This is a genomic window from Enterobacter sp. 200527-13, from assembly GCF_027924865.1.
GTDB classification, from domain to species: Bacteria; Pseudomonadota; Gammaproteobacteria; order Enterobacterales; family Enterobacteriaceae; genus Enterobacter; species Enterobacter ludwigii.
The window spans coordinates 57,672-114,590 of the sequence record NZ_BSCM01000004.1; the positions used below are offsets into that span (position 1 = coordinate 57,672).

Consider the following 56,919-nt stretch of genomic DNA (forward strand, 5'->3'; position numbering starts at 1 on the left):
ATTTGCGCGTAGTGGGCATTGCCGCGTCGATTGAGCAGGCGTGTAACCTGATACGCCAGCATCAGCCGAGGCTGATACTGCTGGACAATTATCTCCCGGACGGTAAAGGCGTGGCGTTAATCGATAACCCGCTCCTGAAAAGCTATGAATGCTCGGTGATCTTTATCACCGCAGCCAGCGATATGCAGACCTGTAGCCATGCCATGCGCAGCGGCGCGTTTGACTACCTGATTAAGCCTGTTTTTTTCCAGCGTCTGCACGCCTCGCTGGAGCGTTTTATGCGTTTCATCCACACCGTGCAGCAGGTGAAGGTTGTCGACCAGCATGCGCTGGATCGCCTGTTTAACCTCCCCGCGGCGGACACCTCGCAGACCCCGTCCACAAAGGGTATTGAGCCCCACACCCTGGACCGTATTAAGCGTTTATTTGCGGAACACCCCGAAAAAACAATGTCGGTGGAAGAGGTGGTGGGATACGTCGGGATCAGCAAAACCACGGGCCGCCGTTATCTGGAATACTGCGTGGAAAGTGGGTTAATCAGCATCGAAATGCTGTATGGCAATATCGGTCATCCCAGAAGGCTTTACCGCAAAGCGGCAGAGAAAACGTAATCCGCAACCGTTCGTTTGCTAAGCGTCGCGGATTTTATGGTGTTAATTGCTGAAACGACGCCGACAATCACACTTCGGAACCGCAACCCGCGCCCCCCTATTGTCGGCGCGGAGCCATGCGCTATGTTGACAATTAGTTCCTCAAATGTAACTAAAAGGTTAACTATAATGTCGAACATTTTCCGAATTTCTCTGATTACTGCTACCGTACTGTGTTCTGCTTCCGCACTGTCTGCTTTGCCGCAGGGCTACCCTGCTGACTATCAAAAAATGGTCGATGCCGCGACCAAAGAGGGCAAAGTGGTGATCTACTCCACCACCGACACCAAAGCTGCCGGGCCGCTGATTGAGGGCTTCGAAAAAACCTATCCGGGCATCAAAGTTGAATATAACGACATGAACAGCACCGAGCTGTACAACCGTTTTATCAGCGAACAGGCCTCGGGTGGCGGTAGCGGCGATGTGGTCTGGAGCTCCTCCATGGACACCGGGCTAAAGCTCGCTACCGACTACGCCATGGAGTACAAATCACCGGAGCAAAGCCAGCTGCCGAAATGGGCGGTCTGGAAAGATAAAGCCTACGGTACCACCTATGAACCCGTCGTGTTTATCTACAACAAACGGCTGATCCCGGCGGGCGACGTGCCTGATTCCCATGCGGCGCTGGCTAAGCTTATTGCCAGCCAGACGGATAAATTCAAGAGCAAAGTCACCACCTACGACATCGAAAAATCGGGTCTGGGCTTTATGCTCTCGGTGCAGGATCACAAGGCCGATCCTAACTACTTCAAAACCCTGGCCGATATCGCCAAAGGGGGTTTAGCCGTTCAGTCTTCAACCGGCACCATGATGGAGAGGGTGTCATCAGGGGAAAACCTGATCGGTTTTAATATCCTCGGATCCTACGCGGAAGCGCGTGCGAAAAACGATCCGTCGCTGGGGATCGCCTATCCAAAAGATTACACCCTGGTGTTATCACGCGTGTCGTTCATCAGCCAGCAGGCGCAAAACAGCAATGCCGCGAAACTGTGGCTGGACTACGTCCTGTCTGAAAAAGGACAAAGTATTCTGGCAAGCCAGGCGGATATCCCGTCCATTCGTAACGATATCGACGGCAAAAATGATATCGATGGCCTGACGAAAGTGCTCGGCAATGCGCTGAAACCTATCCCGGTTGATGAAAGCCTGCTGGAGTATCTGCAGCCGAAAAAACGCCTGGAGTACATCAAACAGTGGCGTACCGCCGCCGCCAAATAAGCGTCTGAGCGCGACGCGAGTCGTCGCGCTCCTGTTACCTGAGTTCGTTTTGCTGGGCTGCAACACCAGGGATACCCCATGAATACATTACGCAGAAAGTGGCAAAGCCTGCCGCGCGGTATTGTCGTGTTGATAACCGCCCTGGTTATCTACACGCCGCTGTCGTTTATCGTGATACAGAGCTTCTTGTCCGCCCCGTTCTTTTCACCGGCAAAAGAGTGGAGCCTTGAATCATTTGGTTTTATCTTCACCGACCCTGATTTCTATAAGGCGCTGAAAAGCGGTTTTATTCTCGCTTTCGGGCTGGTCATCATCGCCATTCCGTTAGGGGGCGTGCTGGCCTTTCTGATGGTGCGTACCGACCTGCCCGGCCGCCGCCTGATTGAACCGCTGATCCTCGTGCCGGTTTTCGTGTCGCCAATGGTGCTGGGATTCGGCTACGTGGTGGCCGCCGGTCCGGTGGGCTTTTTATCCCTCTGGGCGCAGGCGCTGATTGGTTTCGTACCGTGGAATATCTACGACATGTCGAGCATCGTGGTCATTGCTGGCCTGACGCATGTTCCGCATGCCTATCTCTATATTTCGTCCGCGCTGCGAAGCGTCGGTTCCGATGTGGAAGAGGCCGCACGTACCGCGGGTGCGTCGCCGTTACAGGTGATGACCTCGGTCAGCCTGCCGATGGTGCGCCCGTCCATTTTGTACGCCATCGTTCTGCTGTTCTTCCTAGGTCTTGAAGTGTTTGGTCTGATGCTGGTCCTCGGCGATCCGGAGGGCAACATGGTGCTGGCAACCTACCTGTACCAGCTGACCAACAAGCTTGGTACCCCTTCCTACCACCTGATGGCGGCGGTTGCGGTGGTGCTTATCTGTATCACCATTCCGCTGGTTATGCTGCAGCGTCGCCTGATGCGCACCGCCAACCGTTTCGTGACCATGAAAGGCAAAGCGTCCCAGGCCCGGGCCTTACCTCTGGGTAAATGGCGCTGGGTGGCGGGCGCTGTGGTCGCTTTCTGGCTCACCGTCACGATCGGCGTTCCCCTGCTCGGCGTGGTGTTACGCGCGTTTATCTCAAACTGGGGCGTGGGCGTTTCGCTGTGGGACGAGCTTTCACTGAGTACTTTTCGCACGATATGGGCGCAGCCGAACCTGCTGCGCGCCATCGTCAACTCCATGTCCATTGGGGTCATTGGCGGCGCGCTGGCCGTGGCGTGCTACCTGTTTGTCGGTATCGCCATGCACCGCAAACCGGACAATACCACGCGTTTCCTGGATTACAGCGTCCTGGTGCCGCGCGCCGTGCCTGGCCTGCTCGCGGGTCTGGCTTTTCTCTGGGTGTTCCTGTTCCTGCCGATGTGGCTGGATAACTCGCTGAAATCGGGCTGGCTTTCCGGGTTCGCCTGGAGCGACTGGATGCGTGAAAACCTGATTGTCTGGCTACGTTCGCTGCGCAGCACCATATTCAGCGTCTGGCTGGCCTATACGGTGGTCTGGATGGCGTACGGGCTGAGACTCATCTCGTCCACCCTGCTGCAGGTCGCGCCGGAGCTTGAAGAGGCCGCCCGCAGTACGGGGGCTACGCGTGGCCAGATCACCCGCCATGTCACGATCCCGCTCTCCCGCTACGGCCTTATCGGTTCGTGGCTGCTGATGTTCCTGATTTTTGAACGCGAATATTCAACGGGTGTGTACCTGCTTTCACCCGGCACGGAAACCATCGGCTCGATGCTGGTATCCCTCTGGGCTGCGGGAGCCATTGATATTGTGGCGGCGCTCTCTTTTATTAACATCCTGCTGGTGGTGGTAGGTCTGGGCATTGCCCTTCGTTTCGGAGTCAAAATACATGATTGAATTAGCGGTTAACGATCTGCACCTGACCTACGGTGACAATCCTGTTTTAAAAGGGGTCTCCATGAACCTCAACCGCGGCGAAGTGGTCTCCCTGCTGGGGCCATCCGGCAGCGGGAAAACCACCCTGCTGCGTGCGGTGGCGGGCCTGGAAAAACCGACTCAGGGCTCGATTATCATTGGCAAAAACAAAGTCTATGACGGCACGCCGCGCAGTGAGATCCCGGCGGAAGAGCGTAACCTGGGCCTGGTGTTTCAGTCGTATGCGCTGTGGCCGCACAAAACCGTTTTTGAAAACGTGGCCTATCCGCTCAAGCTGCGCAAGGTTCCGGCCAAAGAGATCCAGCAGCGCGTACAGGACGTGCTGGTCCAGCTCGGGCTGGGCCATCTGGGCAAACGCCATCCGCACCAGCTCTCCGGTGGACAGCAGCAGCGCGTGGCAATTGGCCGGGCGCTGGTCTACAACCCGCCGGTCATTTTACTGGATGAACCGCTCTCTAACCTCGACGCTAAGCTGCGCGAAGAGGCTCGCGTATTCCTGCGTGAGCTGATTATCAAGCTGGGCTTATCCGCGCTGATGGTAACGCACGACCAGAATGAGGCGATGTCGATTTCCGACCGTATCCTGCTGCTTAACAACGGTAAAATCGAGCAACAGGGCACGCCGCAGGAGATGTACGGCTCGCCGAAAACGCTGTTTACCGCTGAGTTTATGGGCAGCAATAATCGCCTGCACGGCAAGGTTACGGAAGTGCGCGACGGCAAAGCGCGTATCGAAGGCAAAGGCTGGGTGCTATGGGGCCAGGCCGGTGAAGGGGTACGAAGCGGTGAAGACGCCACCGCGGTGATCCGCGTCGAGCGCGTGGCGGTGGTCGAAGGGCCGGGGGAAAACCAGCTGGCGCTCCCGTTACTGACCAGCATGTATCTCGGCGACCGCTGGGAATACCTTTTCCGCACGCCGGGGGATGATTTTGTCATTCGCGCCTATGGTCACGAGGCCCGGGACCCGCTGCACTGCCACCTTTCGCTGCCTGAAAAGCACGTGTGGATCTTCCCGAAAAACTAAATGTAAAAAGGCTGCGATAAGCAGCCTTTTTTATACCCGACATACTGCCTGCACACGGCAGTGAAAACCTTACGTCATCAGCTTACCAGGCAAGACTGCCCGCGCTGAGTCAACGTCCATAAGGTTGTGACCGCCGGGATGAACGCAGACTGACCGGCGTTCAGCGTCATGGTGGCACCCTCGGCGTGGCTGAGCGTGGCACTCCCCTTCAGCACCAGCAGAATTTGCGCACGGTCTGTCCGGATGCTTTGCTGCTCGCAATGTTCAATGACGCTAAAGCGAAAATCCGTTACCGGGATCGGGTATTGCTGCATCCCCTCTTCCCGCTGCGGATGCATCCTGAGGCGGTCGGCTGGGGTTTCGTCAAACACCGTACAGCGCACTAATTCTGCCACGTTGATGTTCTTGGGGGTTAAGCCCGCGCGCAGCACGTTGTCAGAACTGGCCATGACCTCTACCGCCGTACCGTTCACATAGGCATGTAGCGTACCGGCGCGCAGGAACATCGCCTCACCCGGCGCAAGCGTAATGCAGTGCAGATACAGCGGGGCCAGAGCCCCGATGTCCCCCGGGTAGTCTCGCAGTAGCCGTTCGATAAAGGGCGCTACCGGAGCAAACACCCCGCATGCAAGTCGCGCTTCCAGACACGTCAGCACGCCCTCTTTTTCCGCCGGCTCAAGCGCCATCAGACGCGTAAAAAAGGCCTTAAGCCCTTCAGCATGCAGGTTGTTGCGAAACAACGACAGCGCGGACGTCAGGGCCGGGGCATCCAGGCGCAAAAAGTGATTAGCAATCTCCTGATACGGCCGGAAGCCGTTCATGGCCATAAAAGGCGTCAGGGCAAAAACCAGCTCGGGCTTATGGTTCGCATCGGTGTAATCCTCTCCGGGCAGGTTGCCCTGACGGGCGAACCCGTCTTCTGCCTGGCGCTTATTGGGATGTACCTGCAGCGACAGTGCGCGCTCCGCTGACAGCAACTTCAGCAGGTAAGGCAACTGCCCCGCAGTTTCTTCCTCGCACGCGCCCAACATCTCTGCCGGCCACTGTGAAATAAGGTCCTGTAAAGAGCGTAACCCTGTATCGGTTTCAATCTCCGAGCAGCCTGCGGGGTGGCTTCCCATCCAGACCTCGGCCTGGGGTTGATCGTCAGGATTGAGCAGGCCAAAAAGATGATTAAGCGCTACGCGACTCCCCCAGGCGTAATTTTTGATGCCGTTACGCATCCGGTAAAAAGGCTGACTCATTGCGTATCCTTTTCACATTCGCCAGGGGTGAAGCCATTTTCAGCCGCCAGCTGCGCAAACCACAATGCGTTACGTTTGATTTGTCGCTCCCCGGTGGCTAAATCCAGACGCCAGAAGCCATATCGCCGCTTGAAGCTGTTGATCCAGGACCAGTTATCAATGAAGGTCCACTGATGAACACCAAAACAGTTGGCGCCGTCAGCGATACCACGATGCAGCTGGGCCAGATGCTCCTCCATCAGAGCGATACGGAAGGTGTCATCTATCACGCCATCGGCCTGCACCGGCCCTTCGGACTGCAGATCCATCGCGATGCCAATTTCCGCCAGATACCATTTAATATTGCCGTAGTTATCGCGAATATTGCAGGCAATGTCATAGATAGCTTCCGGGTGGATCTCGTTATTGTCGCGATAAGGGTTAAACCGTCCCTGAGGATCGATGTAATTTTCGAAATAGACTTCCGGCGTGAAGTAATCGAGCGCGTAAACGCTTTCCCGCGCTTTCACCCTTCTCGGCACATAATAATTCACCCCCAGAAAATCAATTCTCGACTGCAGGATCGTCTCCACATCCTGCCGTGAAACCTCTGGTAAGCAGCCGTTTGCGGTTAAGATTTCGCACAGTTCTTTGGGGAATTCATGTTTAACCAGCGGGTCGAGGAAGCTGCGGTTAAACAGCAGGTCGGCATACCAGGCCGCTTTTTTATCGGCCTCGCTGTCGCTGCGGGTATAAGAAGGCGTGAGGTTGAGCACGACACCAATCTCACCCGGCAAGCCCATTTCACGGTAGACATTCACCGCCCTGGCGTGCGCCAGCATAATATTAAAGGCGACCTGAGCCGCCAGTTTGCCATCTTTTTTACACGGATAATGGAAGTCATATAAATAACCGCCTTCCACCGGCACGATCGGCTCATTAAAGGTTATCCAGTATTTCACCTTATGGCCAAACAGCTCGAACGCGGTGCGGGCGAAGCGGGCAAAAAGCTCGGTTACGTAGGATGACTCAAATCCGCCATATGCTTTTTGCAGCGCCTCGGGCATATCAAAATGGTAAAGATTGATGATGGGCTCGATGCCGTTGGCAATCATTTCATCGAAGTAATCGTTATAGAAGCGGACGGCGTCGCGGTTTGGCTGTCCGGTTTTGAAATCATCGATCAGACGCGACCACTGAATAGAGGTTCGAAACGAGTTAAACCCCGTTTGCTTCATCAGGGCTACGTCTTCTTTATATTTACTGTAGGTTTCACAAACGTGCTGCGGACCAATCTGCTGAAAAAAACGCTCCGGTTGTTCGGCAAACCAGCTGTCCCAGACAGAACGGTGCGGCTTATTGGCTATGCCTTCCGTCTGCGGACCTGATGCCGCTGCGCCCCAAAAAAAACCTTCCGGGAATTGATACCGGTTCATAACGCCTCCTGAATGAAAAAAAGGGCTGCCCCGAACAGGGCAGCCAAATAACTACTCTGCAGTGACTTCAATTGATTTGATGAACATATATCCCCAGTCGCCAGAGAACTTGCCAAAGCTAATGGTGTTGTCCCCTGCCCTGAGCGTGACCGGTACGATCATCGTCTGGCCTTTCTCATCCGTTTGCGGGAATTCAATGCTCACCGGCGTTCCGCCGTTCACAATGAACGAGTTTTTCTTACTCCCCCATTTGCCGTTAAATTTCACGTGCAGGGCAAACTTACCGTCCCAGGGGGCGTTAACCTGCCAGGTCACGCTGTCTCCGTCATTGGCAAAAGGACCAAGGAAACCGTCTTCACCAATCGCTAACGTATCTTTATCGCTCTTGGTGATGTTCAGTTTCCCCTTGCTGACGTCCAGCGTTCCGCCGCCAAAATGACAGTAGTCCGCCGGCACGGGTCCCGCCGCGGCCTTCACGCTAACGTTTACCGTCTTGCTGCTTTTCAGCAGTCCATCGTCAGCGGTAAAGGTCAACGCATAGTCACCGGGAGCCGAGAACCAGGCACGGGTTTCCGCTTTGGTGCTGTCACAAAAGTGGACGTTATCCTTGCCTTCGTGATGCCATGCCACGCTAACCTTCGGCTCCGGCAGATTGTCATCCTGCCAGGCCGCGGTGAGCTGAACGCCTTTATCCACGGTGGTAGAGAGCGCATCCTGCAGAGTGATGACCGGCGGCAGGTTTTTCTGCGTATGCTCAAGGCGAATCACGTTTGAAGGCGCAGACTGACCGCTTTCGTTCTTTGCGATCACCCGGTAGTAGTAAGTCTGGCCCAGCGTCAGGCTGCGATAGTCATCACGGAAGAGATCCATTTTTGCCGGATCCCACTCATTTTTGCCGTCAGAGATATCCTGACCAACGCGGGTCCACGGGCCGTGTGGCTGAGTCGCTCTCTCCACATCGTAATAACGCCCGACGGGGGACCCCATCCAGTTAATGGCAAACGGTGAGTTGCTCTCGCGCAGCTTAGGCGCTTCCGGGACCGGCAGAGCCGGCGCCTGGCTCAGCCCCGCCATTTGCGCCGAGGCGGTTCGCACCAGATTGACGACCTCCATCTCCTGGTTTGCTTTACCCTCGACCGGGAAGCCAGGCAGGTGGTAGCTGTAGTGCCCGGTAAACTCTTTGTGCCAGTAAAAACCACCATCATGGCGATGACCACGGAAGCCCCAGATAAAGCCCCCCGCCGCCTGCGCGCCATTGACCTCGGTATGCACAATGGCCTGCATGATAGTGTTAAGCTCTTTTTGATCGAGCAGACCAAATTCGCCAACCAGATAGACCTTTTTGCCGCCAATCGCCTCCAGATCTTTACGAACCTGCTCGGGGTGGTTGTTCTCGGCGTTGGTGTAATAGTGGTTACTGATGATGTCGACGTTCGGATCGTTGAGCGCGAAATCATTCACCTTTTTATAGGTACCATCGACGACAAGCTGATGAGGCGCCCACTTGCGGATCCAGGCCGACGTTTTCTGCAGGAAATCAGCATTGGTGTTTTCCAGCTCATTACCCGTTTCCCAGGCCATGATCGCCTTTTCATCGTAATAATGGCGTCCCGTAATGGTGTTGGTACGGGTAATCACCTGACGGATCACATCCTGATAAGCACGGTAGGTTTTACTGTCAGTTCGATAAAAATCTTCCGGCTTTTCATGATAAAACGCGGCCAGCTGTTCCCGTCCTCCCCACCACCACCAGTGGTCAATAAACGGCAGAATCAGGCGTAGCCCCTGCTTATCCGCCTCGGCAATCATGTTGTCATACACTTTCATGGCCGTTTCATTCAGCCGCGGCATGCCGTCCGGCGTTGCCGGTGCCAGAATATGTGTCTCACGCCCGCAGGCAGCATCATTTTCCTGCTGCACGGAAAGCACATATACGCGCTGTGCTTTAGCACCGGTTTGCACCAGCGCTTTGATCCAGTTCTCCTGCTCTTCAGCAGTCGGCCATCTAAAGTATTGCCCCCAGCCGCGCGGATCGGCCTTACAGGTTCCGCGCGCGTCATCTTCTATACGATGCAGCTCCGGGGCGTGGATCCCGGCGAAGCGAAAGACGCGATCGCCATCTTTTAACGCTGCGCCATCGCGAGTAATAAAGTGTTCAAAATGGGATTGCTCGGCCGCCAGAGCCCCCGCGCTTCCCAGCGCGGAGAGTAAGGAGACGAGAAGCAGTTTTCGAATCGGGAAAGCCATCTCTTTTCTCCTCAGAACCAGACTTCAGCCTGCACACCAAAATTCAGCGTATCGGTATCGCCGCTACGTGAATATCCCCCCGGACTCAGGGTGCCAGTGCTCCAGTCATAATTTCTGTCCATCGCATCCGAGGCGCCTTTATCCCATTTTGCGTAGGTGGCAAAGAAGCGCAGTTGCGGACGGCTCCAGAAACCTGAATCAAAGGTCAGGGTCGGCGCAATAGTCACCTTGGTCAGGCCACCTTTCCCTTTACCGTTTACGCCCATGTAGTTTTTATCATCCAGATATTCGTAGCCCACCTCATATTGCATGGCGAAGTTTTTGGTTATCTGATGATACGGACGGATACCCGCTACCCACATGGACCGTCCCCAGCCGTCATCGTCGTTGGTCCACCAGCGGTAGTTTTTGTCTTTCTGATAAAACGCAAAGGTCGATACTTCCACGTCACCCAGGTTGGCCATGCTGTCCAGCACGACGCGCCAGGATTGCGTATCCTCAAGGTTTGCCCAGCCCCAGCCGTTTTTACCCAGCGAATCTGCGGCGGCCAGGCCTTTGCCATACTGGAAAGCGATGCGGGAGTACCCGTTAGTCAGGCCGTAGAAGCTGTCAAAGTTGTACAGCGCGGTCACGCCGTATCCCTTCTCAGCCGAGGTAGGATGGTTTTCATTGCGGTTCATGTGGTGGCCGATAAGTTCGACGTCGAGCCCGGTGCCGCCAATCTTTTTAAACCACAGGTTAAGCGAATAGTCGTCCGGATAGCCCTGATCCCCCAGATCTACCGGATAAGCTTTGGCTTCGTCGGTGGTCGAGAAGGCATACACACCCGCATCAAAGCGCGCGAAGCCTAAGTCCAGGTTATCGAACCCGCCCCCGGTTCCGTTGTACTGAATGTACTCCCAGTCGAACTGGTGGCTGGAAAGGTTGGAGCTGCTGTAGCGTTTACCGGCCCAGAAGGTCATGTCCGGGGCAAAATCGAGATTCGTTAATTCAGCAAACCCTTCGCGGAACTGGGTCTCTTTGCCATCATCGTCAGTACAATTCCAGTCGGCGGTACATTTGGTCTGGTGCGTCAGGTTGGCCTGAATACGTGCGACTGCGCCTGAATCCGACTTCAGCGTTACCGTCGGGATCAGCTCAATTTTGGTATCTTCTTCGTTACCCAGACGCCATTTCCCGTCAGGCATCAGCCCCACCGAATCGACCCGGTTGCCATCGCTATTGGCAAGAATACCTGAGCGTAAATAGCCGTGGAGGGCGAAATCATATTTCTCATCGGCGCTGGCATAACCGCTGATGACAGTAAGAGCAATCAAGGACAGAGGTATTGATTTCATTAACGTTTGCATAGGTTCCCTTTGAATTTTTATTTTCACGGTTAAACGTGCAGGGGAAATGTAAGGATCAAATCTGGAAATGTACATCCACAAACGGAAAGCGCTTTCCATGTTTGCCGGATTGAATCACAAATTTAAGATCAAAGAGAAAATTTTTGTGAAGAATGTCACGAAATAATCTTCTGCCCATCAGGAACGGGCAGAAGCAGGGAGGCGGGGATTATTTTTCCAGCTGCATCAACTGGCGTTCATGAACCTTAAAGAAGGGGCGATAGAGCATCCATGCATTGAAAAAGGCGAACAGGCACATGCACATATTTTTCCAGCTGCCGTTCGCCGACCAGGCTGCGCCCAGCGGTGAAGGCATAGACCAGGGCAGCATGGCGACGGCTCTGTCAAGCACGCCCAGCTGGGTTAAATACCAAGCTATACAGGCATTTATCAGCGGTACAAACACAAAGGGCAGTAAAAAAACCGGGTTCATGATGACGGGGAAACCAAACAATATCGGCTCGTTAATGTTGAACAGCGACGGCAGAAGGCCAATTTTCCCGACGCTCTTCAACTGCCGGGATCGGCTTCGCATCGCCATAAAGACCAGCGGCAGCGTAGAGCCGATACCGCCAATCAGCAGATAAAAATCCCAGAATCCCTGCAGATAAATATGGGGCAGCACGGCTTCCCCGGCGGCCAGGGCACGCTGGTTTTCAAACAGATAGGTGAGCCAGAACGGGTTCATGATGCCCGTAATGATCAGGGCGCCATGAATACCGACGAACCATAAAAGATTACACAGAAACAAGGAGATAAGCACCGCCGTAAGGGTATCGGATGCCACGATAAGCGGGCGTAACGCCTCGCCAATCAGCTGCGGCAAAATTTGTCCGGTCGTCTGCAGCATCACGGCATTCATTACGCTAATAGAGAGCATGATCACCAGCAGCGGCATCAGCAGCTGGAAACCATTTCGCGTCATCACCGGTACCTCCTCCGGCAGACGAATGCACCACCCTCTTTTGTAGAAAGACCTTATTATTTCAATCGAGTAAGCGCTTGAAATGAGCGCAGTAAAAAGCCCCATCCCGCCCAGAAAAATATTCGTTGCACCGTTATCCCGAAAGCCAATGAACAGCAAAAAGGAGAGGCAACCGGTGAGTCCACACAGCCGTTCCGGCAGTTGATACTGCTTGGCCAGACTGGCGCTGGCACCGAACGCGACAATCAGCGCCACCAGTCCGAGCGTCAGCTCAAAGGTTGGCAACAGCATCGGACGCAGCAGCAGATAGACGTGCCCGAGGCGCGATGCACTTGAAATGGCGAACGGTGGAAACAGCAGCGGCACCATCAGGCTTCCCACAATCACAAAAGGCATGGCGAGGGAAAAGCCGTCCCGCATCGCGGTAATATGTTGATTTCTGGTGATTATATTGGCTGCTGGCGTGAGACGTTGCTCAATCAAATCCACAGCAACATTCATCAAATGAATGTTCATAACTCGACCTTAATAGTTCGTGAATAGCCGCGATGATCTCGCACATCCGGACAAAGTGAAAGATTCCCTCAGGTGATCGCGGTCACAATTACCTTATCCACCAATGGAAAGCGCTTTCCGTTTTGTTCCATGATGACTATATTCCAGCCATAAGTTCAAAGGAGACGTTATGAAAAAAATCATGTTGTGTTGTTCTGCCGGGATGTCCACCAGCCTGCTGGTGAAAAAAATGGTCGACGAAGCGCAAAAGCGTGGCCTGGAAGCGGAGATCAAAGCGTTTGGCGTGGCCGAATTCGCCGAGCAGGTCGGTCACTATCAGGTGGTGCTGCTTGGACCGCAGGTGAAGTACATGCAAAGCGATCTTCAGAAACAAGCTGATAAATACGGGATCCGTGTTGAGCCTATCAACATGATGGATTACGGCATGCAAAAAGGGGGCGCCGTTCTCGATTTCGCCCTCTCCCTGATAGATAACAAATAATGAAGGGAAAACCCATGAGCTCTCTGTACGCGAAACTTATCCAGGTCATTGAACAGAAAATTACCCCGATGGCAGGCGCCGTCGGGCAGCAGAAGTATGTGACCTCGATTCGTGACGGCTTTATCACCGCCCTGCCGTTCATGATCGTCGGTTCCTTTATGCTGGTGTTTATTTTCCCGCCTTTCTCACCCGACACGTCCTGGGGTTTCGCCCGGGCATGGCTGCAATTCTCGTTGGATCACCGTGAAGCCCTGATGCTGCCGTTCAACTTCAGCATGGGGATCATGACGATCTTCATTTCAGTCGGGATCGCCGCGAGCCTGGCCAAACATCACGATCTGGATGCCCTTACCGCCGGCATGCTGTCGCTGATGGCATTTCTGCTGGTGGCTGCGCCGTTAAAAGACGGGCAGATTTCTACCGCCTATTTCTCCGGGCAAGGGATCTTCACGGCCATTCTGGTGGCTATCTACTCTACCGAGCTGTATGCCTTCCTGAAGCGTCACAATATTACCATCCGCCTGCCGCCAGAAGTGCCTACGGGCGTTGCGCGTTCGTTCGAAATTCTGATCCCGGTGCTGGCAATTGTTATCACTCTGCATCCGCTCAACCTCTTCATTGAGGCTCAGCTCGGCATGATTATTCCGGAAGCGATTATGTCGCTGGTGAAACCGCTGGTTGCCGCCTCCGATACGCTGCCTGCCATTCTGCTCTCGGTGCTGGTGTGCCAGGTTCTGTGGTTTGCGGGCATCCACGGCGCGCTGATTGTCACCGGAATTATGAACCCGTTCTGGATGGCGAACTTGTCGGTTAACCAGGCAGCAATGGCTGCCGGTCAGGCGATCCCGCACATTTACGTTCAGGGATTCTGGGATCACTACCTGCTGATTGGCGGGGTCGGCTCCACGCTGCCGCTGGCGTTACTGCTGCTGCGCAGCAAAGCAGTACATCTGCGTACCATTGGGCGTATGGGCGTGGTGCCGGGGATGTTTAATATCAACGAACCGATTTTATTCGGTGCCCCTATCATCATGAATCCGCTCTTTTTCCTGCCGTTCGTGCTGGTTCCGATGGTCAATGCCACCCTCGCCTACTTTGCCCTTGATTTCGACCTGGTCAGTCGCGTGGTCTCGATGACACCGTGGACAACGCCTGCCCCTATCGGCGCATCCTGGGCGGCCAACTGGAGCTTTAGCCCGGTGATCCTCTGCCTGCTGTGCATGGTTACCTCAGCGGCCATGTACTTCCCGTTCCTCAAAGCGTACGAGAAGCAACTGCTGGAACAAGAGCATGAAAATGCGGTTGAACAATCTGAAGAAGCGGCACAGTCCGCCTGATAGTGAAAACACAGAGGTTACTGATGGAATTAGAAGAACAGGTCATGGGCATTATTATCAATGCCGGTCAGTCACGCAGTCTCTGCTACGAAGCGCTTGGCTTCGCAAAAAAAGGTGACTTTGCCTCAGCCGACGCGCGGATGAAAGAGGCGGCGCACTTCGCCCGTGAAGCGCATCTGGTGCAAACCCAACTGATCGAAGCTGACGAAGGGGAAGGCAAAACCAAAATGACGCTGGTGATGGTGCACGCTCAGGATCATTTGATGACCTCGATTCTGGCGAAAGAACTGGTGACGGAGCTGATCGAACTGTACCGCACTCGTCAGGCATAACCATTCAGGAGAGGCGCTGGCCTCTCCTTTTCGAGGAACGTATGCACTATCTTGGACTCGATATTGGCGGCACAAAAATGGAAGCCATCCTGCTTTCGCCTCAGGGCGAATGCCTTTGGCGTGAGCGTCGTCCGACGCAAAAAAAAAGTTATGACGCCTTTATGCACCATCTGCTGGCGTTTATCGGCGAAGCGCGCGCGGTAAGTGAAGTGCCATTCAGTATCGGTATTGGCCTGCCGGGGGCCATCGACCCACAGAGCGGGCTAATTAAAAACTGCAACTGCCTGGTACTCAACGGTCACGACCTGAAGCATGATTTAGCACAGCAGCTCAATCAGCCCGTGTGGATAGCCAATGACGCGGATTGCTTCACGCTGTCTGAAGCGGTTGATGGCGCAGGCGCAGAAGCAGATACCGTCTTTGGCGTAATTGTCGGTACCGGATGCGGCGGTGGCGTGGCGGTACATAAGCGTCTGCTTCAGGGGCCAAACGCCATCGCTGGCGAATGGGGACATAACCCGTTGCCTGGCTATGCCCCCGAGACGGATGGTCCGGCGCAGCCCTGCTATTGCGGGAAACATAACTGTATCGAAACCTTTATCTCTGGCACCGGCTTTGCCCGCCGTTATCCCAGCGAACTGAGCGCGCAGGCCATCATTGAAGCGGCGGCCCAGGGAGACCTGACCGCGCGGGCCCACTGGCGCCACTTTATCGACGCCTTTGCCCGCAGTCTGGCCTCGGTGATCAATATTCTTGATCCGCAGGTTATTGTGTTGGGCGGTGGGTTATCAAATGTCAGCCAGCTGTACGACGAACTTCCGGCCGCCATCAGGCCCTACATCTTCTCGGAAAGCTGCCGTACCCGTATCGTCCCGGCCCGTTACGGCGACGCCAGTGGCGTGCGTGGCGCGGCGTGGCTACCGGGTTTGCACGCCGCGCAGACGTGAAACCGCCTGTGGGGGGGCTAAGATTCTTAAGGTGGGTTATGTTAAGATAACCAAAACCCACCACGCAGAAAATGCTATGCCAACGATTGACGATGTATCACGATTAGCCAATGTCTCACGAGCAACCGTCTCACGCGTGTTGACGGGGACGCGCGGCGTGCGCGAAGAGAGCCGTGAAGCCGTGCTGCGCGCCGTAGAAGAGCTTAATTATCGCCCAAGCTTTGCCGCGCAAAACCTGGCAAGTCAGTCATCAAGCTACGTTGGTCTGGTTCTCTCTGCGAAGGATGAAAGCAGCGGTGCACGTTTGCTGCCTGCGCTCTCCCGCGCCATGAAAGCGTTGAATAAAACGCTCATCGTAGAGTACGTAAATGATCCTGTTGAGCAGGCTGTCACCGTTGATGATCTTCAGCGCCAGTGCGTTGCTGTCGTAGTCTTTGGGCCGGTTGCGGCCGGTAGCGCAGAGAATGTTATCTCCTTCGATCGTCCCGTGGTGGATGCGAAACCTCAGGGATATGACTTTGCCTTTGCGACGGAAAGCGCCTGTCGTTACATGACGGGCAAGGGCCATCGCAATATCGCACTGGTGATTGACAGCGAACACGATGACAACAGTAAAAAGATGGTGGAAGGCTATCGCAACGTCCTGCAAAACTACTCTTTGCCGTTTAATCGCCAGCTGGTGTTAACGGCGAATGAAGATGTTGAACAGGCGCTGCTGACGCTTATCAACAGCCTGAGCAAGTTTTCCGCCATTGTGGTTAAACGCGATGCCTATGCCGCTGAAGCGATGCGTCTGTTCCGGGAATTTGGCATTTCCGTTCCGCAGGAAGTATCGCTGCTGAGTCTGGAAGATTCGCCTCTGGCAACCCAGCTCTATCCACAGCTGACCTGTATCTCGTGGCCAATGGATCAGTTGCTCACTCAGTGCGTTGAGCGCATTAAAAGCCTGGTGGATGGCCGACCTGTTCGCACGTCAGAGCTCTCCCCCGTGATTGGTAAACTCACACCTCGCCAGTCGGTGATGGAAAAAAGCTAGCGGGTACGCAGCGATTGCCGGCTTAAGGGTGTGATAACACAATAAACGTTATCCCTGTTCTGGAGCGAGATGATGAAAACCTTTCTGTTCATAAGTGCCCTCACCCTTTTCCCGGCGCTCTCCTGCTATGCCATCGCCCAGGAAACGCCCCTGCCGCTGAAAGAGCAAATTCATACCGATGAAGGTACGTTATGCGTGTATGGCGATGCTTCGCGCAGTGAAAAAGTTGTGATGCAGGGCGGCAACGATTGCCCACAGAGTAAAGCGGCAAAACAGTCCTGATTGCAGATAGGATGCTGTTTTTTTGGGGGGCGGAGCAAAATACCGTTCCTATTTCACTTTCTAAGTCATTTGACCGGCAAACATTTACATCTTCATTAATGAACCGGTCTTTTGCTCTTAACGTGAATATTACCCCCAATATACCGATCGCAGCTATACGGAAAAGGTACCAGTAATAATTAGCACCGGCATGAGGCTTGCATTTACGAAGGGAAATGTCCTTACAGTAGATATCAAGCGAGACTAATCGGATATTGATGTAGTAGAATTGGCTAACTCCCGATTAGCGCTGGAGATGGGGATGAAGGCAAAGTGGGTGCAGTTATTCACACGCAGGCTGGGTCAAACTTTCTTATCAACTCAACTGTAACTTGCTGACTAGCTCATGACCTTTCATCTGACGTGGAATAATATAATTTCTCCAAGAAAATAATATCAAGCATCGTATTATAGATCAAAAATAATCAGGCGGACCACCTACAAGACGGCCCGTATAATTATACCCCCACATCCCCCATCAAAGGAAACACAGAGATTCATCCATAAAAATAATCATAAAATGCATTGAAATTTTCATCTCCGATAAATGGAACAACCCTTACCTTTAACTCATCCATAAAATCTTTTTTTACTTCATCATTATCATCTGCTATATCAAAAATATCGTAATAACCATATACCAAATCAATGAGCTCTGTTAGAGAAAGTAAAAAGCCAGAGAGATTGTCAGCTATTTTAAACGGTTCAACTACGTCATAAGACGCATAAATAGAGGTATTACCTTCATCTACAACAGCAATTATAGGCTTACCTCCACCTAAATCATCGCCAATTACAAGATAATTATCTGGTAAGTATTCATAACCACTTTGAGCTTTTGCAAGTTCACTGACTGAATAAAATTTAATTGGCGTAAAACCTGTTTCTATTTTTAACTTCTCAGGATTATTTTTTCCATATAAATAATCCAACTCTGCCGAGCGAGGTAAGTTGGAGGGGAATACGTTGTCAATGTCATTAACGATATTGAAACTCCCGGACAGTGAAAATTTATTGCAAATAGCAACAAATTTTTTTAATGACTCTTCAATTTCACTCATAATAACACCTCATATTTATCACATTCACTGATATTATTGACAGCTCTTTAAATTCTTACGGGTCAGGTTACGGTCTATCAATCGACCTTTACCTGGAGTGTCATAACTTCCTCGGTGACCTTGCAAACCATGTAAATGTTCATCATAGCCGCTTGGATGATTAGCATTCTGGAGAAATACAATATTCCTTGGATCGCCTTGCCATTTTCCTCCTAAAACACCGTTCCCTTTCACACTATTGATATGATGGCCTGTATAGCCCATTTCGGACATAACCGACGATAATTGGCGATTATTTTTTGTACTTAGTATTACTTCGCGTTCAGCGGCCGTCCAGTCCCGGCTTCCTCCTCCAGCTGCAACCAGTTCTCTTTCTTCTCCCCATGCTCGGCTTATTGCTGTCGCCCTGGCGCCCGGCTGCGCGCTAAGAGTGGGATCTGGTTTGTAACGAACCAAATCTTGCGCAGAAAGTCCCCACGGATCAATCCACCCATACGGATTAGGCGCATACTGATAAAGGTTCCACCCACCATTCAGCCCAATAGGATCCTGGACAATAAACCGCCCAACCTGTGGGTCGTAGTAGCGGAACAGGTTAAAGTGTAGCCCCGTTTCACCGTCAGCATACTGCCCAGCATAACGAAGCGGCTGATGCGGCATCGCCATCGCCGTGCGCTGAACAAACTTTGTAGCCCCTACAGTCTGATAGCGGACTTCTCCAAAACTGCCATACTGGCCGCTCCAGCGCACCGCGCCACGTTCGTCAGTCACCTCCAGCGGCGCGCCGTTCAGGTCAGTACTAAACCAGTAAATCTCACCGCTGCTCTGGCTACGAAGATGGTCCACCCGTGCCAGCGGGCTCCAGGCTTCATTCGGGTCATAAACATAAGTGCTGCACATCCCGGTTTCCTGCTGCTCCTGCAGCAGGCGGTAGCCCTGCCACAGGAAGCGCGTCTCGGTGATGCCATGCGCCGTGGTGACGATTTTGCGCGTACGGCGGCCCAGCGCGTCATAATGATAGCGAGCCTCAAACCGTCCTTCCGGTCCGGTTCCCCGCGCGGACACCAGCCGGTTCTCGGCATCCCAAGCATAATGCTGTTCATACAGCCCATTGCGACGACTCACCAGGTTACCCCAGTGGTCGTATTTCATAAACAGCGCCTGCCAGTGCTGCAAGCGGTTATCGGTTACCGGCGCATCTTCATCGCTAGCTGCGAGGTTATCCGCAGCATCATAGCTGAAATGCGCGCTTTTATGCCCCAGGCGGGCTTCGTAGTGCTTCTGCAGACGCCCTTCTGCGTCGTAACCATAATTTACTTCGCCCCGCAAGGTGTCGCTGACACCCGAAAGCTCACCACGCGCGGTGTAACGATACAGGCGCTCGAGGAGCGACTGCTCCGGCAGGGTGACGTTCGTACTCAATTCGCTGCGCTGCATGGTTCGCCTGCCGAGGCTGTCATACCGGCGGAACTGCTCGCGCGCGCCCTGAGTGCGGCGAACTTCTCGGTGCAGGTGGTCGCGGGTAAACTCGGTCACTAGTTGCTGCCCGAAGCGGATGGCGCTGACGTGGCCGGAGCCGTAGTGCAGCCAGGACATCTTTTGTTCGCCGGGCAGCTTCAGGGTGGTCAGATTGCTCAGCGCATCCCATTCGTAGCCCACCTCGCCGTTGATGCCGGATTCGCTCAGCACGCGCCCGCCGGCATCGTGGCGGTAAGCGATCTCATCGCTTTCGATACCCAAAGCAACGCCTTCGGCCGTAGGCATGCGGCTGATGCGGGTGATTTGGCCACTCAGGTCGCGGAAGAAGCTATACTCCGCGTGGCGGTGAGTGCGCCCAAGCAGCAGCCCACTATCGTCATATCTGAACTGCTGGACGCGACGGGCGATGCCACCATCGGCGGCAGGCTGTCCGTTTTCTTCGAGCGCGCAGAGGAAACCCCGCGCGTCCCATTCCATATGGCGCACGATCTCGTCGGGGCGCCTTTCGCTGAGTGGGCGTCCCACGGCGTCATAAGTGAAGCGGTATTCCGCGCCGTTGCCGTTATCGAGTCGTAGCAGGTTACCGCGCGGGTCGTAGTCCCAGCGGCGCACGCGGCCAATTCGGTCGGTGAGGCTTATGGGGAGGCCGAGCGCGTTATATGCCCAGCTTACCTCGCTTTCCAGTGGGTCACGCCAGCCCGTGAGCTGGCCGCGTTCGTTCCACATCAGCGACTCGCGACTTCCGTCCGGGTGGATCACGGCACTCAGCAGCCCGGCACGGCTCCATTCCCGACGTGTAATATTCCCTTCCGCATCCTGACTGGTTATCAACTGTCCGAAACGGTCATATGTGAAGCTGGTCACGCTGCCGGAACAGTCGGTGCGTTGCATCAGCAGCCCCTGATGGTTCCAGACAAGATGCACCACGCCACCAATGGCATCGATGATGCTCTCCGGCAGCCTTTCTTCATCATCGGGATAGCGATACGCGGTGGCGTTACCGGCCGGATCCGTTTCCGACAGCAGGCGACCTCGGAAGTCATACATGGCCTGCAAGGATGTACCGTCCGGGTACACCGTCCGGGTGATACGGTCACTCAGACGATGCCAGTGATATTCCGTGCGGCGGCCAGCCGGGTCCGTCTCGCTGGTCATGCGTCCGTATTTATCCCACGTGCTGCGGCGCATCGCACCGCCGGGCAGAATGACGTCGCAAAGTTCGCCGTCGCGGTAGACAAACGTCGTCTGGCGGCCGTCGTAATCCGTGAAGCGTGCGACGTTATCATCGTCATCAATGAGCCAGTGCGCCTGCGCGCCGTCATCACGGATGGCCCGACGAATCCCACTCTCAAAATCATATTCGAACGTCAGTTGTTCGCCGCCGCTATGGCGGAAGCCGACCACGCGCGGCAGACCGTCAATCTCCCGCCAGCGGTATTCGCTCAGCAGTCCGTTGGGATCTTCATGGGCGCTCATCAGCCCGTCCTGCCAGCGGAAGCATCGGCGCACGCTGCCGCCCCGGCCGATCACGGAGACCAGTTGGCGCTGTTCATCATAAGCGTAACTGACCAGGCATATCTCGTCATCTAGCCAGGTGCTGGCGAGCCTGTCACCGTCGTAGCGGCAGACCACACGCTGGCCTGCGCTGTCGGTTAGTGCATGTAAGGTACTATCCGCATTCCACTCGAAAAGGATAGCGCTACCGCAGGGTTCGGAGATGCGCTGCAGCAGTGACGGGGCACCATCCTGCAGCGGTGCATAGTGCCAGCGCTCACCGCTGACGCCATACACCGACCAGCTGTCGTCCTGGTGATGTTCAAGCCAGTTTTTTTCACTTTCGCAGTAGGTTCGCAGCCCTTTAGGCACCCTCGGAAAGGTAATGTAATCGCCGGACGGTGCGCGCCATACCAGGCCGTCCTGATAATGCTCCAAACGGCTTTCCCAGAACAGGCTCCAGCCGCGACCAAGAACGCTGTCACTGGGGTTGCCGCTACGCCAGTAGCGCTGCCATCGCACGGGCAGACGCGAAGGCAGGACGAAATCCAGCTCATCATCCCCGCTGAGAAACTTCTGTCCACTGACGATATCCACTGGGCGGGCAATGATCCCCGCCGCGGCAACACCGGTCATAAGCGTGCCGGCACGGCAGGCGATACGGGCCAGTTTATTGATGCCGGGGATTTTACCCAGCAGCTTCGACAGTGCCCCAACTTTACCGGCCGCACCGCCCCAGCCGCCGAGCAGTCCGGCGAACAGCAGGGTAAGATCCGAGACTTTATACAGCCACTCGGGGACCTCAGACTGAATGGGCAGAGTTTGCTGCGGGTCACCTCCGATAATGACATTGTTTGAACCGGTCATCACCTTCGCATCGCAGGTGGTCCGATCTCCGATGCGCGCCGCAGGCATGTTATTGATAGAGACGCGCGAGGATCCTTCAGCCATCTGCTGCGAACCGTCGTCAGAACAATCGACGGTGCTGTCAGTGGCAATGCCGGCGGCTTTACCGTTGATAAAAACATTGTGCGAGCCGGAGGTTATGACGCCTTTTTTCGTCATACTCGATGCACCTGCATCCGCAATACTATCCCTGGCGGCGGTCGCCAACTCCCCGGTGTAATATCCGACAGCAAGGCTGGCACCAACAAGCAGGATGCCCACGCCAAGACAAGACGCACCAAGGCCAGCTATAAACATCGCGCCTGCCAGAATTCCCCCGGCTGCCGCAATCAGGCCGCCGACAATCGTTCCGGCAATCATCCCAGCCAGTGCACCGGAGTGCCCGATATCATCATCAACGCGCGCAGCTTCAAACATAACAACTGTCCCTGATGTTAATTGTGGAAGCGAAAGCTCCTGAGAAGACCACCTAGCAGTGTGCTGTCAGCATCACTCAGTGTGCGAGAACAGGTCATGGTAAAAACCAACACCTTATCAGTGTTGGCATTAAATACGGCCTGCTGCTGCCAGATGCGTTTACCGTCGCGCAGGTAGCTGGCATGGACGATTTCACCCTGTAAAAGGTTATCGCCCAGTGTTACAGCGTTGCGCGCGCTCTGTTTCCAGCCCTTGAGGTGTTTTTCCATCAGGGCTAACTGGCGATCGATATAGGCTGCAAGCGCTTCGCCGGGATTGAGGGTATCGCGGGAGATATTGAATGCCGGAGCTTCAGCAACTGGCGGAACGAAAACATTGACGGTACGATCCTGATAACCATCAGGAAAATTTATGAGTCCTTCATTAAAAAGACATTGCGGAGAATGTTCTGACATTGAGCGGGTCCCACCACATTTTTTCAGAAGCGGTAAGTTTCGCATAACAGCATCGTAAGTGGCTACTCCCTTTTAGTTCAGAGAATCCCCGTCACCAGACCGCTGAAGCCATTGCCCATACCGGAGAAGCCGACGAGGGAGGGTTACTGGTATGCAGCAAAAGTCCAACAAAAATCTGGCACAGTTTAAGAACCACTCCTATAACGCATTCAGTTCAGTAATATCAAACTCAGCCGCCCACTCTCAACTCAAAAGTCTCTCCACGCCAGCACATTTCAAGCCAGCATCTGCATGTTCGTACAGTTCCTCAAAGTTACACTCCAGCACTTGCATCCTATCTCATACGCATTTGGCGTACATGCAGTAGCTTGAGTGAGTCTTCTTTCGTAGAAGGATTCGGGGCGCTTCAATCACCTCGCTCAGCAAAACAATTCATATACGCAGTGAGCTGTTTTATCCGCGCTATTTGTGCCAACTTTGCTACATAGTTTCTCGTGTACTCAGCTCGCGGCAATACACGTTTTGTTACGGGGTCTGGTTCATTGTAAGTCATCAAATTTTCCACTCACATCCATCTTGTGTTAATGGTAGAGCAGACCAGCTCCCCCCACTTAACCACCGGAACGCTATAATCTGGGCGAATACTCCTGGGGCCCGGTATAGCTCGCACCTCTTGTGGAAAATACCAACTATTAAAATTCTTATTCGGGAACGTATCGTAATGGAAGATATACCAGCCAAACAGAGCAGCCATCCGTGCAAAGGCAAGCTATTTAGCCACTGATAGTTCTAACCTTGTATTCAGATACTGCAAAAACCCGGAGTTCGCAACCCCAGTCAGGATGTCTGCAATCTGCAATCTGCAATCTGCAATCTGCAATCCTAGATAGTACTTTGAGTCGTACATTGTCACCGACTTCATCAACAACTTCAGCAGGGTTATATCAATTAGCGAGACTTATCAGGATCCATAAACCCAATGGGAACGAGGCCGAACCGTTGGCAACGCTTGCATATGGTCTGCAAGTACCGTGTACACCATAAACCTGTTTATTTCCTGCGGCATCTCGCGGCGATCGAGCAAGGGAATCGGGATAAAATGCACTTCACTAAAAGTCTTCAGGATGATGCTGTAGGTGGTTTTTGTTGGTTACCAGAGTGTCGCAGAAAGAATGTTGAAATAACTAGCAGCCCATCGCTATGCTCCCGACTACTCCATACCAACCACACGACAGTCGCGGCGATCGTGCAATGTGTAGTTACGGCGGTATCTGCATTAGCGGAGAAAATTAACTATCTGATAAACAATAATCTTATTTATCAGTAATCTGGAGCGGGCGAAGGGAATAGAACAGAGATTAACAACCAAACAATTTCAAGACGTTAAAAAACAACAAAACAAACCCTATACACATTGCTATACAAAATTCGCTTCGCTTCATTTCAGCAACAAACCACACAAGTTGGATGACCAAATCAGGAAGCCAACTACCGACCGTCTTATTCTACATCAAGTTTAGGATGGTAGTGCCCCCGGATAGTGCCGGGCGATAATGTCATTCAGCTTATCGACCAGCTCTGGCCGATTAAAGGTGATATGCGCCGTTCCCTTCTGAAAGTATTTGATTGTAAACATCTCATCCTCATAACGATTGCTGTGCCGATTAGCATGGATATGGTCTGCAAGACGACGGGTAATGTCAGCGCGGTTATCGGGAGCCGGCTTCCCATCCAGAAGCATCAGCATACGCTCAAGATCCGCCAGACGGTCACGCTGCCATCCCCAGTTAAGTCCAAATCCCCATCGGTCATATTTGACCAGTCCCGTCACGATGATTTTTGTGCCAAACTTGCAGGGCGAGTTCGTCTGATAGTCCCACGATAAGCTTTTGAACACATTTATAACGCCCCGCTCAAACACCTCGCCTTTATTCAGGTGTAATTGCTCAAAGGTACTAAGAATATTGTCTTCAGAGATCTCCGGGATATCGTCTTTCTCAAGGCTTTTATACCACTCGTCGCGGGCCTGGGCATCCATGAGGCTCAGCATACCGGACTGATTCATCAGATCACGCCAGATGCTGCGATCGATGTTGCGTGTAATGGCTTTCATCGCCGCTTCTCTTTTCTCCATCAGCCAGCAACTACAGCGGAAATCCTGCTTCATAGCCCAGTCCAGAGCACTTTTGCCCCCGATACTGTTGGTCAGCATCGAGATATCGTCAAGTTGCTGTATCACCATCTCAATCTGTGCCAGTGCGGTGTTACGTCCCGTCACGATGCGTTCAATGCTGGTGGAGCAAATCACATCTGTATGGTCGGTCAAAACTTCAGGTTCGGTGAGGGTAAAGTCTGACATCATTTCTCCCTTTATATAAAGCAAAACGCCAGCCGGTAAGGGCTGGCGCTTATGCATGTACGCTGAGTATGGTTCGGTGGCTAATCTGTCCTGGACTGTTGCAGAAGCAGCAGATGGCGGAGATCGTGAACGTCCTGTAGTGCCTGTTCAATCCAGGGCAGCAGTGCTGCTGAACTGGTATTGTCTTCGTTGTTGTCGAAGATGATCTCCGTACCGCAATTGATATTGTCCTGCAGCCAGTCAATCATAATGTTGAGAGCGACTTCAGTGGTTAATTCTGGCATCAGAACGCCTTGTGATGATTGAGACTGGGTTACCAGTCAAAGGTGGCAAAGCCAGGTAACAGCTCACCAGAGGCATCAAGGTGGATGATGCCAACGGAGTAACGACGCATAAGTGTTACCACCAGACGACGACAGGCCCTGGATAACCCCATTCGTTTCAGCTCGAGTACCGGGTATAAGCGGGCGTTGAGCCTGAGCAGCCAGCCGTAGCCGGTGTACAGTATCCAGTCGCTGTTGCTGCCGTCGTGATACTGGAGAGACATCTGGTCCAGGACAGTATTATCCTCGCTGGTGATATGTGCGGTACTGCACTGGATACCGTTAACGCGAGCAACAGACGGAAGCGGATCTTCAACGACCAGTTTTCCTGGGGCATCAGCAACACGAAGCGAATAACCGTTGTCACAGACCACATTGATCAGGTCAGCCAGTTCAATCCCGTCAATATCCACGGCGATCCGGCCCATGTTGAGGGCCAGTATAGTGACGGTATCGGCTTCTACCGTCAGGGACAGCTTCATGGTTGCACCTCTCGGTATTTGCCGGTGGTGATATCGCTCACCACTTTGTACCCGTTGCGGGTCATCAGCCCGGTTGCTTTCCGTGCCCGGAGAATATCGATACTGCTGATAAGTGGTGACTGTGTTTTCGCGCTGAAGCCGTGACGATCGGTGCGTACCAGATCGTACTTCTCCACGATAAAGTTCACCGCGTCGCACAGTGAGATCCCGGCGTTGATGTGGTCCTGGATCACGCCGTCGTCGCCAAACGGCGTGTCGTTCAGCGTCAGGCCGTAGTGGTGGTCCAGCAGGTGGCTCAGGAGGCGCTGCCATACGGCAACAGGTGACAGTCGTAACTGTGCCGCCCGTTTCGGGAATATCGGTAAGGTTCTCATTGCAGGTTCTCTTTGTGGGTTGGTGGAACTCAGGTGGGATTTACGCGGTTGTTGCTGGCGTTGGATAAATCGCTATATAGAGATAGCCGCAACTGCCGAGGGTGTCGGCCTCACATACCAGACCTTTTGCATGCAGCGTGACGCAGTGCCGATGACGGGGATTAAGTTCACCGGAAATCAGCATCAACTCCATCTGCTTCAACAGTGCGGGAAACGCCTGGTCGAGATGGCGTAAATCTGCATCGCTGAACTGACCGGTGATGCTGGCGCGGTCAGCCAGGTAGTGCAGCCGGTTGCCCTCCTGGACCAGGCGTGCGCCAAAACTCGGGGTGATATCGCGCTGAAGACCCCAGCGCGGCGCGTTCATGTTGTCATTTGTGGCAGGGATATCAGGCATGGTTAAGCCTCGCTAAAAAGTGGATTAAGAGATATTTAAAGGGGATGCGGTCAGCCGAAACGCTGACCGCATCCGGTGAAGGTGTATTGACCGGAACGGATGGACTGGTCTGTTACGACATCAGAAGTCCGCCATTCGTAATCGCTTTCCAGCCAGCCATATAACCAGCGGGCCAGCTCCCGGATGGCTTCAGTTACCGCCGCCTCACTGTCTGCTGTCATGTCCTGCCCGGAGGGGCTGTGGTGTTCGACCGTAATGGTCATGCCGTTTTCATGGCAGTATCGTCCATGATGGCGGATACTGGCGCGAAGCTGGCCGTCGTTGTGTAACTGGATAGCCTGCAGTGAATCGGCTATTCGGTGAAGGTCTGCGTCTTCAGGATAGCGTTCCCTGAGTTGGTATACGGCCTGCTGCTGCCAGGTGTAATCGCCTTCAAAACAGGCTCCGTCCCCCTGATGGCAGAAGCCGCTGAACCAGATAGCGGGGTGCTGACGATTGCCGCCAGACCGGAGAAGCACCGTGTACGTCCTGATTTCCACACCGAGGATGCTGCAGATGTCGCGAAAATCGTCAAACACGGACTGATACCAGTCATCGTTCAGCGCCTGCTCACGATACCAGGTACGCGCCTTTTCACGGGCGGTGGCAGAGAGTTCATCCAGTGTATAGACGGTGATGGTGATAATGTTGCTCATGAGATTTTGCCTTTATCTGCGGTGATTCAGTTCAGCGTGACGCAACGCAGGGTGACATACGGGCCATTGCGCTCCTGACGGCGCTCTGCGAACACCGCCAGCACACCGCTGATGTCCTGCACTTCCTGCCTGGCGTAGTGGCAGACGCTGCCGGACCATTTGTATTTACCCGTGCAGAAGCGAAACAGCCGGGACTGCGGGTGCTGGCGGTATATCGTCATCGCCTGACGTTTGCTGATGATTTTCAAATTGTTAACTCCTGTTGTGCTACAGCCAGCCACGCTCTGCAAACGAGGTGATATCCATGCCGCCGATCACCAGATGGTCCAGCAAACGAATATCAACCAGGTCCAGCGCCTGCTGAATACGCGTAGTGACCTGACGGTCGGCATTGCTGGGTTCGGCGACCCCTGATGGGTGGCAGTGCGCCACAATGACAGCGGCGCAGTTATGCTTCAGCCCCGCTTTCACCACTTCTCGGGGATGGACCTGCGTATGGTTGATGGTGCCGGTGAAGAGTGTTTCGTGAGCTATCAGGCGATGCTGGTTATCGAGGAAGAGTGCGGTAAATTCTTCGCGCTCCAGTGAAGCGAGCTGCAGACGTAACCAGTCACGAACGGCATGGCTGGAGGTAAATGATGCGCCAGGTTCGCGTAACTGGCATTCCAGCAGGGTTAACGCTTCCCTGACCGTCTGCTGATCGGCTGGGGCCAGTTCACGGGCAAACAGCGGTAATTGTTGTTCCATAGTGACTGACCTCAGTCGATGATGTGCATGATGGCGCTGCATTCTGCGTGAGCCAGCGCGTAGTCCCGCAGACGGTAATAGTGCTCCGTCATGGCGTCGCATTCGGTGCGCATGGCGTGGTGACTGTAAGTCATCAGACAGACCGCTATCCCGGCAGCCTCGCTGCTGAGCTCACCGCCGTTACCATTCAGGGTGTTGAACAGCGACCATTGTTCATCGGTATCCTCATTCGCTTCCGGGGCCATAAACGCGCCGCCGTTGCTCAGCGTGTAAAACTGCCAGATGCCGCCGCTGTAGTCGGTGCAGAAGCGGTCCATCCACGCGAAGATATGTGGTTCGAGGGTGATCCACTGCGGGATGCTGCCGAAGTGCTGCGGCCAGAACCCCACACGCTGTTCATCTGCGACGAGCGTGGCGGTCAGCGCGGGTGCAGATCCTGTACTGGCAGATTGTGGCGGTAGCGGGAGAGCGTCGTTAAGGTTAATCATGTCAGTCATTTTAATTTTTCCTTGTTTATTTATGGGGTTGGGGATGCGGGTTTAGCAGGAGTGACGGGCAGGACTGCGCATATCCATCCTCATCACAGCGTGATGGCCAGTGGCCTTCAGGAAGACTTAACCGACAGAGGCTGAGTTCTCCGGGTCGGTAGAGAAGATGTGTGCACCAGGCGCACAGGTCGTCATCTGAGATGGAACGACAGCCCGGCAGATTCAGCAGGACGAACGGGTATGGCGTAACCTGATGACTGCCATCAGGGATGTGCGGCATTACTTCAGCGTCTCCAGAAGACTTTCCGCCATCACCCAGAGCGCCCTGTTTAACTTAACGTCGCCGTCGATGCCGTTAACCGCACGGGTATGGGTACGTTTGCCCTTCGCGGTACGACCAGGCAGACCGCCTTTCAGCAGGTTTTCCTGGCAACGATTGAAGACCGACCACAGATCATCCTTGCGATCTTCATAGCGTCGGGGTGTCAGTATCTGCGTGGCGGTTACAGGCTGGTGTTCTTCGCCAAAACGGTATGTCAGCGCCGCTTCTGCCAGGGCGTGTTGTGCTGGTGGGGGTAACAGTAGCGACTCCATCGCATCGCGCTTCTCTTCCACCCGGTCAAAGACGCCCAACACCTCATAAGCGCCTTCAATGACCTTCTCCGCCACATTGCCCCGGTGAGGAACCCTGATTTCGCCAAACGACTGCCCACAGACGAGGCTGTTGGTACAGACGCTTCGGAAGTATCCCGGCAAAAGCTGAAAGCTGGACTCGCCTCCATGGGAATTAAGAATAATGATTTCAGGAACATGCTGACCGTTTATCTGGCCCGCCCGACGCAAGCGGAGCAGGTGTTTGGTGTGTTCCCGGCGATCCGGGTCACGAACGCGTGACTGGCAGGCAAAGAACGGCTGGAATCCTTCTCGTTGCAGGTTCTCCAGCAGGGTAATCGTCGGGATGTAGCTGTAACGCTCAGAGCGGGAGCCGTGCTTGTCTTCGCCGAACACGCTGGGAACATGCTGCATCAGTTCTTCACGGGTTAAGGGGCGGTCGCGGCGTATCTGGTTTGTCCGCCCGAAGCGGCTGGCTAATCGCATGGTTAATTTCCTTCGTTGGTTGATTTAACGGCATAAACAAAAAAGCCATGCTCCTGTGGGAGCATGGCCTGTTGGTGTGGTTTCTGGTGGGGTCAGTGGTGGGACGTCAGTGCCGGGGGAGCCCGTGACTGAGCAGATAGCGGTTAAGCCAATCCCCTGCGCTGGCTTCAAAATTCCACGCCCGCCAGATCAACTGGCCCTCACTGCTGCGGATGACAAGGCGAAAATGCGCCCCCTGGTCATCTTCAATAGTGACGTTCTGATACGCGGCTACCACGACACCGGCCTGTCTGCGGGTAAACGGGCCTTCTGGCAGCAACGGGCTGTCGGTGTTGTGCATCGTCATCTCCTGATGAATGGCATAAAACAAAATGCCCCGCTCAGTGAGCAGGGCATCAGTGGGTTAAGTGTGTGGCTATAAGCTGCAGTATCTGCTCCATCAGGGCCGTGATTAAGGCACCTGCGAGCAGGGGTGCCGCCTGTCTGGCGATGTAAATACTTTCTTCGTCATAGCCTTCTTCGCGGAAGTGGTCTTCCACAAACTGCTGCGCCCGGCTGCTGGCGCACCACGTCAGCACCTGACGCAGGGCGTTGAGCACCATTTTCAGTAATGTCATTGAGTCAAATCTCAGAGGGAGGAGCCGGATGAATCAGGGGCATATGGGAATGCCCCGGCCGGGTAAAGAAGAGACGGCGTATTAGTGCGGCGACGGAGATTCTGGTGGCACGGGGGCCTGACCATGAATAATCCGGTGTTTCGCCAGCGCCTGTGGCATGTCGTTGATGCAGTACGTGATGTAGAAAACGTTGAAAATGACGGTCCAGAACGCGTTCATCTTCAGGTCGAAACGGAAGGTGTTCAGCGCATAGTGACGCAGTGCGGCACGGGCCTTAAAGGCCCAGACGATGTACATCACACCACAGGCGAGCGACAGCAGGCCGCTTAAGGTCAGCAACGTATCGCTGCCCGTGTCGTAGCCTGCCAGGCCCGGTGAGGCCATCACGCCGAACTGTCGCCCGAGCCCAAAACAGACGGCGAGCCAGATAACGAAGATATCTCCGCTTAACGGGTAACCGGTGGTCTCGCTGATAATCTGCTGTTTCCGGTACAGCCAGAGCAGCGGCCAGATGCCGCAGGTGGCGACGGTGAGCAGTACAAAATGCAGGGTTGGGGTTGCCAGTCGCTGGCTGAGTGTCGAAATATCGGTCATTGAGATTTTCCTTGTTATACCGTGGGTTGATAAAAATGAGTGCGGGTGAATATGGGATTACGGCACGTCAAACTTCGCAACACAGCCGTTATCGCCGAACGCCGGTATCACCCCGGCAGCGCCATTCAGCGTGAAAACGGTCGGTTTTGCACCTGAGCCGGAGACGACCACGCGCTTGCCGGTACGAAGCTGGTTCCATGCCCACATGAGGTTGTCTTCCCCCACGTGAGAGTCGCTCTCGCTGATGTCGGCCTCTTCGGCATTATCGATTTTCATGGTCAGGGTCTGGCCGCTGTCCATGCTGACCTGATGGCCCCTCACGTCGGTGAAGATGATGGTGGCAGCCTGTGAACCCGAGCTGTCGCAGGCGAGATACAGCTGTGACTGTCCCTTGCTGAGGATGTTGTATTCTGCTGTGCCCTGTGCGAAGCCGCTGCTCCAGGCGTCGTGATTACCGAACGCCAGCGCCTGGCCGGAGACACAGAGCACGAGGGTAAGAGGAATGAAGGGTTTTAACGACATGATAATTTTCCTTAAGTAAACAAGAGAAATACCGCATTGAGATGGTCTGATGAGGATGTGCGTCATACCTTAAACGTGCTAAGGACATCGCTGATAAAGCGAAAATGGGGAAGTGCACTGATAAAGCTCTCTTCGGTGATAAGCGAACAAATGTCGCTCCGGCGACGGAAGGTCTGCACCGACGGTGAGACCGAGATAATTTCCTCCAGCCGGAATACCCGGAGGCTACCGTGCTGGCAGGCAACCAGATACCAGTGCTGGTGCCGGTAAATCAGACGGTATGGCTCCAGGGTATCGTGACGCACGCCGCCGACCAGCAGACAGACGACCTGATGGTGATGAATGGCTTCGGCCAGACGATGAAAGCTGTCCGCGTATGCCCACGATGGCGGTGAGTCGTGCCAGATAAAACAGGGCGAGGTGCCGGTTTCATTCATCAGCAGGTGCATCAGGCGTCGGCTCTGCGACGGGATGATGCGGGCGATACCGGTACTGCGGGCAAAGGACAATGCCCCAGGAGAATAATCACGCAAGGTGCTTTCGCTGATCCGGTACGTACCGTTCTCCCCGATAATATCGAGGTGGGCCAGCCGCTGATAAAAATCGCGGCGCAGGGTGCGCTGAGAAACGCCGAACTCCCCGGACAGCGTCTGCAGGTTCAGCGTTTCTCCGGCCATTAACCGGCTGATGATGACCGACAGTCTGACGGCCATCCGGTCATAGCGGTTCTCTTCATCTGCGCGTGGCATGAGCGCTCCATGTGAAAAACGGGTCGGTATTTCATGGGGTTATTATGCAGGAAGCGATGGACACGTTATGTCCATCGCGGGTAGTGGCGGTGAAGAAAAGTGGTCATTCAGCGCAAACAAAACCGGCGTATAAACAATGGGTTAACCGCCACGGTGAAAAATAAGACACTGAAATGACACATCCTGACGCTATGGAGGCCATTGTCTTTCGCCTGGCCGGGCGGTTTCTGCGCAGCCATTGCGCTGTCCGCCGGGTTCAGAAAAACCAGTGCCAGAGTACAGAGGCGGCATTAACAATGCCGTCGCGGATCGTTCCCAGCGCTTCCCGGACCGATTTTGGCAGTGGAATGGTGTCCACTATCCGGCTGAACAACTCACCCAGCAGCTCGCCAAAATCCTTCCGGGCGGTACTTTCTGCTTCCGTGGTCCTGTACTCTTCCCTGACCTGACGAAACACGCCGCTGCTGGCCTCCGGTGGCAGGGCGAATATCATGGTTTCGACCAGGCGGGCCAGGTTGTAGCCGGTTTTTGCCGACACCGCATGCACCGGATAAGGACAGGAGAACTGCCGTGAGACAGCAGCGCTTCGCGCAGTCAGCGTCAGCAACTGGCCTGTGGAGGGCTGACGCGCTTCCCTGTCCCATTCCAGCGACGGTTCCGCCTTATCGGCCTGGTTGATGATAAAGACAATACTGCCCGGCGAGACACCACATTTGAGCAGGAAACGGTGAAACACCTCATCGGTCGCACAGGCCCGGTCATCCGCTTTCATCACCCAGAGAATAAGATCCAGCTTCGTTAATTGCTCTTTATACAGCTGCCGGTATTCACGGTCATAGTCCAGAGATTCACCGGCACCGGGTAAATCGACCAGCGTCATGCTGCGCCCACCCACATCGAGCGTGAAGCGAAGCGGTTCGCGTGTACACCCCTGTACATCGCTGACCGGGCTGAGGGGCTGCTGAAAGAGGGCGTTGCAGAGAGAACTTTTTCCACTGCCTGTTTTACCCATGATGCCAATGACTGGCTCGTAATGGATGTGCTGTCGGATGCGGTTCAGTATTGTGCGGGAAAGTGTTTCGGGCAGGAGAGACAGCTGTTGCTTCAGGACATCAAGACCCTGTTCGGTTTTATCGGACACATTAACCTCCGTGAGTGAAATAACAAAATGGCAGCATTTCTGCTGCCGTTCTCACTTGAGTAATATAGGTCTGAAATTTTTTTGAATGTCATTTCTGGTCTATCTTGCTGTCTCCGCTCACTTTATTTTCAGCGCAGAACCCTTACTCACCACCACAGGTTTTCCGGTAATGGTCATTAATCAGCGTTTCCAGCATGTCGCTGATACGAACCCCGCTGCGTTCAGCCATAAAGTCCAGTCGGATTTTAGTTTCGTTCTTCAGGTACGTATTGAGTGCTTTTTTATCAGTACGGGACTGACGCAGTTTCTGCTGGTTCCAGGCCTTATTCAGATTCAGCAGAAACAGCCGTTTTGTATCCGGCGCATCGTCCCATAAATCCAGCGCAGCACGTAGCGCTAAATTGCGCTCAGAATGACTCAGTGGCGTGAGCCAGGTCGTTAATCCGGGCGTGGATAAACTCATATAGAGTCCGCCGATATTACCGACTTTCTCCTGCTGAACTTTTTGCAGGTTGTTCCAGGCCCATAATACCGCGACTTCTTCATCCGGCAGCCATTTTAACGGCAGCGGTTTGCTGTAAATGATTTTCCACCGGTCTTTCAGATTTTCCAGTATCTGTTTTTTAAGGTGAGTCACCGGTGGAGTGGAAATGTAGATGTTGTCAAAGAAGGCGATGAGAATATGCATTCTCTCCTGATGACTTGCCGGAGATAAACTCAGATTCATTCGCTGATACCAGTTTTTGCCGAACTCAGCATTTGCTGGCGGGTCAATGCCAAACTCATAATCCCCGGCCTTACAGATATACGCCCATAGCCAGAACGTGGCCCGCTCATCCTGACGAAGCCAGTCGAAATCTTCCAGAGGAAGAACATTTTCCTCCCGGCCTGTTTCCATTTCAGACAGCAATCTTGCCTGCTGGTTTTTATCCGGGATGGCCTGATTAATCAGCTGGTTTAACGCCTGTCGGCAGCTCTGTGCATCCTGCCTGGGAACATTGCTGGTGTTAATTCTGTTACTGGCATTCAACCATCCGGCATAAAACGCGCAAACTCTCAGGTCCCGACTCGTGATGAGTCCTCGCGTGCCATCATCATAATTTACAGCCATTATCAATACCCCATAAGCTAAACTACATAGTAGTGGTTGTTGTAGTGATTGTCGTGGTTACACAGTAGCATAATGGTGGTTTTTACGTCACTTAAAAACACATCTGGTAGTCATCGTGAAGTCCGTTAATGGTTTTATATTGGTTTGGATGCGGTTTTATCATGGTTTTATCGTCGTTGTTTTTATTGTTTCTGTCCTTTATGTTATCGTATTTCACGGCTTGTCTTATATGTTCCTTCATCTCAACGGGCTTATCTTACCCTTCAGCTTGCCCTCCTGCACGCTCTCGTTCTCATCCCCGTCATGATGCCTGGTTTGCTTCAGGAGACATTTCTTGCATCAGGTATGGTTGCCCATTGATATTTTCATTTCATTGCTCAGAAACAGGCATACGGTCTTCTGTGGTTAACGGTGATATGAGTATTCGCCCTGTTGAGTTCGTCTGATTTCATTGATTCTGTTTTCACACTTAACTGAGAATGATAATTCCAGAGTAACTTATACAGGGATTAATTGTAGATAAGCACTGTCTGGTGTGGCTATCTTCAATGTTTTCTCTGTGCTGAATGTGTTGGATTGGTATTAATATATTAAAGAAGGAGTGTTATAGGGCATTATCATTAATGGTATTAATATATTAAAGAAGGAGTGTTATAGGGCATTATCATTAATGGTATTAGCCAGGGATATGTCATCACCAGATGGGGTATGCCGAAGAGGGTATTATCACCTGAAGATAATCACTAAGAGGGGAGTACTATTGGATGGTATTCATTGACACGTTCACTCAATGTAGTGGCTCTTGAATGCTAAGTGTTCATTGAGGAACTGACATTAAGCAATGGGTATTTACATGAGTAGCCATTGAGTAATATGCACCAGAGTAAAAGTGAAAACGATTGATGTCAGTAATCTAATGATCACAACGACAGAACAGTAACGCTTAAGGTGAATGTCCATACCTGATAAGTGGCAGGTGATGATCAACGGTTCGCCATTAGATAAATATTTTCGTTCTTAACTGTAGCTCTGGAGTTTAATTGAATTGCAGTATCGCAACGATACTGGGGGATGCGCGTTAAATATTCAGTCAGCTAACTAACCTGTCGTGGTTTTATGAGTATTGCTCTGCCTGCCTGATATTAATCCTTACGATACCTGCCAGTTACAGATACTACGGTGAATGATTATCCCGCCTGAGTATTGATCGCGCGTGTAAACGGGGCATTATCCGTAGCTGGTGATAATAGCCATGATTGTATCGTAAGCAGAATAGCCTGTTTGTGGTGACATGGAGTGGGGTAATTATCCTGGTCATAATCGCAAGTTATTTAATAAGCAATTGAGGGTGGTGGTGTTTTATACCTCCATGGCTTCCTGTAAGCTCGTCTAACCGCATTGAATAACATGGTAGTGGAAATCTGCGGATGGGATGAATACGTCGCGCCTGATGTGTTACAGCGCGTTTTAGCAATAGTCTCGATAACGATTATTTAGCAGAATGATGCAATGGGGTAATAATATCGTTTGTAATTTACGTGTTCATGATTGCATGGTGGTTATGGTAGTCCCCATCGTGGACATAGCGACAGGAACGCCTGAGACATCTGACCAATTACCGACTGGCGATGGTAGCGTGTACAATGAGTGCTTATTTCTTCGCCAGCATAAAAAACAAGGCCACCAATGGACGCAGAGAAAATTCAGTCAGATATCGATGCCCTTTTGACGTACATGAACGACGATATGGAGAACCTCGGAGGCACGGTAAAAACAACTTACTTTGGGTTCGACGTAGACCAGAACGATCGTATTGCCATTGACCAGCAACTCCACTGGTCTGAAGAGTATTTATTCAAAATCATCAATATCTGCCATTCCCGTTCTCTTGTATGTAAGAGATCCGGTAACTTTGAATATGTTTCCCTGACAGAAGAGGGCCAGAGCCGTGCTATCTCAGTCAAACACGGGAAAAATCGCTCATATGAGCTGGGAGCCAGCATGCAAATCGCGACGCTAAATGTTCATGGGCCAGCACAGGTTGGTAGCGGAAATACGCAAAACATCCACAACGTATTTAACCAGTTGCTTCAGCAGATCGAGGCGTCTTCAGCTTCCGATGAAGAAAAGCAGGAGGCGAAAAGCCGTCTGGCTAAATTTCTGGAGCATCCTCTGGTTGGTTCTATTGTCGGTGGCCTCGCAGGTTCACTTCCAGGTCTGCTTGGATGATGGAAGATCTTAAAGAAACGATCCGGCTGCGTTGTTTATTCTGCCGCTCGGAGCAATTCGCCTTACCTTACGCGGATTACTCACCTCCTGGTCACAGTTTTGTCGTTTGTGCCAATTGCGGGAGGGAGAATGACGTCACATCTCTGCTCATCGTCGCGAAATCGAAAGGGATGGAAATAGCGAAAGCATATGCGAATGCAATGGTTGAACAGATGAAGAAGGATCTGGTTAACTCTTTTAAAAACAATAAATTTATTAAGATAAAGTGATCGACCACTACAGCATCGACGATTAACTTTTCAGGAAATACAGATGACCAGAGAAGCGATAACGCCATTAAATTACACATCCTCTGCGATTAACGATCTGAGGGAGCTGGAGCGTAACTGTCTGCATGAAGCGCCCTATACGGCTTACGTTCTGCGCAATGTGATACACCAGCTTGAGAACAGCGTTAAATTCATACTGCCAAACTGCGCTGATTTTATTGCTCCTGAAGATCTGCGGCAGACGCATCTGGATCTGGCTCGTTTGCCTTACCCGGTGGTCACGTTTGAAATCCCCTGGGAGAAAGATATCCCTCTGGAACAGTATTCTGATATGCCGGTCCTTCGTTCAACAAAGCGAATTGCGTTGTGCTGGGAAGCTGTGACGACGCTGGAGCCAGTGCCGGGTATTAACCATGTGCTGGAGCATTTTCCCGGTGGCGGTGTTTTCGTCTGTTCCATCTATTGGGTTGATGAGCAGAATCGCTGGCAGATGAACTACGGAGGGATGTTTTACCCTTACGACAACCAACTGAATAAAACCACAGACATGACTCAGCGTCCTCCGGCAACCAGACTGGCGGTTGAATCGCTGCAGGAAGCGGGACTGGTTAAAAAGACTCAGTTGAAGCAATTCAGGGCTGAGCCTTTTATCGCACTGCCTGAATTTGCTGAACGTGCAGAAGGTATGATCGGAAGTCGCGACAAGCTGATGGCCGACATCATGATAAATACGCGTGATGAGTTGCAGTCATTTATCAACGCCTGCAGTGTCCTGAACTGTACCAACGTTATCGTGGATACCCTCACTCCGGCCGACAGCAAAACGCCCAGGTTCGTTCGGGGCAAGCGAGTCAAAGCGCCAGAGTCAGTGATTAAACCGCGTTTTACCTACAAAGTTCTGCAGATTTCGGATGAGCAACGATCTGTGAGTGGAGGAACGGGGATATGTACGGGATCGCATACAAAGCGTATGCATCTGCGCAGAGGGCACATTCGCCGCCTGGGTGAGAGATTGATCTGGATACGTCCTTCGGTGATTAATTCTGGCTCAGCGCTGGGGGCCGTGATGAAAGATTACCAGTTAAACAAATCATCGGATTAACGAGCTCACTGAGGAAGGCACTATCGGTGGTCTTCCTCAGTGGTTTTCGGGTACAGGGTCTGATTAACGTCCTCTGAACGTTTCACCATACAGCACTGTAGCCCTGTTCTTTCAGTCGATGACGGGTACGCTTCACGTAGGCCGCGTCAATGAGCTCATCCGGCGGCAGATTGCGTGTGATATTACAAATCGTCGCCAGCGCAGCATCTGAGAGTTTAAACGTCCGTGGTAATGAGTAGTGGTAGCCTGTTTTTTGCTCGTTAATATCATCAAATAACTTCCTGAAAAAATCCGTCTGTGAAGGTCTGCGGGCGTTGATAATCGCCTCTGCCGCTTCATCCCTGAATGTTACCTCCACCTCTTCCATACCCAGTGAGCGAATGATCCCGGCAATATCAGGCCAGTAGCTATTATTGAAACTATTCAGTCGCTGCAATTCTGGCTTCAGATAAAACTGGTAATGACCGTTTCCCTCTCCGGCATCATCGATAAAATCCGTGAGTTTTAGCATACGGTCACATCCAAAGTGGCCGTTCTCGCATAGCTCTGTGCGTCGTTCCAGCATTTCAGCCAGTTGCATGCTCATGGTGCTGATACTGTCATTCAGGACTACAAGTTCCTGATGATCGGCCCGCAGTTTTGCAAAACGCGCATCGGTGCCAAAGCTGCCCGCATGGATAATCTGCTCGAGCAGCACCCACAGCTGTTGCCTGGAGAGGCTACTGGACGCTATCTCCCTGTATACTGACGCCATCTCATCATGACGTTCAATAAGCCGATGAAAAACAGGCCAGGTTGAGGGCCATATTGGATTGGCGGAATACTGCCAGTCGTGAAGTTTCTCTTCCAGCAGCGCCAGTGCGATCGCCGGTGCTTTATCCGCGTCAATAATCATCTTTAATCCCTCGTGGCTTATTCGTTCATGCCCATTGTTCACTGAAGCCCTTTACGTGTCGGTAACGTGAAGACTGTTTTTTCACAGCCTTCGGGGCACCCTGCGCCAGAACCCGTCGCTGTCATTACGCTATTCCCCCTGAAAGAACAGATTACGGTCGTATTGTCGTGTGCTCACTGAACTCTGCCGGATCGGCACTATCCCAGTCATCGGTAACGTTATTCCAGTCACAACTGAGTACCTTGCTGCTTTCTGCACAGTAAGGTTGTGAGTCCGTCGCGTGTTTTACGCTGACAAGACGACTGATGGGGTTGCTGTGCTCTGACGTACATCCGGCCAGCAATAACACGCTGATAAGTAACATTCGATAGTGAGCCATCGGGCACCCTCCTGTGCATTCTGTAACGTAGTATGCAAAGGGTGTTTCAACAGCATGCCAACAGTTCCGATTTTTCTGAATTCACCCGCCGTTGATGGAAATACGGGGTAGCCCGCTGAGAGTGAAAAGTATTTTTTAACGGCACCGGTAATGGTTATGAACACTAACCTACCGGAGTCCATTTCAATGAGTTACACCTGTGACCCTTACTGGCAGCAACGCATCGCCGATACCTTCAACTGTGCGCTGAATGCGTACACCCGCGTACTGGCCCTGCGTGTTGACCTCCGTCTGCCGGATACGCCAGCGGCCAGTGATGCGGCCGTTATCTCCCGCTTCACCGGTGCCCTGAAGTCCCGTATTGATGCCCTTCAGATGCGTCAACGTCGTGAGGGCAAACGCGTCTGGCCGACCACGCTGCGTTTTGTCTGGGCGCGGGAGTTTGGCGAAATCAAAGGGAAGAAGCATTACCACGCGGTACTGTTGCTGAACCGCGATACGTGGTGCGGACCGGGGGATTACAACGACCCGGAAACCCTCGCAGGCATCATTAAACAAGCGTGGTGCAGCGCCCTGAAGGTGGATGCCGGAGCTCATGCCGTTCTGGCCCGCTTCCCTAAGAGCCCGGTGTCCTGGCTGACGCGCGGCGATGATACTCAGCTGCAACAGGCGCTGGCACAGGCCGCTTATCTTGCCAAACGCGAAACCAAAGCGACCGGCGACGGTGAGCGTAACTTCGGTTGCAGCCGGGGCTGAGCGTACCCGCACGCTTAAATTCTGCCGGCCTGATGATACGGGGCCGGTAATTTTTAACAGGCAATCCCTATCCTCTGAGGCGAACCGGCATGTCCAGGATCCAGCGACACCGGACGTCTCCCGACAACCATTCCTCAGAGGGAGATAAATACCATGACCACACCGAATACGAATAACACCAGTACCGCAACCACCACACTGCTTTGCGCAGAAGACCCGCTCATCGACATGATGTTTATTACTACCTGTACGGGGATGTCGGATAAATGGTTTTATCAGCTGATTAGCGACGGCAAATTCCCGAAACCGATTAAATTAGGGCGCAGTTCCCGCTGGTTCAAAAGCGATGTGGAATCCTGGATGCAACAGCGCATTGCTGATTCCCGTGGCGCCTGAGCAGAGGGGATATCTGAATGGAAAAACGACGCCGTACTCAGCCATGGAAAATCCCTCCACGGTGGACGTGCCCCCGTTGCCGGCGACGGTACTGTGGTATCAAACCCTGTCCCGTTTGTTTTCGCCCCTCCGGCCCCCGGCGCAACCGTAACTGACCCGCTAACGCATAACTGACCCGCCTTCGCACCCTGCCACGCTGCCCGTACCGGGACGGCTGACGCCTGCGTGTCGTCTGGCGGTAAGGACCCGAACGATGTATGCAAAATCCTTTATGGCTCTGGACGGCAAGGGTCGTCTTACAGGGGCCAGAACCGCACAGACCGCGCCGTATGACCGCTATATCTGCCATCTGTGCGGCAGTGCACTGCAGTACCACCCTGAATACCAGACTCAACGCCCGTGGTTTGAACACCGGCACGACGGGCTGACGGATAACGGGCGACAGCACTGTCCGTATGTCAGGATGAAACCCAAAGAGACCCGTTGTCACCGGCAGCTGCAGGGCTATGTACCGGACGTCCGTCCGCTGGTTTATAAATCTGACTGGCACTGTACCGGCTGCGACAGTGAGTACCACGGTGAGCGCTACTGCCTGACCTGCCGGACCGGTGAACACAGCCGTAAAAGCGCCGATGCGGGCAACCTTTCAGCAGAGGTGACGACATGCGTATGCTGAAGTGTTACCTGGCAAATGACCGTGAAGGGCATTTTGTGACTGCCGGTGAGGCGATGAGCGTACCGGGTCAGGTATGGAGTTGTGCGTCCTGTGGCTGTCGTCTGATACTGCATGCGCAGACGTACGGGGAGCCACCGTGGTTTGAACATGACCAGCAGACCGTGGCCCGGCATGTGCTGATGAATTGCGTGCATCTCGACCCTGAAGTGAAGGCGGAAGCCCGGCACAACAGGCTACGGCGCCTCATCGGCGGGCTGGATACAACGGTGATGTCGCTTGCCTGGTACTGCGTGTGGTGCGGCGACCATTATCAGGGCGTGAAGCATTGTTCCCGGTGCCTGACCGGTATCTACAGTATCGAAGAAGCGAACTGGCAGATGAATTACTGCTGTAACACACATCCCCGGATAGCCCTGTGAGGGCTTTTCGCATCTGACAGACCCTCCTGTTTGCCGGCGTTCTGCCGGCTTCAGCCAGAAGAGATAATTCCCATGAATAACCCTTACACCGGCGCAACAGCCGGTAACGCTTCGAATGCGGCGAATACACGCACGTTTCTACAGCAGGCGGTTGACTATTACCCACGGCTGGTGGCATTCAGCTTTACGCTGGTGTTGCCGTACCGTGAAACCATGACCGAATATCGCTCGCTGATTTTACGCTTTCACTCTGAGGTCTGGCACCGAACGGGTGAATACTCACAGGAGCGCCAACTGGCGCGTAAGTGTTCACCGCCGACGCTGTTACGCTGGATATGGGAGGCGGCCAGTGCACCAGAATGCAAAATGGTGCTGATGATGAATCTTGATACGCTCGGGGCTGCACGTCATTCGCCGCTTATTGAAAGCGTTCAGCAGACAATGGGCGAAATACTCAATGATGCATGGCAAGCGGTCACCGGTGTCGATCACGATGCCATCTCCAGCATCAAGCCGATCATCGTTAACCGCTCTGAGCGCGGGGTCTTCACGACACCATTTAACCAGCTTAACGCGCTGGTGCAGGCTATGGCGGTGCCGGTGGCGACAGCCAGAACCGGCGTAATCAATGCATGAATACAGGGGCATCATGACCCTACGACTATGGAAGCGTCAAGGCATGGCATCCGGTTGAACGGAGCGCGCGCTCCAGGGTATTCACGCCGGATATACCCTGACAGTATCGTTAATCCTGCAAACATAACCCGCATTCCCGATATCTCGCCGGCAGACCGGCGCAGGTTTGTACCGCCCTCCCTGTGGTTGCCAGCCCCTTCATTATCAATCAGACATGACTGTTAACATCTGGATATCATGCGAAACGCATTGTTAACACAGAGTCATTGCAGGGTTAATTTTCCGTTCGTACTATTCACCGCTTTATGGACAGTGTGGCGGCATATTCCACAACCGGGAAACGCAGGCGTATGCCCGCCTGCCAGAGCGACGGATTAAATAACGTGCACAGACCACGCTGGCTGACCAGAGGCGTACTGCGTTTTCCCCCGCGCTGTTACCCCTTACTTTACCCGCACGTTATCAGGACCGCTTCAGGAGAGGCGCATCAATGGAAATCGATTTATCAGATACCACGGATACCGACAGTACATTCCTCGACACGTCCTCACTTCCAAAAGTCGACCCGCCTGAACAAAGCCCCCCGGGTAGCGAGGTCTGCGCCTCCGTGCCGCAAGACAAATATGACGGTTTCTTCAGTGACGTCTCCGGTCCCGATGACAATGACCCGGATTACCGCTTTACGCTGCGTGGCAACAGCCCGAATCCCATTATCGATGCCGCCACGCCCCTGCTCGGCATGGTTATCCGTATCCGGACGCTGACCCTGTATGACGATGTCACCCGACTTTATCAGCAGGTTTCAAATGAGATTGAGGTCATTGAGCAGGAGCTGAAGCAACAGGGGTATGAACACCGGGTGTTGCAGTCGTTCCGTTACATGCTGTGCACGTATATAGACGAAGCAGTAATGAGCCATGAATGGGGGAGCCAGAGCGAGTGGGCGCAACATTCTCTGTTATCGCAGTTTCATGGCGAGACCTGGGGTGGTGAAAAGGTGTTCACCCTTCTCAATAAATTGCAGACTGAACCGCAGCGTTACCGGGACATTCTGGAATTTATTCTGCAGTGCCTGATGCTGGGCTTTAAAGGGCGGTATGCCGTCAGCCCGCAGGGCGACAGTGAGCTCCGTACCCTTACCCGACATCTTCATCATCTGCTGTACCCACAACCCGTGTCCCGTCCCCCTGTTCGCTATGTTGACGGAGCACAACCGCCTTCCGGCACCTGGCCTCTGCCGCGACAATGGCCGCTGTGGACCATCCCGTGTGCAGGTCTGTTGCTGGTAGCGGGCATGTTCAGCGTCTTTCACCATCTTCTTCATCAGCAGACGCTTGATATACTCCACCGGTTAGGGGCACTGCTGAAGTGATCCGCATGATATCCGTACTGAGAAAAAACGTGACCAGGGCGTTCAGACCGTCATGGTGGCTTGCCGCGCTGGTGCTCTGGAGTCTGGTCCTGGTCGCCGCATGGTGGGCTGGCCCTCGCCTGGTCATTCAGGAAACGGCTCCCCTCATAGGCCTCTGGCCCCGCCTGCTCTTTACCCTGTTCTGGTTATGGTTGCTTTGTGTCGTGGTCCTCTGCCGCCTCTGGTTCAGAATACGCCGGCAACGGAAAGCACCATCACAGCCGGATGCCGTTGAAAAACAACAGCGTTTCCTGAATGCGTGGCTGGGCGCTCAGGAGCGACAGTCTGCTTCCCGCGACAATAAGCCGTGGTTTCTGATGCTGGGGCTTCCCCGCAGCGGTAAAAGTAGCCTGTTGCAGCGGGCCTGCCCGCTAAATAAACTCAATGCCCGTCTGGACCATACGTTAGCGACGTTGCACAAAAGCCAGAAGATCGATTGCTGGCTGGGAGATGAGGCTGTCATTGTCGATCCTGACGGGGATTTGCTGTTTCAGCCTCAGATGAACGGAGAAGACGCAAGCCCTGATGCCCGACTCTGGCACCATCTTCTTCACTGGCTGACGACCCGCTGCCGCCGACAGCCGCTCAACGGTCTGGTCCTGACGCTGGATGTGGCGTGGCTCTCCACCGCCGGTGTCACCCGCCGACGCCACTGTGCGCAACGGCTGCGTGAGCGCCTGCGGGACATTGCATCGGCCATGCATACCCGCCTGCCGCTGTATGTGGTGCTGACGCATGTGGATAAGCTGGACGGCTTCGGCGCGTTCAGTCAGCAACTCGATCCTGCCGCCCGCCAGGCACTGCTGGGCGTGAGCTTCACGCCGGAAAACCCGCAGGCCGGAGGCTGCTCTGATGATATTGCCGCCTTTATTGACCTCTGGCTGAACGACCTGACCGGATTTCTGCACGACACGTCACTGGCACATACCGGCAATGACTCAGCGGTCAGCGCCTTTCTGTTTATCCGGCAACTGGCGGGGCTGAAACCGTTTATTCAAACGCTCCCCGAAGAGATCGTGCCGGACGACAGTACAACCTTGTTTCCGCTACAGGGGCTGTGGCTGAGCTCGGTTTATCAGCAGGGCGTGCCGTCTGATGCTTTTGCGGATGCGGTATCCCGCCGTTACGCCCTTCCGGCCCCCCTTTATACCGCCACGCAGGGTGACTCCACCACCTGTTTTGTTCGGGACTTCTTCACCCGGATCGTGTTTCCGGGAGCCGGTCGGGCCGGAGAGAACCGGCAGTATCTGCGAGCCCGCCGTCGGCATATGGCGATACTGTCAGGCGCAACTCTGCTGCTGGTGCTCTCAGCCCTGTCACTGCACCATTTCTACCGGCTGAACGCATCGGCAGGTCACCATGTGCTGACTCGCGTACAGCAATTCAGCGCAACAGACGAACGGGGCACATCGCAAACGTCCCTTGTCAGCCAGCTACCGCGCCTGAACCTTATCCGCGAAGCCACCCTCTCTTACGGCGATTACCGTAGCAGACAAACTCTTCTCGCCGACATGGGGCTGTATCAGGGCAGCCAGATTGGCCCGTTTGTGGAGAGTGCCTGGCTGAAGCAGTTGCAGTCTGATTTTTTGCCTGCCGTGATGGCGGGGCTGGTACAGGATCTGCAGCAGACCCCTCCTGCGAGTGAGGCCAGAATGTCGGTACTGCGCGTCATGCGCATGACGGAAGATGCGTCCGGGCGCAGCATTCCGCTGGTCGAGCAGTATATGGCGCAGCACTGGCAAAAAGCATTTCCTGAACAGGGGCACGTCCAGCAACAGCTGATGCAGCATCTGGATTATGCCCTCCGGCATACCGACTGGCATCAGGCGAGGGCCCGGAAGGACACGGCGGCCATTGCCGCCTGGAAGCCCTTTGCACAGCCGGTTGCACAGGCGCAGCGCGAACTGAGCCGTCTTCCACCGTATCAACGGGTCTATCAGGCTCTGCTGTTGCAGGCCGCTTCGACGCTGCCACCGGCTCTGCGGGTGCAGGATGAAACAGGACAGAGCTTCGACAGCGTGTTTGTGCTGCGTGATGCGCATGCCGGCACGGTACCGCGTTTGTTCACCTGGTCCAGCTACCGGGATTTTTTCCTTAACCAGAATAAAACGCTGTTTGATTTAACCGGGCTGGATGCGTGGGTGCTGGGGCAACATGAACAGGTTCAGCTCAGCGAGGCCGATCGCAGTGAAATTCAGCGCCAGGTGAGCGATCGCTATATCAGTGACTATACCGATCACTGGCAGACGCTGTTATCCGCGCTGGATATTCAGCCCTTTGATTCACCTGAGCAGGCGCTGTCGGTGCTGAACACCATCACCGGCGATGAACAGCCTTTCCGGCATATCGTCTCCCTGCTGAGCGATAACACTGCCATTCGTCCGTTAACCGGAAAGGATGAAGCGCAACAGCGTGACACCCTGCGCCGGATAGCGCGTCCGTTCACCCGACTGGACGACACCCTGAAAGGTCACGGGGATAACGCATCTCAGCTTCAGGAACTGAACCAGAAGCTTACCGCGCTGGCACAGTGGCTGGAGCAGATCAACGGTGCCGGTGATCCGGGGGCGGCTGCCTTTAAGGCCCTGCAGTTGCGCCAGAGCGATCCGTATAAAGATCCGGCCTTCAGCCTGCAACAGACTGCGCGGGAGCTGCCTGCGCCACTGGATCGCTGGGTCAGCCAGATTGCGACGCAGGTTGCCGGTGTCACCACAACGCTTGCCATGTCATCCCTCAACCAGGCGTGGAATGAGCAGGTGCTGACGCCGTTTAACGACACCCTGGCTGACCGCTATCCCTTCAGCCCGATCTCTTCGCAGGATGCGTCCCTGTCTGAAGTGACCCGTTTCTTTGCCCCCGGCGGCACGCTGGACAGCTTTTACCTGACGCAACTCAAACCGCTGCTCGACAGCGGCGTGCTGAAACAGGAAACGGGCAACGCCAGTCTGCAGGAGCTGATACGCCAGCTTGCGCAGGCGCAGTTGATCCGGGATGCGCTGTTCAATGCTCAGGGGCAGCCGGAAGTGCATTTAACTATTGAGCCGGTTGAACTGACCACGAATAAACGTCGTGGCGTGCTGAACCTGGATGGTCAGCGGATGGACTACAGCCACGGACGGCGGCAGAAAGTGCCGCTGGTCTGGCCGAACGCCCTGCGTGACGGGGCGGAAAGCAAACTCACCCTGATACCGGATGACGGCACCCGCTCACCGCGAAGCCTGGGCTTTACCGGACCGTGGGCGATGTTCCGCCTGCTGGATGCGGCCAGCAGGACGCAGGTCACTCGGGGTTCGTTTGATGCGCGCTTTGGCGTGGATGACGGTGCCATGACCTGGCGGGTCTACAGCGATGCGGACCACAGTCCGTTTGCCACGGGTCTGTTCAGCCGCTTCCGGCTGCCGGAGACGCTTTATTAATACCGGCCCGCGTAAAGACAGTCATACCGGGGCGGGCAAACAACACAGCAGACAGAGCAGGAGCGTTATGTGACAGAGAGCAACGGATTACGCTTTACCGTTAAGGTGGGCACGTTACCGGAAAGCACGTTTGGCGTGGTGGATTTCACGCTTGAGGAACGGCTGAGTGACCCCTTTGCACTGAAAGTGAGTCTGGCAAGTCCGCAACCCGGCATTGATTTCGGGGAGGTGCTGGACCAGCCGTGTGAAATGAAGGTCTGGTACAACGGCGAACTGCAGCGGCGGGTCAGCGGTATCGTCAGCGATTTTGCGCAGGGGGATACCGGGTTTCGGCGTACCCGCTATGAAATCGTCGTGCGACCGGCACTGTGGCGCACCGGGCTTCGCACCAACTGCCGGATTTTCCAGGTGAAAAAACCAGAAGAGATCATCGGAGAAATTCTGGAGGAAGCGGGTATCCTGGACTATGCCTTCTCGCTGCGTCAGGACCACGCCGCCCGCGAATACTGCGTCCAGTACCGGGAAAGCGATCTGGATTTTATCACCCGCCTGGCCGCTGAAGAAGGGATGTACTTCTTCCACGAGTTTGAAGCGGGTAAGCACAGGGTAGTGTTTGCCGATCATGCCGGTGCCGTGGTGAATAAAGCCGACCCACTGTTCTTTAATCTGGCAAACCAGGGGCTGGAACAGGGGGCCTATGTCCGCCAGTTCAGCTACCGCGAAGCCGTAAAGACCTCATCCGTGGAGCTGCGGGACTACAGCTTTAAAAATCCGGCCTACAACCAGTCACACAAGAAAATCAGTAACGATCTGGCGCATCAGCGCCAGACCTATGAGCACTACGACTATCCGGGACGTTACAAGGGGAACAGCGGCAAAGCCATCAGCGCGTACCGGCTGGATGCCCGGCGGGCCGGAGCCATGATCGGACAGGGGACGTCAAACTGCGCGGACCTGCGTCCGGGGCTGCAGTTTTTGCTGTCAGAGCATCTGAATGAGGCGTTCAATGCCTGGTGGCAGGTGGTGTATGTCAGGCATGAAGGCAAACAGCCGCAGGCGCTGGAAGAGGAAGCCGGTGACCAGGCCACCACCCTGACCAACACCTTTGACGTGATTAAAAGTGGCAGCGTCTGGCGCACGGAAATGAGGGCGCGCCCGATGGTGGACGGCCCGCAGATAGCGACCGTCACCGGCCCGGCGACCGAAGAAATCTACTGCGACGAATACGGGCGCGTGAAGGTAAAGTTTCCGTGGGACCGCTATGGCAACAACGATGACCTGAGCTCCTGCTGGGTGCGGGTGAGCCAGGCCTGGGCGGGCGGCCGTTACGGCATGGTGGCACTCCCGCGCGTGGGCCATGAGGTGGTGGTGAGTTTTCTGGAAGGCGACCCTGACCAGCCGATTATCACCGGGCGCACGTATCACGCCACCAACCTGGCCCCCTATCCCCTGCCGGTGAACAAAACCCGCATGGTGCTGCGTTCGGACACGGTTCAGGGGAAAGGCTATAACGAACTCTCCTTCGAAGACAAAGCCGGGATGGAGCAAATCTACCTGCACGGGCAGCGGGATATGAACGTTGATATCCTGAATAATGTCAATGAAATCACAGGGAATGATAAAACCGGACACATCAAAAATAACCTGTTTACCACCGTCGATAACGAATATCGTCTGCTGGCTAAACAGGATATCTCAGTGAATGGCGGTGCGGATATTCATCTGCAGGCCAGTAACAGCCTTTACGCGCAGACTCAGCAGGACATGCGCCTGATGGTCGGGAAAAAGGCGGTGATTGAATGTGGTGAATCGCTGACGCTGATCGTTGGCGGTCACTGGATCACCATTGACCCTACCGGCATCACCAGCAGCGACATGATTGGCCTGGGCAGCGGTGCACCGGGACGGGTGGGCGACTGGAACGGAAAATTGCCGGATGTACCGGGAATACCCGCTGAGCCCCCGCCGCCGACACCGGCTGCGCTGTTGCCGGTCACCGGTGAGCTGAAACCGCTGTGCCTGAGCTGCCTGATGAAGGCGGCCAGCAGCGGACAGACGCTGGTCATCAGGGGGCAGGGCTGATGCAACATCTCACCACAGAACAACTCGCCGATATTCCGGCAAAGCGCCTGTACGCGCTGGTGTGCGGTCTGCAGTATGACCGTGCTTTCGGGCGTGAACTCAGTTATGACAAAGAAACCACCTTACCGTTGTTCAACACCTTTCCCGACACACAGATTGCCTGGGCCGGACCGTGGCTTATCAATATTGCGGAGGTGCCCGAACGGGAGGATGAGCTGATTCAGCTGGAGCAACAGTTCCCCGCCGTGTCGTGGCTGGAGACCCGGGCGGATTTTACCGTGATGGCCGGTCATCTGGCTTCCCTGCTCAATATCCGGCTGGATGACGGTCAGGTGGCGCTCTTTCGTTATTACGACCCCGGTGTGCTGCATTCGATAAACACCCTGTTATCCGAAGAGCAGCGTACGCACTTTTTAACCGGGATTGAGCAGTGGCATTACCGGCATAACGGCGAGCATTTTACGCTGACGCCTTTTGATACCGTGCAGGAGAAACGATGAAATTCAGTACAAAGCAACTGCAGGCGGTGTCTGCACGGGAAGATGAAAAATATATCGACGGTATCGTCCGCGAGGCCGAAGCGGATACCCGTTTTGAGCTGAAAGACCCGGCCACGCTGAAGACGCGCTTAACCGGTGCGCTTCAGTATGCCCGGCAGATACACCTCGATGAGCCGAACCTGCTGCATTCATTTTTGTATATGGAAGCCTGCCAGCCGGGGCTGACGGCCTCACCGGCAATACGCAAGGCTCTGGAAGAAACGGACGACCCGAATCAGCGCTGGCGGGACATGATGAACGCTGCTGTCAATTTAGCCAAAAGGAAATCATAGCGTATGCTTTTTGTTATACCGGCCCTGGTGGAAGGGGCAGAAGCACTGGCCGCCGCGCTTGGCATCACCCTTGGTGCAGGTGCGGCAGCTCAGATGGTGAATGAGGGGGAAAAAGAGGACTCCGCCGGGAAAGTGACGGCGGCGGAATCCACGAAGCCCTGTGAGAAATGCCCGGCTATCCCCTGGGTTTCGCCGATTCAGGAGCCTTTTAACGGCAGTGAAACCAGTCTGAATTATCAGATGCGGATCTGCGGCACCTACAGTATGCACAACAGCGATGGGACAACCACCGTAGAAGAATACGCATTTCGGCATCCGGGACTTGCTAACCCGTCGAAGCAAGTGAAGTTTGATGGGTGGAAACCGGCTGAGTGCCTGTTTTTAGAAGCTAAGGGGCAATATGATCAGTTTTTTGATAAGAATGGCAATCCCTGGTACACGGGAGCAAAAGATGTGGAAAGGCAAGCTGGCAGGCAGCAAGAAGCTATAAATCTATGTGATGATATCCCTGATTGCCACTGGCATTTTATGCAACCAGTCAGCTACGCCTACTATAAAAAAATATTCAAAACGTATTCTAATATCACCGTATTCTACACGCCATAGGAGCCTATAGTTATGTCAAAAATAGAATTGACTTTTTTTATAAAAGAAAAAGAGATAACTATTGATGCCGTTGTCAATACTATTCAAAAACTCGCTGATTGTCATTCATGTTTGCATGGCTCTGTGAATTGGTATTTGACAGGAGAATCAAAAGAAGAGGCTATGAAAAAGAAAGTCCTGCATGATGGTAAAGTGACAGAAGATGCGCATAGACTTATTTTAGATGACGTTAAAGACGACTTCCCTTTAACAATCACTCATCTGTGGAATGAATACGGTGATGTTATACGGATTACAAATAATATTCAGGCCGATAAGACTAATTTCTGCTATGAATTGACTTGCAATACAAATACTGAAGCTGAAGCAATGAACTTTGCTTCACAGATTGTATTAAAAATAATCGATAAAATTGAACCACACATCATCCACCTGGAAACGAACGATTATAGTCTTCATGAGTCAATGGTCTTCCCGGACCGTCTTCCTGTCGGCTGGATGTTCTACATCGATAAAAGCTACGATGAAAAGACGCTGAATCTTCCTAAACAGATGCATTCTATCAAACGGGATGGACAACCTGTTGGTACGTTATTCGTGACCAAACGAGATTTCTTTGATGGCTCCAACAAGGCTGATATCACGTTATCCAACGATCTTGAGATCGCGCTGGTGGCCCATGACATTTTGCCAACGTACAAAAAAATATTCTGATGGTTAAAGGAAATAAATCACCATGATATTTGCAGTAATACCTGCATTAGCAGAAGCCGCAGAAGCACTGGCCGCCGCGCTTGGCATCACCATTGGTGCTGGCGCGGCAACTCAGATGGTGAATGCGGGCGAGAAAGAGGACTCCGCCGGGAAAGTGACGGCGGCGGAATCCACGAAGCCCTGTGAGAAATGCCCGGCTATCCCCTGGGTCTCGCCGATTCAGGCACCGTTTAGTGAGAAACAAGAAGTCAGTCTGAATTATCAGATGCGGATCTGCGGCACCTACAGTATGCACAACAGCGATGGGACAACCACCGTAGAAGAATACGCATTTCGTCATCCGGGCCTGACAAACTCGACAAAGCAAGTGAAGTTTGATGGCTGGAAACCGGCTGAGTGCCTGTTTTTAGAAGCTAAGGGAAAGCTGGACCAGTTTTTTGATAAAAGCGGTAAACCCTGGTACAAGGGGGTTTTCGATACAGAGAATCAGGCTAAAAGACAGCAAGGGGCACTGAATCTGTGTGATGGTATTCCAGAATGCCACTGGCACTGTATGCAGCCAGTCAGCTACGCCTACTATAAAAAATCATTAAATATGCTACCTAATATCACTGTATTCTACACGCCATAGGAGCGCTAAATTATGCGAGTAATGGAGCTGACTATCTTTATAAAAGAAGTTGCTAACAATCCTGGTGACATTCTTAACAGATTGAATCAGATAGTTGAACTGTATAATGGAATATGCGGCAAAGAAAACTGGTTCCTGCCTGGAGAATCAAAAGAAGATGGCATGAAATGGAAAATTTTTCATGACGGAGTGGTGTCAGATGATGCCATGCTACTTATGACAAATTATCTGAAAGATGATCTTCCGTTTGTTACATCTGCAATCTGGAGTTTGAATGAGGACTCAATTAAATTTGGGAACTATATACAAGGTGATGTAAATAAATTTTCATACGAAATAAATCATTGTTATAAAAATGAAGCAGAGGCAATGAATTTCGCGTCTCAATTTGTATTGAAGATAATAGATAAAATATCACCGCACATCCTACGATTGGAAACAAATGGATACAGTCTACATGAATCTCAGGTATTCCCGGACCGTCTTCCTGTCGGATGGATGTTCTACATCGATAAAAGCTACGATGAAAAGACGCTGAATCTCCCCAAACAGATGCACTCCATCAAACGAGAGGGTCAACCTATCGGTACGTTGTTTGTAACCAAACGAGATTTCTTTGATGGTTCCAACAAAGCAGATATTACGCTATCCAACGATCTTGAGATCGCGCTGGTGGCCCATGACATTCTGCCAACATACAAAAAAATATTCTGATGGTTCAAAAACATAAACATCTTACCTTTGTGTAGGCTGTTCGTGTGACAAATGAAAAAGGAACTCTGAATGTCAACCGGTTATTTTTTGAGAAAGTACGACAGGACAACCTGCGGCGGGGTAATTTATCCCAGCCAGGATAAGTGTAAGATTCTCGGACTGCCAGTAGCAAGGGCTGGTGATTCTGTCACGTGCGGCAAGGACGGCAAGGTTTATCAGATTATGGGGTCCGTTCCCCAAATGTCTTACAAAGGTATCGGTCTGGCTGGATCCATCCACAGTAAGAGCACTTGCTCCTGCATGGCGGAATTACTTCCCTCCTGTGAAAAAGCAAAATACAGCACCGATCACATGGTCCTGAGCCCTTCTGCCATGCGTGCTTCAGTATTTGATTTAGGTACGCCACAGCATGCTCAGGCAGCACATAAACCCGTGAAACATCAGGAAGATAAGTTATCTTCTACTTGTGCCTGTGATCGGGACATTACAATGGATGAGTTTAAAAAGATCGCAACAGGCTGCACAAATGAAACTGATTTAAAAAACTATCTTGATTTGCTGAATCTCTGGATGCCCTGGAATGGAATATCCACTTGCCGGGCTAAAACTCATTTTCTGGCTCAGGCATGTGGAGAAACGGGTAATTTCAGTACGATGACTGAGTCAGGAGGTAGCAAAAAACCTTATGCACCTTATTTCGGAAGAGGAATAATGCAGCTAACAGGTGGAGCTAACTATCTATCATACGGAGTAGAATGCGGGAAAAATCTCACCGATGAGAAAAACAAGGGGTACGAATTGGTTTCAAGTTTACCTTATGCATTTCTATCAGGGTTTTGGTATTACTGCACTAAAACAAAATGTCAGGATTATGCTGATGCAGATGATTTTAATAAAGTTGTTGCCGTCATTAATGGTGGATTCAATGGATATAATCAAAGATTATCCCGATTTAATGCAATAGCTAATATATTGGAGTCTGAACATCTCTCTTTATTGGAGGAAGAGAATAAATTCTCTTTTGAGAAGAGTGACATTTATAAAAATCCAATACAATCATTTTTATGGGGAAAATGGCATGATCCCAAAGTCACTAAATGTACAGGAACGGATAAGAATGAAGATGAAGCTAAAAAAGGCTATGCCAGAGCTAAATACTTAAGAGATGAAAGAAATAAAAAAAGACAAAGAAAGAAGATGATTGCCCGGTTAAAGCCCCGATAGGGGCTATTAATTCAACAGAAGAGTTGATATATTATTTTCATAGTCATCAGTGCAAATATAGTTTTCTGAAGGCTTGTTGTCATTCAAGTATGAAATATTTAATTTGTTATTTGGATTATCATCTGAGTCATCTCCTTGGTTAAAGTTACCTACCGATACGTATTTATCAGATGCGTTAAACTCCAGATACTCATCATTATATTCCGATATCGGCTTAAAACTATCTTTGATTTCTTCTGCAGTATTTCTTGATTTTATTATATCGTTATTTATACTAATAACAAAATGATCGTTGCTAATATAGAGCCGTATTTTCTCTCCTGTTTTTGCCGTACATGAAAAAAGGTTATTATCCTGCTTGGCTAGAGCAGAGGTTGAAACCATCAAAAAACTCAGACAAAAAAATAAAAACTTCATTACGCTCTCTCTTTTAAAGTAAAATTATAAAACATTTAAAATCACGACAGATAATGACTAAGTGTAACAGTAAACACTGATCGATGGTCTGTCTTATAGTGCCCATAATAAACCAACACTATGTAGATAAAAAGTGATATGGCGTGGAAATAACTCTGAAGCAAGATGTATTCTGTGTTTATACTGAAATTGATGAAAAATACTATCGGAGTACTTGTTTGACCGCGACATCCCTTAAACGCCCGACCGAAGAACTCGCTCACCTGGCATGGTGTATTCTGGCCGCCGTTGGTCTTGCCAGACAGGAAGGCAGAGCGCTTTCCCCCCTGCAGACGCACATGTTTATCATGCAGTGGCTGCTGACAGCCCAAAAACGCAAGTTGTTTCCCCGAACGTTAGCTCAGGACATCATCTGGCTGCAAGAACAGGGTAAGCGTTACGGGCCTTCAGCGCGGCTTTACAGCAAAGTGGAGTATATCTGGCTCGCCAGCTCTGGAGAACTCACGCAGCAAAGCGCGCTGTTTCGCTTTACGTACATGATCGAAACCCTTCGGGCAATGGACTGGATCGACTGGCTGGTGTCCGCAAAAGAATGGGAAGAAAAAGCTAAATTAGCGGGGAATGTTTGTGCGATCTACACTCCGAAAGACGAGCTGCATCAGGTGTTCACCGAAAAGGGTGAACTTATCAGGCCGATGGAACTGCGACTTACTGGCGATATCGGCGGCATTCCTGCGCTGCTGGTTCAATGTAATCTGAGCGCTGAACGCTTGCCTGATGACGAGGGATTTTGCGTTTACCGGCTGTTACCTGAACCATTTCGTGAGCATAAGAGGCTCATGCTCAACGAGATTTCTGATGAAAAAAAGAATATAGCGATAAAAGGACGCCCGGCCACATAGGCTGAGCGTCCTGGATTATTTTTTTGCTTCCATTTGGTGATGAAATAATATTTCACTCAGGCAGGGAGCCCGCCAGATTCTTTGCCGAAACACTGCTGGTGGGCTGTTCCGTTACCTCTGGTGTTGGTGCTGTGGCTGCAACCGATCCCGGCTGAATGTTCAGAAACGAGACCAGCATAGTGCGCAGTGTTTCCGGGCTCGTGTTGTCTGCCAGCAATGCAGCCAGTACTGACGGCAATCGACTGTCTATCTCGCCCAGCGCAATACCGGCCAGCAACGCTGTTCGCGACAGCTCACCGCGATCGCCCCGGTGATGTGCCTCTATCCTCGCATCAGCAAAACGTTCGCTGGCATGCGTTTCAGGGCGAAGGTAAATCAGTACTTTTCTGCGGTTCATGATACATCCTTAATTAACCCAGTGCTTTCAAACCATGTACCAGTGCGAACTGCGGATCCTGAGCCACAAAGAAACGATCTTCGCGCAGGTTCACGTGAGTACGAATGTCATCAGCCAGCAGGCAGGCTCCACCGCCAACCACCGCGACGTGGGTATAACCTTTGAAGCGATCAATCGCTTCCAGTACCCGTGCACGATAACGCGAGATACCACTGTGGATAGCCTGCTTAATGTTATCGACAGCACGTGGATCGTTGATGTTGTTCGCCAGGTACGTATCGTCGAACCGTTTGATAATCAGCCGATCCACATTGTAACGGGATAGCGCCATACCGGCTTTACGTAATGCCTGCTGCACTTCGTCAGTTACCAGCGATACGCCGAGAGCCGGATCGCCATAGATACTCGATACCGAAGACATCTGGCCTGCCACCTGTGAGATATCCAGCGTCGTTCCGCCAAGATCAACAATCAGCACCGAGTTGGAGGACGAGAGATGATCGCACAGCGCAATACCGGCTGGAATGGACTCCGGGCGTACGGTAACGCGGGTGATGGTGAATACGTGGCCGTTATTCAGTGTCACAGGTTGCAGCAGGCTCTGCTTCTTACGCTCGATGTTATCAAGCCTGTACTGAGCGTCTTCGTCGTAGAACTCCGCCAGTGGCAGCGTGACCACAATATCCACGCATTGCGGCGCAAGACCACTGGTCAGCAAGGCATGCTGCACAGCGACCGCGTTGAGCGGGCTGTACTGCCACTCGATATTGCTGGTGGTGAGGGTATCCGGGGAAATGAGGTCAAAGGAGTATTTCTCTTTGCCTGCGGTGTAGTTAAATGGTGTACCGCTGCCAAATGCGGCTGACCACCCGCGTTTGAAGCTGTTGGGGCTGATGTGGGTGAAGGTCCTGCCGTGCTGCTCCCACAGCATTTTGATATGGGTCGAACCATCGTCAATATAAATGCGCATGTTGCACCTGAGTTGAGTTAAATGTGAGTTGAGACTGAGCTGTCAGGCGTAGCCGGAAGCGTGAAGAGTGGTTATTGAGTCAGAACTGAGAGCACGATGAGATGAATCAGTGCCAGCAGGCGCTCAACGAGAAAAGGCAGTGCTGCCAATGATACAAGGATGAGGCATCTTTTCATTGGGGCTGTTTCCTGTATGGGGTGAGCAAAATGCGAACTGCCATACAAGATTCAGGGGACAGACTTAAAGGATTTGCAGCGGGGTTTTACATTGATAACTGCTCATACCATATTAAATAAAACTCCAGTTCATTTAAAATGAAACATCAAATTGTATTTTTGCGCCCCGCTGAATTAAGGGTTATGAAAGGGA

General features: G+C 53.0%; 60 protein-coding genes and 1 pseudogene (1 of these 61 cut by a window edge). 29 read left to right on the forward strand and 32 right to left on the reverse strand.

The genetic code is table 11. The annotated features are described in order from the left end of the window. From QMG44_RS14995 to QMG44_RS15010, 4 genes are all read left to right on the forward strand, one after another. Positions 1–611, forward strand: partial view of a response regulator gene (locus tag QMG44_RS14995; RefSeq protein ID WP_086532145.1) — the 3' portion only. It extends 91 nt beyond the left edge of the window; the window shows 611 of its 702 coding nt (coding positions 92–702); the start codon falls outside the window, past its left edge; its stop codon occupies positions 609–611. Between the two features lie 168 nt (positions 612–779). Next, positions 780–1,868, forward strand: coding sequence for an ABC transporter substrate-binding protein (locus tag QMG44_RS15000; RefSeq protein WP_020883753.1), 1,089 nt, complete (start codon positions 780–782; stop codon positions 1,866–1,868). Positions 1,869–1,946: 78 nt separating this feature from the next. Further along, on the forward strand, positions 1,947–3,716 hold the full coding sequence (locus QMG44_RS15005; RefSeq protein WP_020883752.1) for an iron ABC transporter permease: 1,770 nt from the start codon (positions 1,947–1,949) through the stop codon (positions 3,714–3,716). After that, entirely contained in the window at positions 3,709–4,779 is a 1,071-nt protein-coding gene (locus tag QMG44_RS15010) for an ABC transporter ATP-binding protein (RefSeq protein ID WP_086532144.1), read from the forward strand. The genes QMG44_RS15005 and QMG44_RS15010 overlap by 8 nt, the downstream gene beginning before the upstream one ends. A gap of 77 nt (positions 4,780–4,856) precedes the next feature. On the opposite strand, the gene manA is transcribed toward QMG44_RS15010, so the two are convergent. From manA to QMG44_RS15035, 5 genes are all read right to left on the reverse strand, one after another. Continuing rightward, positions 4,857–6,023, reverse strand: a complete 1,167-nt coding sequence (manA, locus tag QMG44_RS15015; protein ID WP_086532143.1) for a mannose-6-phosphate isomerase, class I — start codon at positions 6,021–6,023, stop codon at positions 4,857–4,859. Then, positions 6,020–7,438, reverse strand: coding sequence for a glycoside hydrolase family 1 protein (locus tag QMG44_RS15020; protein ID WP_032678911.1), 1,419 nt, complete (start codon positions 7,436–7,438; stop codon positions 6,020–6,022). Before QMG44_RS15020 ends, manA begins: the two co-directional genes overlap by 4 nt. A gap of 51 nt (positions 7,439–7,489) precedes the next feature. Next, positions 7,490–9,685 carry a CBM35 domain-containing protein gene (locus QMG44_RS15025; protein ID WP_086532142.1) on the reverse strand — a complete coding sequence of 732 codons (2,196 nt, stop codon included), beginning with the start codon at positions 9,683–9,685 and terminating at the stop codon, positions 7,490–7,492. A gap of 11 nt (positions 9,686–9,696) precedes the next feature. Beyond that, entirely contained in the window at positions 9,697–11,034 is a 1,338-nt protein-coding gene (locus tag QMG44_RS15030) for a carbohydrate porin (protein ID WP_086532141.1), read from the reverse strand. Between the two features lie 208 nt (positions 11,035–11,242). Continuing rightward, entirely contained in the window at positions 11,243–12,514 is a 1,272-nt protein-coding gene (locus QMG44_RS15035) for a PTS sugar transporter subunit IIC (RefSeq protein ID WP_281853156.1), read from the reverse strand. 169 nt (positions 12,515–12,683) lie between these two features. On the opposite strand from QMG44_RS15035, the gene QMG44_RS15040 reads away from it, so the two are divergent. The 6 genes from QMG44_RS15040 to QMG44_RS15065 all read left to right on the forward strand — a co-directional run bounded on the left by QMG44_RS15040 (position 12,684) and on the right by QMG44_RS15065 (position 16,929). Beyond that, complete coding sequence (locus QMG44_RS15040; RefSeq protein ID WP_014171497.1) at positions 12,684–12,995, forward strand: PTS sugar transporter subunit IIB; 312 nt, start codon at positions 12,684–12,686, stop codon at positions 12,993–12,995. A 14-nt stretch (positions 12,996–13,009) separates the two neighbouring features. Beyond that, the gene (locus QMG44_RS15045) at positions 13,010–14,332 is read left to right on the forward strand and encodes a PTS sugar transporter subunit IIC (protein ID WP_047743583.1); all 1,323 of its coding nucleotides are present in this window, start codon (positions 13,010–13,012) and stop codon (positions 14,330–14,332) included. Positions 14,333–14,334: 2 nt separating this feature from the next. Beyond that, a complete protein-coding gene (locus QMG44_RS15050; protein ID WP_014171499.1) occupies positions 14,335–14,664 on the forward strand; it encodes a PTS lactose/cellobiose transporter subunit IIA in 330 nt (109 codons plus the stop codon). Between the two features lie 41 nt (positions 14,665–14,705). Then, positions 14,706–15,611, forward strand: coding sequence for an ROK family protein (locus tag QMG44_RS15055; protein ID WP_032678914.1), 906 nt, complete (start codon positions 14,706–14,708; stop codon positions 15,609–15,611). A gap of 76 nt (positions 15,612–15,687) precedes the next feature. After that, the gene (locus tag QMG44_RS15060) at positions 15,688–16,647 is read left to right on the forward strand and encodes a LacI family DNA-binding transcriptional regulator (protein WP_025203317.1); all 960 of its coding nucleotides are present in this window, start codon (positions 15,688–15,690) and stop codon (positions 16,645–16,647) included. Between the two features lie 69 nt (positions 16,648–16,716). Continuing rightward, a complete protein-coding gene (locus tag QMG44_RS15065; RefSeq protein ID WP_014171502.1) occupies positions 16,717–16,929 on the forward strand; it encodes a hypothetical protein in 213 nt (70 codons plus the stop codon). Positions 16,930–17,465: 536 nt separating this feature from the next. On the opposite strand, the gene QMG44_RS15070 is transcribed toward QMG44_RS15065, so the two are convergent. From QMG44_RS15070 to QMG44_RS15175, 22 genes and pseudogenes are all read right to left on the reverse strand, one after another. Next, positions 17,466–18,029, reverse strand: a complete 564-nt coding sequence (locus tag QMG44_RS15070) for a hypothetical protein (protein ID WP_020883739.1) — start codon at positions 18,027–18,029, stop codon at positions 17,466–17,468. A 33-nt stretch (positions 18,030–18,062) separates the two neighbouring features. Next, on the reverse strand, positions 18,063–22,325 hold the full coding sequence (locus tag QMG44_RS15075; RefSeq protein ID WP_086532140.1) for an RHS repeat-associated core domain-containing protein: 4,263 nt from the start codon (positions 22,323–22,325) through the stop codon (positions 18,063–18,065). 17 nt (positions 22,326–22,342) lie between these two features. Next, complete coding sequence (locus QMG44_RS15080; protein ID WP_020883737.1) at positions 22,343–22,780, reverse strand: DcrB-related protein; 438 nt, start codon at positions 22,778–22,780, stop codon at positions 22,343–22,345. A 565-nt stretch (positions 22,781–23,345) separates the two neighbouring features. Further along, positions 23,346–23,714, reverse strand: a pseudogene (locus QMG44_RS15085) (hypothetical protein); the annotation flags it as partial. A gap of 582 nt (positions 23,715–24,296) precedes the next feature. Next, positions 24,297–25,139 (reverse strand): DUF4942 domain-containing protein, encoded by an 843-nt coding sequence (locus tag QMG44_RS15090; RefSeq protein WP_281853157.1) that lies wholly within the window; start codon positions 25,137–25,139, stop codon positions 24,297–24,299. 80 nt (positions 25,140–25,219) lie between these two features. After that, the gene (locus QMG44_RS15095; RefSeq protein WP_281853158.1) at positions 25,220–25,423 is read right to left on the reverse strand and encodes a hypothetical protein; all 204 of its coding nucleotides are present in this window, start codon (positions 25,421–25,423) and stop codon (positions 25,220–25,222) included. A 29-nt stretch (positions 25,424–25,452) separates the two neighbouring features. Beyond that, positions 25,453–25,944: a DUF5983 family protein gene (locus QMG44_RS15100; protein WP_281853159.1), complete on the reverse strand. Its 492-nt coding sequence runs from the start codon at positions 25,942–25,944 to the stop codon at positions 25,453–25,455. Next, positions 25,941–26,318, reverse strand: coding sequence for a TA system toxin CbtA family protein (locus tag QMG44_RS15105; protein WP_281853160.1), 378 nt, complete (start codon positions 26,316–26,318; stop codon positions 25,941–25,943). The genes QMG44_RS15100 and QMG44_RS15105 overlap by 4 nt, the downstream gene beginning before the upstream one ends. 40 nt (positions 26,319–26,358) lie before the next feature. After that, positions 26,359–26,715 carry a type IV toxin-antitoxin system YeeU family antitoxin gene (locus QMG44_RS15110; RefSeq protein WP_281853161.1) on the reverse strand — a complete coding sequence of 119 codons (357 nt, stop codon included), beginning with the start codon at positions 26,713–26,715 and terminating at the stop codon, positions 26,359–26,361. A gap of 50 nt (positions 26,716–26,765) precedes the next feature. Beyond that, entirely contained in the window at positions 26,766–27,410 is a 645-nt protein-coding gene (locus QMG44_RS15115) for an antitoxin of toxin-antitoxin stability system (protein ID WP_281853162.1), read from the reverse strand. A 26-nt stretch (positions 27,411–27,436) separates the two neighbouring features. Continuing rightward, positions 27,437–27,658 carry a DUF987 domain-containing protein gene (locus tag QMG44_RS15120; protein WP_281853163.1) on the reverse strand — a complete coding sequence of 74 codons (222 nt, stop codon included), beginning with the start codon at positions 27,656–27,658 and terminating at the stop codon, positions 27,437–27,439. 19 nt (positions 27,659–27,677) lie between these two features. Beyond that, positions 27,678–28,157, reverse strand: coding sequence for a DNA repair protein RadC (gene radC, locus QMG44_RS15125; protein WP_281853164.1), 480 nt, complete (start codon positions 28,155–28,157; stop codon positions 27,678–27,680). Positions 28,158–28,168: 11 nt separating this feature from the next. Next, the gene (locus QMG44_RS15130) at positions 28,169–28,654 is read right to left on the reverse strand and encodes an antirestriction protein (protein WP_281853165.1); all 486 of its coding nucleotides are present in this window, start codon (positions 28,652–28,654) and stop codon (positions 28,169–28,171) included. Positions 28,655–28,670: 16 nt separating this feature from the next. Then, complete coding sequence (locus QMG44_RS15135; protein ID WP_281853166.1) at positions 28,671–28,925, reverse strand: hypothetical protein; 255 nt, start codon at positions 28,923–28,925, stop codon at positions 28,671–28,673. Beyond that, complete coding sequence (locus QMG44_RS15140) at positions 28,925–29,743, reverse strand: DUF932 domain-containing protein (protein ID WP_281853167.1); 819 nt, start codon at positions 29,741–29,743, stop codon at positions 28,925–28,927. The genes QMG44_RS15135 and QMG44_RS15140 overlap by 1 nt, the downstream gene beginning before the upstream one ends. Positions 29,744–29,849: 106 nt before the next feature. Then, on the reverse strand, positions 29,850–30,083 hold the full coding sequence (locus QMG44_RS15145) for a DUF905 domain-containing protein (protein ID WP_281853168.1): 234 nt from the start codon (positions 30,081–30,083) through the stop codon (positions 29,850–29,852). A 55-nt stretch (positions 30,084–30,138) separates the two neighbouring features. After that, positions 30,139–30,360 (reverse strand): hypothetical protein, encoded by a 222-nt coding sequence (locus tag QMG44_RS15150; protein WP_281853169.1) that lies wholly within the window; start codon positions 30,358–30,360, stop codon positions 30,139–30,141. An 81-nt stretch (positions 30,361–30,441) separates the two neighbouring features. Further along, positions 30,442–30,954 carry a DUF4234 domain-containing protein gene (locus QMG44_RS15155; protein WP_281853170.1) on the reverse strand — a complete coding sequence of 171 codons (513 nt, stop codon included), beginning with the start codon at positions 30,952–30,954 and terminating at the stop codon, positions 30,442–30,444. Positions 30,955–31,011: 57 nt separating this feature from the next. After that, positions 31,012–31,476, reverse strand: a complete 465-nt coding sequence (locus QMG44_RS15160; RefSeq protein WP_281853171.1) for a hypothetical protein — start codon at positions 31,474–31,476, stop codon at positions 31,012–31,014. Between the two features lie 62 nt (positions 31,477–31,538). Next, positions 31,539–32,225, reverse strand: coding sequence for a YafY family protein (locus QMG44_RS15165; protein ID WP_281853172.1), 687 nt, complete (start codon positions 32,223–32,225; stop codon positions 31,539–31,541). 256 nt (positions 32,226–32,481) lie between these two features. Further along, a complete protein-coding gene (locus tag QMG44_RS15170) occupies positions 32,482–33,366 on the reverse strand; it encodes a GTPase family protein (RefSeq protein ID WP_281853173.1) in 885 nt (294 codons plus the stop codon). Positions 33,367–33,508: 142 nt separating this feature from the next. Then, complete coding sequence (locus QMG44_RS15175) at positions 33,509–34,477, reverse strand: hypothetical protein (RefSeq protein ID WP_281853174.1); 969 nt, start codon at positions 34,475–34,477, stop codon at positions 33,509–33,511. Positions 34,478–36,163: 1,686 nt separating this feature from the next. Between QMG44_RS15175 and QMG44_RS15180 the strand changes: the two genes are divergently transcribed. From QMG44_RS15180 to QMG44_RS15190, 3 genes are read left to right on the forward strand one after another with little or no spacing between them, the layout of a single operon-like run. Then, entirely contained in the window at positions 36,164–36,706 is a 543-nt protein-coding gene (locus QMG44_RS15180) for a hypothetical protein (protein WP_281853175.1), read from the forward strand. Continuing rightward, a complete protein-coding gene (locus tag QMG44_RS15185; RefSeq protein WP_281853176.1) occupies positions 36,703–36,975 on the forward strand; it encodes a hypothetical protein in 273 nt (90 codons plus the stop codon). The genes QMG44_RS15180 and QMG44_RS15185 overlap by 4 nt, the downstream gene beginning before the upstream one ends. 43 nt (positions 36,976–37,018) lie before the next feature. Next, positions 37,019–38,077 (forward strand): hypothetical protein, encoded by a 1,059-nt coding sequence (locus tag QMG44_RS15190; protein ID WP_281853177.1) that lies wholly within the window; start codon positions 37,019–37,021, stop codon positions 38,075–38,077. Positions 38,078–38,159: 82 nt separating this feature from the next. On the opposite strand, the gene QMG44_RS15195 is transcribed toward QMG44_RS15190, so the two are convergent. Continuing rightward, positions 38,160–38,972, reverse strand: coding sequence for a hypothetical protein (locus tag QMG44_RS15195; RefSeq protein ID WP_281853178.1), 813 nt, complete (start codon positions 38,970–38,972; stop codon positions 38,160–38,162). A gap of 151 nt (positions 38,973–39,123) precedes the next feature. Beyond that, entirely contained in the window at positions 39,124–39,351 is a 228-nt protein-coding gene (locus QMG44_RS15200; protein ID WP_281853179.1) for a hypothetical protein, read from the reverse strand. 186 nt (positions 39,352–39,537) lie between these two features. Here QMG44_RS15200 and QMG44_RS15205 point away from each other — a divergent pair, with 186 nt between their 5' ends. The 15 genes from QMG44_RS15205 to QMG44_RS15275 all read left to right on the forward strand — a co-directional run bounded on the left by QMG44_RS15205 (position 39,538) and on the right by QMG44_RS15275 (position 53,864). Further along, positions 39,538–40,107 carry an inovirus Gp2 family protein gene (locus tag QMG44_RS15205; protein ID WP_281853206.1) on the forward strand — a complete coding sequence of 190 codons (570 nt, stop codon included), beginning with the start codon at positions 39,538–39,540 and terminating at the stop codon, positions 40,105–40,107. Between the two features lie 153 nt (positions 40,108–40,260). After that, a complete protein-coding gene (locus QMG44_RS15210) occupies positions 40,261–40,503 on the forward strand; it encodes an AlpA family transcriptional regulator (RefSeq protein ID WP_281853180.1) in 243 nt (80 codons plus the stop codon). A 253-nt stretch (positions 40,504–40,756) separates the two neighbouring features. After that, a complete protein-coding gene (locus tag QMG44_RS15215; RefSeq protein WP_281853181.1) occupies positions 40,757–41,179 on the forward strand; it encodes a putative zinc ribbon protein in 423 nt (140 codons plus the stop codon). Then, on the forward strand, positions 41,167–41,598 hold the full coding sequence (locus tag QMG44_RS15220; RefSeq protein WP_281853182.1) for a putative zinc ribbon protein: 432 nt from the start codon (positions 41,167–41,169) through the stop codon (positions 41,596–41,598). Before QMG44_RS15215 ends, QMG44_RS15220 begins: the two co-directional genes overlap by 13 nt. A 72-nt stretch (positions 41,599–41,670) precedes the next feature. Then, positions 41,671–42,234 (forward strand): DUF3296 domain-containing protein, encoded by a 564-nt coding sequence (locus tag QMG44_RS15225; protein ID WP_281853183.1) that lies wholly within the window; start codon positions 41,671–41,673, stop codon positions 42,232–42,234. Positions 42,235–42,724: 490 nt separating this feature from the next. After that, positions 42,725–43,606 carry a type IVB secretion system protein IcmH/DotU gene (icmH, locus tag QMG44_RS15230; RefSeq protein WP_281853184.1) on the forward strand — a complete coding sequence of 294 codons (882 nt, stop codon included), beginning with the start codon at positions 42,725–42,727 and terminating at the stop codon, positions 43,604–43,606. Between the two features lie 5 nt (positions 43,607–43,611). Further along, a complete protein-coding gene (gene tssM, locus QMG44_RS15235) occupies positions 43,612–47,061 on the forward strand; it encodes a type VI secretion system membrane subunit TssM (protein ID WP_281853185.1) in 3,450 nt (1,149 codons plus the stop codon). 69 nt (positions 47,062–47,130) lie between these two features. Beyond that, positions 47,131–49,143: a type VI secretion system tip protein VgrG gene (locus tag QMG44_RS15240; RefSeq protein ID WP_281853186.1), complete on the forward strand. Its 2,013-nt coding sequence runs from the start codon at positions 47,131–47,133 to the stop codon at positions 49,141–49,143. Next, complete coding sequence (locus QMG44_RS15245) at positions 49,143–49,643, forward strand: DUF4123 domain-containing protein (RefSeq protein ID WP_281853187.1); 501 nt, start codon at positions 49,143–49,145, stop codon at positions 49,641–49,643. Before QMG44_RS15240 ends, QMG44_RS15245 begins: the two co-directional genes overlap by 1 nt. After that, positions 49,640–49,975, forward strand: a complete 336-nt coding sequence (locus tag QMG44_RS15250) for a hypothetical protein (protein WP_281853188.1) — start codon at positions 49,640–49,642, stop codon at positions 49,973–49,975. The genes QMG44_RS15245 and QMG44_RS15250 overlap by 4 nt, the downstream gene beginning before the upstream one ends. A 3-nt stretch (positions 49,976–49,978) precedes the next feature. Beyond that, positions 49,979–50,581: a Tox-REase-5 domain-containing protein gene (locus QMG44_RS15255; RefSeq protein ID WP_281853189.1), complete on the forward strand. Its 603-nt coding sequence runs from the start codon at positions 49,979–49,981 to the stop codon at positions 50,579–50,581. A gap of 12 nt (positions 50,582–50,593) precedes the next feature. Continuing rightward, complete coding sequence (locus QMG44_RS15260) at positions 50,594–51,295, forward strand: Imm52 family immunity protein (RefSeq protein WP_281853190.1); 702 nt, start codon at positions 50,594–50,596, stop codon at positions 51,293–51,295. 22 nt (positions 51,296–51,317) lie between these two features. After that, complete coding sequence (locus QMG44_RS15265; protein ID WP_281853191.1) at positions 51,318–51,926, forward strand: Tox-REase-5 domain-containing protein; 609 nt, start codon at positions 51,318–51,320, stop codon at positions 51,924–51,926. Between the two features lie 12 nt (positions 51,927–51,938). Further along, a complete protein-coding gene (locus QMG44_RS15270) occupies positions 51,939–52,640 on the forward strand; it encodes an Imm52 family immunity protein (RefSeq protein WP_281853192.1) in 702 nt (233 codons plus the stop codon). Between the two features lie 69 nt (positions 52,641–52,709). Next, entirely contained in the window at positions 52,710–53,864 is a 1,155-nt protein-coding gene (locus QMG44_RS15275) for a PAAR domain-containing protein (RefSeq protein ID WP_281853193.1), read from the forward strand. A gap of 6 nt (positions 53,865–53,870) precedes the next feature. Here the strand turns inward: QMG44_RS15275 and QMG44_RS15280 are convergent, their stop codons facing one another. After that, a complete protein-coding gene (locus QMG44_RS15280; RefSeq protein ID WP_281853194.1) occupies positions 53,871–54,281 on the reverse strand; it encodes a hypothetical protein in 411 nt (136 codons plus the stop codon). A gap of 143 nt (positions 54,282–54,424) precedes the next feature. On the opposite strand from QMG44_RS15280, the gene QMG44_RS15285 reads away from it, so the two are divergent. Continuing rightward, a complete protein-coding gene (locus tag QMG44_RS15285; protein WP_281853195.1) occupies positions 54,425–55,183 on the forward strand; it encodes a DUF2913 family protein in 759 nt (252 codons plus the stop codon). A 52-nt stretch (positions 55,184–55,235) separates the two neighbouring features. Here the strand turns inward: QMG44_RS15285 and QMG44_RS15290 are convergent, their stop codons facing one another. Both QMG44_RS15290 and parM read right to left on the reverse strand, forming a co-directional pair. After that, positions 55,236–55,580, reverse strand: coding sequence for a plasmid partitioning/stability family protein (locus QMG44_RS15290; protein WP_281853196.1), 345 nt, complete (start codon positions 55,578–55,580; stop codon positions 55,236–55,238). A 13-nt stretch (positions 55,581–55,593) separates the two neighbouring features. Further along, complete coding sequence (parM, locus tag QMG44_RS15295; protein WP_281853197.1) at positions 55,594–56,550, reverse strand: plasmid segregation protein ParM domain-containing protein; 957 nt, start codon at positions 56,548–56,550, stop codon at positions 55,594–55,596. Between the last annotated feature and the right edge of the window lie 369 nt (positions 56,551–56,919).

Bases quoted from the DNA above. Each gene is read 5' to 3' on its own strand.
- QMG44_RS15000 (WP_020883753.1), top strand. From the start codon at position 780: ATGTCGAACATTTTCCGAATTTCTCTGATTACTGCTACCGTACTGTGT.
- QMG44_RS15005 (WP_020883752.1), top strand. From the start codon at position 1,947: ATGAATACATTACGCAGAAAGTGGCAAAGCCTGCCGCGCGGTATTGTC.
- QMG44_RS15010 (WP_086532144.1), top strand. From the start codon at position 3,709: ATGATTGAATTAGCGGTTAACGATCTGCACCTGACCTACGGTGACAAT.
- manA (WP_086532143.1), bottom strand. From the start codon at position 6,023: ATGAGTCAGCCTTTTTACCGGATGCGTAACGGCATCAAAAATTACGCC.
- QMG44_RS15020 (WP_032678911.1), bottom strand. From the start codon at position 7,438: ATGAACCGGTATCAATTCCCGGAAGGTTTTTTTTGGGGCGCAGCGGCA.
- QMG44_RS15025 (WP_086532142.1), bottom strand. From the start codon at position 9,685: ATGGCTTTCCCGATTCGAAAACTGCTTCTCGTCTCCTTACTCTCCGCG.
- QMG44_RS15030 (WP_086532141.1), bottom strand. From the start codon at position 11,034: ATGCAAACGTTAATGAAATCAATACCTCTGTCCTTGATTGCTCTTACT.
- QMG44_RS15035 (WP_281853156.1), bottom strand. From the start codon at position 12,514: ATGAACATTCATTTGATGAATGTTGCTGTGGATTTGATTGAGCAACGT.
- QMG44_RS15040 (WP_014171497.1), top strand. From the start codon at position 12,684: ATGAAAAAAATCATGTTGTGTTGTTCTGCCGGGATGTCCACCAGCCTG.
- QMG44_RS15045 (WP_047743583.1), top strand. From the start codon at position 13,010: ATGAGCTCTCTGTACGCGAAACTTATCCAGGTCATTGAACAGAAAATT.
- QMG44_RS15055 (WP_032678914.1), top strand. From the start codon at position 14,706: ATGCACTATCTTGGACTCGATATTGGCGGCACAAAAATGGAAGCCATC.
- QMG44_RS15060 (WP_025203317.1), top strand. From the start codon at position 15,688: ATGCCAACGATTGACGATGTATCACGATTAGCCAATGTCTCACGAGCA.
- QMG44_RS15065 (WP_014171502.1), top strand. From the start codon at position 16,717: ATGATGAAAACCTTTCTGTTCATAAGTGCCCTCACCCTTTTCCCGGCG.
- QMG44_RS15070 (WP_020883739.1), bottom strand. From the start codon at position 18,029: ATGAGTGAAATTGAAGAGTCATTAAAAAAATTTGTTGCTATTTGCAAT.
- QMG44_RS15075 (WP_086532140.1), bottom strand. From the start codon at position 22,325: ATGTTTGAAGCTGCGCGCGTTGATGATGATATCGGGCACTCCGGTGCA.
- QMG44_RS15080 (WP_020883737.1), bottom strand. From the start codon at position 22,780: ATGTCAGAACATTCTCCGCAATGTCTTTTTAATGAAGGACTCATAAAT.
- QMG44_RS15090 (WP_281853157.1), bottom strand. From the start codon at position 25,139: ATGTCAGACTTTACCCTCACCGAACCTGAAGTTTTGACCGACCATACA.
- QMG44_RS15095 (WP_281853158.1), bottom strand. From the start codon at position 25,423: ATGCCAGAATTAACCACTGAAGTCGCTCTCAACATTATGATTGACTGG.
- QMG44_RS15100 (WP_281853159.1), bottom strand. From the start codon at position 25,944: ATGAAGCTGTCCCTGACGGTAGAAGCCGATACCGTCACTATACTGGCC.
- QMG44_RS15105 (WP_281853160.1), bottom strand. From the start codon at position 26,318: ATGAGAACCTTACCGATATTCCCGAAACGGGCGGCACAGTTACGACTG.
- QMG44_RS15110 (WP_281853161.1), bottom strand. From the start codon at position 26,715: ATGCCTGATATCCCTGCCACAAATGACAACATGAACGCGCCGCGCTGG.
- QMG44_RS15115 (WP_281853162.1), bottom strand. From the start codon at position 27,410: ATGAGCAACATTATCACCATCACCGTCTATACACTGGATGAACTCTCT.
- radC (WP_281853164.1), bottom strand. From the start codon at position 28,157: ATGGAACAACAATTACCGCTGTTTGCCCGTGAACTGGCCCCAGCCGAT.
- QMG44_RS15130 (WP_281853165.1), bottom strand. From the start codon at position 28,654: ATGACTGACATGATTAACCTTAACGACGCTCTCCCGCTACCGCCACAA.
- QMG44_RS15135 (WP_281853166.1), bottom strand. From the start codon at position 28,925: ATGCCGCACATCCCTGATGGCAGTCATCAGGTTACGCCATACCCGTTC.
- QMG44_RS15140 (WP_281853167.1), bottom strand. From the start codon at position 29,743: ATGCGATTAGCCAGCCGCTTCGGGCGGACAAACCAGATACGCCGCGAC.
- QMG44_RS15145 (WP_281853168.1), bottom strand. From the start codon at position 30,083: ATGCACAACACCGACAGCCCGTTGCTGCCAGAAGGCCCGTTTACCCGC.
- QMG44_RS15150 (WP_281853169.1), bottom strand. From the start codon at position 30,360: ATGACATTACTGAAAATGGTGCTCAACGCCCTGCGTCAGGTGCTGACG.
- QMG44_RS15155 (WP_281853170.1), bottom strand. From the start codon at position 30,954: ATGACCGATATTTCGACACTCAGCCAGCGACTGGCAACCCCAACCCTG.
- QMG44_RS15160 (WP_281853171.1), bottom strand. From the start codon at position 31,476: ATGTCGTTAAAACCCTTCATTCCTCTTACCCTCGTGCTCTGTGTCTCC.
- QMG44_RS15165 (WP_281853172.1), bottom strand. From the start codon at position 32,225: ATGCCACGCGCAGATGAAGAGAACCGCTATGACCGGATGGCCGTCAGA.
- QMG44_RS15175 (WP_281853174.1), bottom strand. From the start codon at position 34,477: ATGGCTGTAAATTATGATGATGGCACGCGAGGACTCATCACGAGTCGG.
- QMG44_RS15180 (WP_281853175.1), top strand. From the start codon at position 36,164: ATGGACGCAGAGAAAATTCAGTCAGATATCGATGCCCTTTTGACGTAC.
- QMG44_RS15185 (WP_281853176.1), top strand. From the start codon at position 36,703: ATGATGGAAGATCTTAAAGAAACGATCCGGCTGCGTTGTTTATTCTGC.
- QMG44_RS15190 (WP_281853177.1), top strand. From the start codon at position 37,019: ATGACCAGAGAAGCGATAACGCCATTAAATTACACATCCTCTGCGATT.
- QMG44_RS15195 (WP_281853178.1), bottom strand. From the start codon at position 38,972: ATGATTATTGACGCGGATAAAGCACCGGCGATCGCACTGGCGCTGCTG.
- QMG44_RS15200 (WP_281853179.1), bottom strand. From the start codon at position 39,351: ATGGCTCACTATCGAATGTTACTTATCAGCGTGTTATTGCTGGCCGGA.
- QMG44_RS15205 (WP_281853206.1), top strand. From the start codon at position 39,538: ATGAGTTACACCTGTGACCCTTACTGGCAGCAACGCATCGCCGATACC.
- QMG44_RS15210 (WP_281853180.1), top strand. From the start codon at position 40,261: ATGACCACACCGAATACGAATAACACCAGTACCGCAACCACCACACTG.
- QMG44_RS15215 (WP_281853181.1), top strand. From the start codon at position 40,757: ATGTATGCAAAATCCTTTATGGCTCTGGACGGCAAGGGTCGTCTTACA.
- QMG44_RS15220 (WP_281853182.1), top strand. From the start codon at position 41,167: ATGCGTATGCTGAAGTGTTACCTGGCAAATGACCGTGAAGGGCATTTT.
- QMG44_RS15225 (WP_281853183.1), top strand. From the start codon at position 41,671: ATGAATAACCCTTACACCGGCGCAACAGCCGGTAACGCTTCGAATGCG.
- icmH (WP_281853184.1), top strand. From the start codon at position 42,725: ATGGAAATCGATTTATCAGATACCACGGATACCGACAGTACATTCCTC.
- tssM (WP_281853185.1), top strand. From the start codon at position 43,612: ATGATATCCGTACTGAGAAAAAACGTGACCAGGGCGTTCAGACCGTCA.
- QMG44_RS15245 (WP_281853187.1), top strand. From the start codon at position 49,143: ATGCAACATCTCACCACAGAACAACTCGCCGATATTCCGGCAAAGCGC.
- QMG44_RS15250 (WP_281853188.1), top strand. From the start codon at position 49,640: ATGAAATTCAGTACAAAGCAACTGCAGGCGGTGTCTGCACGGGAAGAT.
- QMG44_RS15255 (WP_281853189.1), top strand. From the start codon at position 49,979: ATGCTTTTTGTTATACCGGCCCTGGTGGAAGGGGCAGAAGCACTGGCC.
- QMG44_RS15260 (WP_281853190.1), top strand. From the start codon at position 50,594: ATGTCAAAAATAGAATTGACTTTTTTTATAAAAGAAAAAGAGATAACT.
- QMG44_RS15265 (WP_281853191.1), top strand. From the start codon at position 51,318: ATGATATTTGCAGTAATACCTGCATTAGCAGAAGCCGCAGAAGCACTG.
- QMG44_RS15270 (WP_281853192.1), top strand. From the start codon at position 51,939: ATGCGAGTAATGGAGCTGACTATCTTTATAAAAGAAGTTGCTAACAAT.
- QMG44_RS15275 (WP_281853193.1), top strand. From the start codon at position 52,710: ATGTCAACCGGTTATTTTTTGAGAAAGTACGACAGGACAACCTGCGGC.
- QMG44_RS15280 (WP_281853194.1), bottom strand. From the start codon at position 54,281: ATGAAGTTTTTATTTTTTTGTCTGAGTTTTTTGATGGTTTCAACCTCT.
- QMG44_RS15290 (WP_281853196.1), bottom strand. From the start codon at position 55,580: ATGAACCGCAGAAAAGTACTGATTTACCTTCGCCCTGAAACGCATGCC.
- parM (WP_281853197.1), bottom strand. From the start codon at position 56,550: ATGCGCATTTATATTGACGATGGTTCGACCCATATCAAAATGCTGTGG.